The sequence below is a fragment of the Neobacillus sp. DY30 genome, from assembly GCF_030123065.1.
Classification (GTDB): domain Bacteria; phylum Bacillota; class Bacilli; order Bacillales; family Cytobacillaceae; genus Neobacillus.
Map to the genome: position 1 here is coordinate 3,719,949 of NZ_CP126093.1, position 56,525 is coordinate 3,776,473.

The 56,525-nt window shown below is 36.9% G+C and carries 66 protein-coding genes and 3 pseudogenes (2 of these 69 cut by a window edge); 21 read left to right on the plus strand and 48 right to left on the minus strand.

What is annotated here, in order from left to right:
* Positions 1–138, minus strand: the beginning of a protein-coding gene (locus QNH29_RS17960) for a MupG family TIM beta-alpha barrel fold protein (RefSeq protein ID WP_283860741.1). It extends 990 nt beyond the left edge of the window; only the first 138 of its 1,128 coding nucleotides appear in the window; it begins with the start codon at positions 136–138; its stop codon lies beyond the left edge, outside the window.
* Between the two features lie 18 nt (positions 139–156).
* Positions 157–1,095: an N-acetylglucosamine kinase gene (locus QNH29_RS17965; protein ID WP_283860742.1), complete on the minus strand. Its 939-nt coding sequence runs from the start codon at positions 1,093–1,095 to the stop codon at positions 157–159.
* 463 nt (positions 1,096–1,558) lie between these two features.
* On the opposite strand from QNH29_RS17965, the gene QNH29_RS17970 reads away from it, so the two are divergent.
* Together QNH29_RS17970 and QNH29_RS17975 are read left to right on the plus strand one after the other, a co-directional pair.
* Positions 1,559–1,714, plus strand: coding sequence for a hypothetical protein (locus QNH29_RS17970; RefSeq protein ID WP_283860743.1), 156 nt, complete (start codon positions 1,559–1,561; stop codon positions 1,712–1,714).
* Complete coding sequence (locus tag QNH29_RS17975) at positions 1,711–2,319, plus strand: endo-1,4-beta-xylanase (RefSeq protein ID WP_283860744.1); 609 nt, start codon at positions 1,711–1,713, stop codon at positions 2,317–2,319. The genes QNH29_RS17970 and QNH29_RS17975 overlap by 4 nt, the downstream gene beginning before the upstream one ends.
* 127 nt (positions 2,320–2,446) lie before the next feature.
* On the opposite strand, the gene QNH29_RS17980 is transcribed toward QNH29_RS17975, so the two are convergent.
* Positions 2,447–2,644: a hypothetical protein gene (locus QNH29_RS17980; RefSeq protein ID WP_283860745.1), complete on the minus strand. Its 198-nt coding sequence runs from the start codon at positions 2,642–2,644 to the stop codon at positions 2,447–2,449.
* Between the two features lie 280 nt (positions 2,645–2,924).
* Here QNH29_RS17980 and QNH29_RS17985 point away from each other — a divergent pair, with 280 nt between their 5' ends.
* Genes QNH29_RS17985 through QNH29_RS17995 form a run of 3 tightly spaced genes read left to right on the plus strand, consistent with a single transcriptional unit; the run spans position 2,925 to position 5,500 of the window.
* Entirely contained in the window at positions 2,925–3,923 is a 999-nt protein-coding gene (locus tag QNH29_RS17985; RefSeq protein ID WP_283860746.1) for an ABC transporter ATP-binding protein, read from the plus strand.
* Positions 3,920–4,711 (plus strand): ABC transporter permease, encoded by a 792-nt coding sequence (locus QNH29_RS17990; RefSeq protein ID WP_283860747.1) that lies wholly within the window; start codon positions 3,920–3,922, stop codon positions 4,709–4,711. Before QNH29_RS17985 ends, QNH29_RS17990 begins: the two co-directional genes overlap by 4 nt.
* Before the next feature lie 3 nt (positions 4,712–4,714).
* The gene (locus tag QNH29_RS17995; RefSeq protein ID WP_283860748.1) at positions 4,715–5,500 is read left to right on the plus strand and encodes an ABC transporter permease; all 786 of its coding nucleotides are present in this window, start codon (positions 4,715–4,717) and stop codon (positions 5,498–5,500) included.
* 123 nt (positions 5,501–5,623) lie between these two features.
* Here QNH29_RS17995 and QNH29_RS18000 read toward each other — a convergent pair whose 3' ends face one another.
* A complete protein-coding gene (locus tag QNH29_RS18000; RefSeq protein WP_283860749.1) occupies positions 5,624–6,664 on the minus strand; it encodes an NAD(P)-dependent alcohol dehydrogenase in 1,041 nt (346 codons plus the stop codon).
* 291 nt (positions 6,665–6,955) lie between these two features.
* On the opposite strand from QNH29_RS18000, the gene QNH29_RS18005 reads away from it, so the two are divergent.
* Complete coding sequence (locus tag QNH29_RS18005; RefSeq protein WP_283860750.1) at positions 6,956–7,366, plus strand: MerR family transcriptional regulator; 411 nt, start codon at positions 6,956–6,958, stop codon at positions 7,364–7,366.
* Between the two features lie 195 nt (positions 7,367–7,561).
* Here the strand turns inward: QNH29_RS18005 and QNH29_RS18010 are convergent, their stop codons facing one another.
* From QNH29_RS18010 to QNH29_RS18030, 5 genes are all read right to left on the minus strand, one after another.
* Positions 7,562–8,326, minus strand: coding sequence for a DUF817 domain-containing protein (locus QNH29_RS18010; protein ID WP_283860751.1), 765 nt, complete (start codon positions 8,324–8,326; stop codon positions 7,562–7,564).
* Positions 8,327–8,356: 30 nt separating this feature from the next.
* Positions 8,357–8,575 (minus strand): helix-turn-helix domain-containing protein, encoded by a 219-nt coding sequence (locus QNH29_RS18015; protein ID WP_283860752.1) that lies wholly within the window; start codon positions 8,573–8,575, stop codon positions 8,357–8,359.
* Between the two features lie 10 nt (positions 8,576–8,585).
* Positions 8,586–9,062, minus strand: a complete 477-nt coding sequence (locus QNH29_RS18020) for a DUF2975 domain-containing protein (RefSeq protein WP_283860753.1) — start codon at positions 9,060–9,062, stop codon at positions 8,586–8,588.
* A gap of 211 nt (positions 9,063–9,273) precedes the next feature.
* Complete coding sequence (locus QNH29_RS18025; RefSeq protein WP_283860754.1) at positions 9,274–10,188, minus strand: VOC family protein; 915 nt, start codon at positions 10,186–10,188, stop codon at positions 9,274–9,276.
* A 377-nt stretch (positions 10,189–10,565) separates the two neighbouring features.
* Complete coding sequence (locus QNH29_RS18030) at positions 10,566–10,871, minus strand: hypothetical protein (protein ID WP_283860755.1); 306 nt, start codon at positions 10,869–10,871, stop codon at positions 10,566–10,568.
* A gap of 270 nt (positions 10,872–11,141) precedes the next feature.
* On the opposite strand from QNH29_RS18030, the gene QNH29_RS18035 reads away from it, so the two are divergent.
* Together QNH29_RS18035 and QNH29_RS18040 are read left to right on the plus strand one after the other, a co-directional pair.
* Positions 11,142–11,264, plus strand: coding sequence for a YjcZ family sporulation protein (locus QNH29_RS18035; RefSeq protein WP_283860756.1), 123 nt, complete (start codon positions 11,142–11,144; stop codon positions 11,262–11,264).
* 41 nt (positions 11,265–11,305) lie between these two features.
* Positions 11,306–11,401, plus strand: coding sequence for a YjcZ family sporulation protein (locus QNH29_RS18040; RefSeq protein ID WP_283860757.1), 96 nt, complete (start codon positions 11,306–11,308; stop codon positions 11,399–11,401).
* A gap of 446 nt (positions 11,402–11,847) precedes the next feature.
* Here QNH29_RS18040 and QNH29_RS18045 read toward each other — a convergent pair whose 3' ends face one another.
* Positions 11,848–12,597: a GGDEF domain-containing protein gene (locus tag QNH29_RS18045; RefSeq protein WP_283865675.1), complete on the minus strand. Its 750-nt coding sequence runs from the start codon at positions 12,595–12,597 to the stop codon at positions 11,848–11,850.
* A gap of 234 nt (positions 12,598–12,831) precedes the next feature.
* On the opposite strand from QNH29_RS18045, the gene QNH29_RS18050 reads away from it, so the two are divergent.
* Positions 12,832–13,536, plus strand: coding sequence for a Dph6-related ATP pyrophosphatase (locus QNH29_RS18050; protein ID WP_283860758.1), 705 nt, complete (start codon positions 12,832–12,834; stop codon positions 13,534–13,536).
* Positions 13,537–13,600: 64 nt separating this feature from the next.
* On the opposite strand, the gene QNH29_RS18055 is transcribed toward QNH29_RS18050, so the two are convergent.
* From QNH29_RS18055 to QNH29_RS18075, 5 genes are all read right to left on the minus strand, one after another.
* Positions 13,601–14,662, minus strand: coding sequence for an alpha/beta fold hydrolase (locus tag QNH29_RS18055; RefSeq protein ID WP_283860759.1), 1,062 nt, complete (start codon positions 14,660–14,662; stop codon positions 13,601–13,603).
* A 19-nt stretch (positions 14,663–14,681) separates the two neighbouring features.
* Positions 14,682–15,164, minus strand: coding sequence for a polyhydroxyalkanoate biosynthesis repressor PhaR (locus QNH29_RS18060; RefSeq protein ID WP_283860760.1), 483 nt, complete (start codon positions 15,162–15,164; stop codon positions 14,682–14,684).
* Between the two features lie 174 nt (positions 15,165–15,338).
* On the minus strand, positions 15,339–16,238 hold the full coding sequence (locus QNH29_RS18065) for an alpha/beta hydrolase (RefSeq protein ID WP_283860761.1): 900 nt from the start codon (positions 16,236–16,238) through the stop codon (positions 15,339–15,341).
* Positions 16,239–16,386: 148 nt separating this feature from the next.
* Positions 16,387–16,611 carry a YdbC family protein gene (locus QNH29_RS18070; protein WP_283860762.1) on the minus strand — a complete coding sequence of 75 codons (225 nt, stop codon included), beginning with the start codon at positions 16,609–16,611 and terminating at the stop codon, positions 16,387–16,389.
* 219 nt (positions 16,612–16,830) lie between these two features.
* Positions 16,831–18,096 (minus strand): flavin-dependent oxidoreductase, encoded by a 1,266-nt coding sequence (locus QNH29_RS18075; RefSeq protein ID WP_283860763.1) that lies wholly within the window; start codon positions 18,094–18,096, stop codon positions 16,831–16,833.
* A gap of 254 nt (positions 18,097–18,350) precedes the next feature.
* Between QNH29_RS18075 and QNH29_RS18080 the strand changes: the two genes are divergently transcribed.
* On the plus strand, positions 18,351–18,674 hold the full coding sequence (locus QNH29_RS18080) for a BC1872 family protein (protein WP_283860764.1): 324 nt from the start codon (positions 18,351–18,353) through the stop codon (positions 18,672–18,674).
* Between the two features lie 109 nt (positions 18,675–18,783).
* Positions 18,784–18,963, plus strand: coding sequence for a hypothetical protein (locus QNH29_RS18085; protein WP_283860765.1), 180 nt, complete (start codon positions 18,784–18,786; stop codon positions 18,961–18,963).
* 59 nt (positions 18,964–19,022) lie between these two features.
* Here the strand turns inward: QNH29_RS18085 and QNH29_RS18090 are convergent.
* Positions 19,023–19,877, minus strand: a pseudogene (locus tag QNH29_RS18090) (Cof-type HAD-IIB family hydrolase).
* A gap of 183 nt (positions 19,878–20,060) precedes the next feature.
* Positions 20,061–20,990, minus strand: coding sequence for an EamA family transporter RarD (gene rarD / locus QNH29_RS18095; RefSeq protein ID WP_283860766.1), 930 nt, complete (start codon positions 20,988–20,990; stop codon positions 20,061–20,063).
* A gap of 229 nt (positions 20,991–21,219) precedes the next feature.
* Here rarD and QNH29_RS18100 point away from each other — a divergent pair, with 229 nt between their 5' ends.
* Positions 21,220–22,632 carry a vWA domain-containing protein gene (locus QNH29_RS18100; RefSeq protein WP_283860767.1) on the plus strand — a complete coding sequence of 471 codons (1,413 nt, stop codon included), beginning with the start codon at positions 21,220–21,222 and terminating at the stop codon, positions 22,630–22,632.
* A 100-nt stretch (positions 22,633–22,732) separates the two neighbouring features.
* Here the strand turns inward: QNH29_RS18100 and QNH29_RS18105 are convergent, their stop codons facing one another.
* Positions 22,733–23,359 (minus strand): class I SAM-dependent methyltransferase, encoded by a 627-nt coding sequence (locus QNH29_RS18105; RefSeq protein ID WP_283860768.1) that lies wholly within the window; start codon positions 23,357–23,359, stop codon positions 22,733–22,735.
* Between the two features lie 173 nt (positions 23,360–23,532).
* Between QNH29_RS18105 and QNH29_RS18110 the strand changes: the two genes are divergently transcribed.
* Positions 23,533–23,853, plus strand: coding sequence for a spore germination protein (locus QNH29_RS18110; RefSeq protein ID WP_283860769.1), 321 nt, complete (start codon positions 23,533–23,535; stop codon positions 23,851–23,853).
* A 383-nt stretch (positions 23,854–24,236) separates the two neighbouring features.
* Positions 24,237–25,658, plus strand: coding sequence for a Na+/H+ antiporter NhaC family protein (locus QNH29_RS18115; protein ID WP_283860770.1), 1,422 nt, complete (start codon positions 24,237–24,239; stop codon positions 25,656–25,658).
* Positions 25,659–25,784: 126 nt separating this feature from the next.
* On the opposite strand, the gene QNH29_RS18120 is transcribed toward QNH29_RS18115, so the two are convergent.
* From QNH29_RS18120 to guaD, 5 genes and pseudogenes are all read right to left on the minus strand, one after another.
* A complete protein-coding gene (locus QNH29_RS18120) occupies positions 25,785–25,943 on the minus strand; it encodes a hypothetical protein (protein ID WP_283860771.1) in 159 nt (52 codons plus the stop codon).
* A gap of 56 nt (positions 25,944–25,999) precedes the next feature.
* Positions 26,000–26,689, minus strand: a complete 690-nt coding sequence (locus tag QNH29_RS18125) for a DUF421 domain-containing protein (RefSeq protein WP_283860772.1) — start codon at positions 26,687–26,689, stop codon at positions 26,000–26,002.
* A 213-nt stretch (positions 26,690–26,902) separates the two neighbouring features.
* Positions 26,903–27,202, minus strand: coding sequence for an ATP-binding protein (locus QNH29_RS18130; protein WP_283860773.1), 300 nt, complete (start codon positions 27,200–27,202; stop codon positions 26,903–26,905).
* 15 nt (positions 27,203–27,217) lie between these two features.
* A complete protein-coding gene (locus QNH29_RS18135) occupies positions 27,218–28,066 on the minus strand; it encodes a histidine kinase dimerization/phospho-acceptor domain-containing protein (protein WP_283860774.1) in 849 nt (282 codons plus the stop codon).
* 370 nt (positions 28,067–28,436) lie between these two features.
* A pseudogene (guaD, locus tag QNH29_RS18140) lies at positions 28,437–29,735 on the minus strand (guanine deaminase).
* Positions 29,736–30,032: 297 nt separating this feature from the next.
* Here guaD and QNH29_RS18145 point away from each other — a divergent pair.
* A complete protein-coding gene (locus QNH29_RS18145; RefSeq protein WP_283860775.1) occupies positions 30,033–30,449 on the plus strand; it encodes a DUF1284 domain-containing protein in 417 nt (138 codons plus the stop codon).
* Positions 30,450–30,560: 111 nt separating this feature from the next.
* Here the strand turns inward: QNH29_RS18145 and QNH29_RS18150 are convergent, their stop codons facing one another.
* The gene (locus QNH29_RS18150) at positions 30,561–31,943 is read right to left on the minus strand and encodes an amino acid permease (protein ID WP_283860776.1); all 1,383 of its coding nucleotides are present in this window, start codon (positions 31,941–31,943) and stop codon (positions 30,561–30,563) included.
* 232 nt (positions 31,944–32,175) lie between these two features.
* Positions 32,176–32,538, minus strand: a complete 363-nt coding sequence (locus tag QNH29_RS18155; RefSeq protein ID WP_283860777.1) for a group I truncated hemoglobin — start codon at positions 32,536–32,538, stop codon at positions 32,176–32,178.
* Positions 32,539–32,710: 172 nt separating this feature from the next.
* Between QNH29_RS18155 and acpP the strand changes: the two genes are divergently transcribed.
* Entirely contained in the window at positions 32,711–32,947 is a 237-nt protein-coding gene (gene acpP, locus QNH29_RS18160) for an acyl carrier protein (protein WP_283860778.1), read from the plus strand.
* 112 nt (positions 32,948–33,059) lie between these two features.
* Here acpP and qacH read toward each other — a convergent pair whose 3' ends face one another.
* From qacH to QNH29_RS18195, 7 genes and pseudogenes are all read right to left on the minus strand, one after another.
* Positions 33,060–33,437 carry a quaternary ammonium compound efflux SMR transporter QacH gene (gene qacH, locus QNH29_RS18165; protein ID WP_283860779.1) on the minus strand — a complete coding sequence of 126 codons (378 nt, stop codon included), beginning with the start codon at positions 33,435–33,437 and terminating at the stop codon, positions 33,060–33,062.
* A gap of 241 nt (positions 33,438–33,678) precedes the next feature.
* Entirely contained in the window at positions 33,679–33,930 is a 252-nt protein-coding gene (locus QNH29_RS18170) for a hypothetical protein (protein WP_283860780.1), read from the minus strand.
* Between the two features lie 98 nt (positions 33,931–34,028).
* Positions 34,029–34,157: pseudogene (locus QNH29_RS18175) on the minus strand (dihydrofolate reductase family protein); the annotation flags it as partial.
* A 72-nt stretch (positions 34,158–34,229) separates the two neighbouring features.
* Positions 34,230–35,264, minus strand: coding sequence for a serine hydrolase domain-containing protein (locus QNH29_RS18180; RefSeq protein WP_283860781.1), 1,035 nt, complete (start codon positions 35,262–35,264; stop codon positions 34,230–34,232).
* A gap of 120 nt (positions 35,265–35,384) precedes the next feature.
* A complete protein-coding gene (locus QNH29_RS18185) occupies positions 35,385–35,942 on the minus strand; it encodes a cysteine hydrolase family protein (RefSeq protein WP_283860782.1) in 558 nt (185 codons plus the stop codon).
* Positions 35,943–36,601: 659 nt separating this feature from the next.
* Positions 36,602–37,660, minus strand: coding sequence for an LLM class flavin-dependent oxidoreductase (locus QNH29_RS18190; protein ID WP_283860783.1), 1,059 nt, complete (start codon positions 37,658–37,660; stop codon positions 36,602–36,604).
* 121 nt (positions 37,661–37,781) lie between these two features.
* Positions 37,782–38,351 (minus strand): TetR/AcrR family transcriptional regulator, encoded by a 570-nt coding sequence (locus QNH29_RS18195; protein ID WP_283860784.1) that lies wholly within the window; start codon positions 38,349–38,351, stop codon positions 37,782–37,784.
* A 151-nt stretch (positions 38,352–38,502) separates the two neighbouring features.
* Between QNH29_RS18195 and QNH29_RS18200 the strand changes: the two genes are divergently transcribed.
* A complete protein-coding gene (locus QNH29_RS18200; protein WP_283865676.1) occupies positions 38,503–39,408 on the plus strand; it encodes a DsbA family protein in 906 nt (301 codons plus the stop codon).
* A 149-nt stretch (positions 39,409–39,557) separates the two neighbouring features.
* Here QNH29_RS18200 and QNH29_RS18205 read toward each other — a convergent pair whose 3' ends face one another.
* From QNH29_RS18205 to QNH29_RS18220, 4 genes are all read right to left on the minus strand, one after another.
* Entirely contained in the window at positions 39,558–40,070 is a 513-nt protein-coding gene (locus QNH29_RS18205; RefSeq protein ID WP_283860785.1) for a CBO0543 family protein, read from the minus strand.
* 151 nt (positions 40,071–40,221) lie between these two features.
* Positions 40,222–40,656 carry a CBS domain-containing protein gene (locus tag QNH29_RS18210; protein WP_283860786.1) on the minus strand — a complete coding sequence of 145 codons (435 nt, stop codon included), beginning with the start codon at positions 40,654–40,656 and terminating at the stop codon, positions 40,222–40,224.
* 85 nt (positions 40,657–40,741) lie between these two features.
* Positions 40,742–41,857 (minus strand): cysteine desulfurase family protein, encoded by a 1,116-nt coding sequence (locus QNH29_RS18215; RefSeq protein WP_283860787.1) that lies wholly within the window; start codon positions 41,855–41,857, stop codon positions 40,742–40,744.
* Between the two features lie 220 nt (positions 41,858–42,077).
* Positions 42,078–42,233: a hypothetical protein gene (locus tag QNH29_RS18220; RefSeq protein WP_283860788.1), complete on the minus strand. Its 156-nt coding sequence runs from the start codon at positions 42,231–42,233 to the stop codon at positions 42,078–42,080.
* Between the two features lie 160 nt (positions 42,234–42,393).
* Here QNH29_RS18220 and QNH29_RS18225 point away from each other — a divergent pair, with 160 nt between their 5' ends.
* Positions 42,394–42,585 carry a hypothetical protein gene (locus tag QNH29_RS18225; RefSeq protein ID WP_283860789.1) on the plus strand — a complete coding sequence of 64 codons (192 nt, stop codon included), beginning with the start codon at positions 42,394–42,396 and terminating at the stop codon, positions 42,583–42,585.
* A 53-nt stretch (positions 42,586–42,638) separates the two neighbouring features.
* On the opposite strand, the gene QNH29_RS18230 is transcribed toward QNH29_RS18225, so the two are convergent.
* The 5 genes from QNH29_RS18230 to QNH29_RS18250 all read right to left on the minus strand — a co-directional run bounded on the left by QNH29_RS18230 (position 42,639) and on the right by QNH29_RS18250 (position 46,913).
* Positions 42,639–42,815 carry a DUF2187 family protein gene (locus QNH29_RS18230; protein WP_283860790.1) on the minus strand — a complete coding sequence of 59 codons (177 nt, stop codon included), beginning with the start codon at positions 42,813–42,815 and terminating at the stop codon, positions 42,639–42,641.
* A gap of 70 nt (positions 42,816–42,885) precedes the next feature.
* The gene (locus QNH29_RS18235) at positions 42,886–43,041 is read right to left on the minus strand and encodes a hypothetical protein (RefSeq protein WP_283860791.1); all 156 of its coding nucleotides are present in this window, start codon (positions 43,039–43,041) and stop codon (positions 42,886–42,888) included.
* Positions 43,042–43,045: 4 nt separating this feature from the next.
* Positions 43,046–44,293: a Ger(x)C family spore germination protein gene (locus QNH29_RS18240; protein ID WP_283860792.1), complete on the minus strand. Its 1,248-nt coding sequence runs from the start codon at positions 44,291–44,293 to the stop codon at positions 43,046–43,048.
* On the minus strand, positions 44,268–45,377 hold the full coding sequence (locus QNH29_RS18245; protein ID WP_283860793.1) for a GerAB/ArcD/ProY family transporter: 1,110 nt from the start codon (positions 45,375–45,377) through the stop codon (positions 44,268–44,270). Before QNH29_RS18245 ends, QNH29_RS18240 begins: the two co-directional genes overlap by 26 nt.
* A 6-nt stretch (positions 45,378–45,383) precedes the next feature.
* Positions 45,384–46,913, minus strand: a complete 1,530-nt coding sequence (locus QNH29_RS18250) for a spore germination protein (protein ID WP_283860794.1) — start codon at positions 46,911–46,913, stop codon at positions 45,384–45,386.
* A gap of 164 nt (positions 46,914–47,077) precedes the next feature.
* On the opposite strand from QNH29_RS18250, the gene QNH29_RS18255 reads away from it, so the two are divergent.
* Positions 47,078–48,007, plus strand: a complete 930-nt coding sequence (locus QNH29_RS18255) for a DMT family transporter (protein ID WP_283860795.1) — start codon at positions 47,078–47,080, stop codon at positions 48,005–48,007.
* A 78-nt stretch (positions 48,008–48,085) separates the two neighbouring features.
* Here QNH29_RS18255 and QNH29_RS18260 read toward each other — a convergent pair whose 3' ends face one another.
* The 3 genes from QNH29_RS18260 to QNH29_RS18270 form a co-directional block, all read right to left on the minus strand.
* Complete coding sequence (locus QNH29_RS18260; RefSeq protein ID WP_283860796.1) at positions 48,086–49,246, minus strand: hypothetical protein; 1,161 nt, start codon at positions 49,244–49,246, stop codon at positions 48,086–48,088.
* 534 nt (positions 49,247–49,780) lie between these two features.
* On the minus strand, positions 49,781–49,981 hold the full coding sequence (locus QNH29_RS18265; RefSeq protein ID WP_026568674.1) for a cold-shock protein: 201 nt from the start codon (positions 49,979–49,981) through the stop codon (positions 49,781–49,783).
* Between the two features lie 250 nt (positions 49,982–50,231).
* A complete protein-coding gene (locus tag QNH29_RS18270; RefSeq protein WP_283860797.1) occupies positions 50,232–50,969 on the minus strand; it encodes a DUF2161 domain-containing phosphodiesterase in 738 nt (245 codons plus the stop codon).
* 199 nt (positions 50,970–51,168) lie between these two features.
* Between QNH29_RS18270 and QNH29_RS18275 the strand changes: the two genes are divergently transcribed.
* The gene (locus QNH29_RS18275; protein ID WP_283860798.1) at positions 51,169–52,740 is read left to right on the plus strand and encodes a hypothetical protein; all 1,572 of its coding nucleotides are present in this window, start codon (positions 51,169–51,171) and stop codon (positions 52,738–52,740) included.
* Between the two features lie 48 nt (positions 52,741–52,788).
* On the opposite strand, the gene QNH29_RS18280 is transcribed toward QNH29_RS18275, so the two are convergent.
* The 3 genes from QNH29_RS18280 to QNH29_RS18290 form a co-directional block, all read right to left on the minus strand.
* Positions 52,789–53,889: a threonine aldolase family protein gene (locus QNH29_RS18280; protein ID WP_283860799.1), complete on the minus strand. Its 1,101-nt coding sequence runs from the start codon at positions 53,887–53,889 to the stop codon at positions 52,789–52,791.
* A gap of 103 nt (positions 53,890–53,992) precedes the next feature.
* Positions 53,993–54,982 (minus strand): biotin synthase BioB, encoded by a 990-nt coding sequence (bioB, locus tag QNH29_RS18285; RefSeq protein ID WP_283860800.1) that lies wholly within the window; start codon positions 54,980–54,982, stop codon positions 53,993–53,995.
* 18 nt (positions 54,983–55,000) lie between these two features.
* Positions 55,001–55,591 (minus strand): biotin transporter BioY, encoded by a 591-nt coding sequence (locus QNH29_RS18290; protein ID WP_283860801.1) that lies wholly within the window; start codon positions 55,589–55,591, stop codon positions 55,001–55,003.
* Between the two features lie 231 nt (positions 55,592–55,822).
* Between QNH29_RS18290 and QNH29_RS18295 the strand changes: the two genes are divergently transcribed.
* Complete coding sequence (locus QNH29_RS18295) at positions 55,823–56,263, plus strand: GNAT family N-acetyltransferase (protein WP_283860802.1); 441 nt, start codon at positions 55,823–55,825, stop codon at positions 56,261–56,263.
* An 85-nt stretch (positions 56,264–56,348) separates the two neighbouring features.
* On the opposite strand, the gene QNH29_RS18300 is transcribed toward QNH29_RS18295, so the two are convergent.
* Positions 56,349–56,525, minus strand: the 3' end of a protein-coding gene (locus QNH29_RS18300) for a S66 family peptidase (RefSeq protein ID WP_283860803.1). 840 nt of this gene lie beyond the right edge of the window; the window shows 177 of its 1,017 coding nt (coding positions 841–1,017); the start codon falls outside the window, past its right edge; the stop codon is at positions 56,349–56,351.

Below are 56,525 nucleotides of genomic sequence, written 5' to 3' on the forward strand. Positions count from 1 at the left end.
ACCTTCAAAACCATGATTATTTAAAATCAGTGAAACAAATACTTTTTTAAAACCCAATGAATGGGCCTTTTCCAAGTAATCTTTGATTTGATCTAAAGGATAAAAGTTTGGATAGGCACTAATTCCTATTTCACGCATTTTACGTCACATTCCTTACTATTCATAATTTGTATTTTCTTGTAGCCGCGCACCAATAATGATGGCACCGAATACAGGATCATAAAGTGGTGTAGAAATCTCTACTTGTGGTAAAACCACACTTAACATCTCTTTTAACTTACCGAAATAATCTGTTGATTTCGTCAACAAACTGCCTGCAACAGAGAGACGGAATTTTCCTGACCCCATTTGCCGACTGATTCCAACGACTAAACGAACTAATTTCTCTAGTTCTGCTTCTACTATTGTCCGAGCAGCTTCGTCTCCTTTTACCCATGCTTCTAGAATAATCGGTGTACAGGAAGCTACCTTGTCAACTGGCAGCGTTTCTTCTAAATATAATAAATCAATAAATTCTTCTGGAGAAGTTAACTGAAAGTGAGCCAGCAACTTTTCTGTAAAGGATGTAGGTGCAATAACTTTGTCGTACTCTTGCATAACAGCTGCAATCGCATGTCGACCAATTTGGAAACCGCTTCCTTCATCACTTATCAATCCGCCCCATCCACCAGAGCGAACGATATTACCTTTTGAGTCAATTCCCACAACAATGGAACCTGTTCCAGCAATCATCAAAGCATCTTTTCGATCTCCATTGCCACCAACTAGGGCAATTTCTGCATCATTCACTACTTCTAGTTGGCAATTGAATCCGCTTTCTTTTAATGCAGTCAGATAGATTTCAACATCCTTCGGTCTATCGACACCTGCAGAACCTAGTACGAGAATCGCCTCTTGCAGTTGCTCTTGAAAACAAGAGAATAAAGCTTCATAAATTTCGCGAAACACTGGTCTAAGGCCATCTACGCCGATGTTATTATAATTTGACATCCCAAAATTTTGGTCAAATAGCGTTTCTCCATCTGGTCGTTCTTTGACCATGACTCTCGTTTTCGTTCCTCCGCCGTCCATTCCAATAATCAAACTATTACTCATTATCTGTTCATTCATCCTTTCATTAATCATATATTTCTTTCTAAAAGCACAATCTTGCGCCTGGATTATAGGGTTATAGTAAGATTTAAAACAAAAAAATTAAAATTGTTTGAATCTCAAAAAACACAACTATGTCTAGTTTATATAAGTATACTTACCACCCAATACATTAAACAGTTGGAATTTTTCCAACATATTTAGCAATATGCCATATACCTGCTAGATTTAAGGGATACCATGGGAGATTAGATGACTTTATCGTAAATTTTCGAAAAATAGGAAGAACCATTGGTGTTCTATTGCAAATAATTGCCAGTCATCCTTCAAACAGAACATGAAAAACACACAGCAACCCCTTTATGTTCCAAGGGGTTGCCGTGTGTTTGTAAATACGTATTTACGTTGCTTTCTTAACAGCGACAGTTAATCTTTATTTGTATCGGATTTCAAAGGAGTAATAGATATGTGGGATGTAATCAACGAAATTGTTATCGTGCCAATCTTTGATAAATATGACAATGTTATCACAAAAATCTCTAAAGATCTTGGCCGTGTTGGAATCATTAAAGAAATGTTTACAAAAACCCGTGATTTCAATCCTGGAGCAACACTATTATGAATGACTTTAATACTTCTATTAACTATGAAATCTTAATTGATGGCTGCCTCCAAGCCGGTATTTCCATTGATGCGATTGGCATTCAATCACATCAGCACCAGGGATATTGGGGACGAGAGAAATTAGAAGAAGTATTAGACCGTTTACCCTACTTTGGTCTTCCACTGCACTTTACAGAAAACACATTGACATCCGGACATCTTATGCCGCCTGAGATTGAAGACCTGAATGATTATCAGATTCCAGAATGCCCATCTACACCTGAATTCAAAGAACGACAAGCAAGAGAAGTTGAAGAAATGTATTCGATTCTGTTTAAACATCCTCAGGTGGAAGCCGTTACAACCTGGTCCTTCAGTGATGATGGTGCATGGCTTGGTGCTCCTGCTGGATTTGTCAGAAAAGATAATAGCCCAAAACCATCTTATGAAGTATTAAAGAAACTGATTAAAGGTGACTGGTCTACAAATGTGACATGTAAGACAGATCACAACGGAATCGTTTCATTTGAAGGATTCCTTGGTAATTATGATCTTGTTTGTGGAGATAAGAAAGTAAGCTTTAACTTAGATAAAAATGCTGAAACCGTACAGATTACCATCTAATCGATGTACTTAAAATTGATATAAAAGCTTCCGGCTAATTCTGGCAGGAAGCTTTTTAAGTCTGGGTAGGATATAACATTGATTTTTAACAGTGACGGCACGGATAAAAAATAGAAGCCCTTAATACTTAGACTTCTAATTGTTTGCTGATTCTATTTAATTTTAATTCCTGTTTTGCTTGTTTTTCAGTTATGAAATCAATATCGTATTTAAATGTTCTGAGAATATCATTTTGTACTTCTAATTTTTTTTCCAGTCGGTCAATATCGTTTCTTACCTCTTTTAACTCTGAAAATATACCTTCCAAAAGTTCACGATCGGTCACTATAGCCCTCACCTTTCATTTACTTATAATAAAGTACTTATACAAACAGGTCAGGACGAACTGACCTCTATCTTCAAAATTGAATTTATCGTTTATTCTATCATGCTTATATTATACACCTTGTTTAATGCTAAGAGTTGTATTTTTTGTGAATAATATTTAAAACCTGAAGTAAAGTGCACCTTACTTGCATGAAAAACTAGCTCACGTTATTATTTAAGATTGGTAAGACCGTTTTCAATATCATGTTTTTCTTTTTAAACTCCTAGGAGGAAACGAAATGAATGTCATTGAGGTTCAAAATTTACGGAAAGAATTTAATTCCTATACAAGCCGGCCCGGTTTAGCTGGAGCATTTCGTGATTTATTTACGAGAAATTATAAAGTCCATGCGGCAGTTGATAATATTTCCTTGACGGTTAAACAAGGAGAAATGGTTGGCTATATTGGAGAGAACGGTGCTGGTAAATCAACGACCATTAAAATGTTAACTGGAATATTAACACCTACATCCGGTTCCATTATGGTAAATGGGATGAACCCACATAAGCAGCGGGAAGAATTCGTACGAACGATTGGTGTGGTATTCGGTCAGCGGTCACAGCTATGGTGGGATATCGCGGTTCAAGAATCTTTCCGGTTATTAAAAAAGGTTTACCGTGTTTCGGATCAAGACTATAACCGTCATATGGGCCATGTAATTGAAACCTTAGAAATTGGCCCTTTATTAGACAAACCGGTCCGGAAACTGTCCCTAGGTCAAAGAATGCGCTGTGAATTAGCAGCGGCACTAGTACACAATCCTCCTCTCCTCTTTTTGGATGAGCCCACGATAGGTCTAGATGTATTAGTGAAATTAAAAATCCGTAAGTTCCTGCAAGAAATTAACGAGCAATACAAAACTACCATTCTCTTGACGACACATGACCTAACGGATATTGAAGCCCTTTGTGAACGAGTGGTGTTATTAGATGAAGGAAAAATTATCTATGACGGAAGGCTGAATCAACTTCAGGAACATGCGGTCGAAGGTAAACAAATCGAATTTGAATTTTTGTCAGAAGTTCAGCGCAGCTCCCTTCCTCGTGTTGAAAATATTCAATGGGAACAAAAGGATGCCACCACTTGGCTCGGGTATATCAATGGAGATGAAGAAATGGTCTCTCGATTAATTAGTGATGTCGTCCAAAGAAATCCGATTAAAAATGTTCGAATCAACGAGGTTTCAACCGAAGAGATTGTCCGAAAGATTTACGAAGAAGGTATGGCCCTAACATGAGTATGTATTTAGAAATGATTCGGGTTCGTTTTTTAATGATGCTCGCCTACCGGACAAATTATTATAGCGGGATTTTAATTTATAGTATAAATATTGGAGCCTACTATTTTTTATGGTCTGCGATTTATGGCGGAAAAGAAGAGATTCAAGGATTGTCCGTCGCTCAAATGACAACTTATGTGGCAGTCGCCTGGATGGCACGAGCGTTTTATTATAACAATATTGATCGTGAGATTGCTGCAGAAATTAAGGACGGCAAAGTCGCGATCGAAATGATCCGCCCGTATAACTATTTAGGGATGAAAACCATGCAGGCACTTGGCGAAGGCGTCTTTCGCTTATTATTTTTCTCCGTCCCAGGAATGATTATTGTGGCCTTGATTTTTCCAGTACGCTTTGATGCTAGTATGACAACGTGGATATTTTTCTTTATCTCGCTTATTTTTAGCTTTATTGTCAATACGTATATCAACTTATTAACGGGTATTATGACGTTCTTTCTATTTAATAACACAGGATTAATTCGGGCAAAACGTGTGGTTATCGATTTGTTCTCAGGTTTACTGCTGCCAATCTCGTTTTATCCAGACTGGGCTCAAAACCTGATGTCCTATTTGCCCTTTCAAGCAATCAGCTATGTTCCGAGCATGATCTTTACAGGCGGCTTTGTTAGTCAAGAGATTTACACGGCACTGCTCTCACAAGCATTCTGGGTTGTGATTTTACTAATTCCAATCCGACTGTTATGGTCGCAGGCAAAAAAACACTTAATTGTACAAGGAGGCTGACCAATGTTTTATCTATCATTGTTCTTTCAATACGCCTCTCAATATTTAAAAACACGGCTTACTTATCGTGTGGATACGGTTATTGAAATTTTATCCGACCTATTATTTCAAGCCGTCAATTTAATATTTATTTTAATCGTATTCCGCCATACAGCCTTTTTAGGCGGCTGGAACCGTGATGAAATCATCTTCATATATGGATTTTTTCTTGTACCTTACGCAATATTTTCTTCCTTTTTTAACATCTGGGACTTTAATGATCGCTATATTGTCAAAGGAGAAATGGATCGTATCTTAACACGCCCGGTTCATAGTCTCTTCCAAATCATATTGGAACGAATCGAGCTGGAATCATTATTCGGGGCCGTTACTGGCTTATTAGTTATGGGTTATGCCATTATGAACCTAGGATTAACCTTTGAGTGGTATGATGTTTTGATCTTCATTGTCATGGTCCTTGGCGGTGCTTTTATTTATGCGGGGATTTTTATTTCGATTGCTACGATTGGATTTTGGTCAGACAGCCGGACCGATATAATGCCTATGATGTATAACATCAGCAATTACGGTCGCTACCCCATTAACATTTACAACAAGGTGATTCAATTTGTTTTAACCTGGATTTTACCTTTCGCATTTGTCGGTGTGTATCCAGCTTCCTATTTCTTAAATCGTGAAGCATGGTATGGTTACGCCTTTTTTACACCGGTGATGGGGATCCTTTTCTTTGGGCTTGCAATTCTTTTGTGGAATGCGGGAGTTAAGAAATATCGTGGTGCAGGAAATTAATATTGAATTAATAAAAATGAAGAAAGTCTCCACCTAGTCCTAATAGACAAAAAGAAGCCCAAGAAACCTCAACCGGTTTTCTAGGGCTATCTTTTTGTCGTCAAAAATTCGTTTATAAACTACTTACATTGTGCTGGTGTCAATCACGAATCGATACTTCACATCAGAAGCTAGTACTCGTTGGTAGGCTTCGTCAATTTGGTCAGCTGAAATAACTTCAATTTTAGGGGCAATGTTGTGTTCTGCACAGAAGTTCAACATCTCCTGAGTTTCACGGATGCCACCAATCATTGAACCTGCAAATGAACGGCGATGACCGATAAGTGAGAATACGTTAACGGCCAACGGCTCAGCTGGTGCACCGACGTTAACCAGCGTACCATCCAGTGCCAGTAACGAAAGGTAGGCACTAATATCGATCTTAGCGCTAACTGTATTAATAATCAGGTCGAAGGATCCAGCCAGTTTGGTAAACGTCCCCGGATCGCTAGTAGCATAGTAGTTGTCAGCACCGAATGCCAAGCCATCTTCCTTTTTCTTTAATGTCTGTGACAGAACGGTAACCTCCGCTCCCATAGCATGTGCAATTTTGACTGCCATGTGTCCAAGTCCGCCCATACCAACAACCGCTACTTTCTTACCTGGACCAGCCTTCCAATGTTTTAATGGGGAATATGTCGTAATACCTGCGCAAAGTAATGGCGCTGCCGCATCAAGCTCAATGCTGTCAGGAATTCTGACTACAAAGTTTTCAGTAACGACAATGTGGCTTGAATAACCACCTTGAGTTGGCTCGCCGTATTTGTCAACACCAGCGTAGGTAGGAATATTTCCGTTGAGACAGTATTGTTCCTCTCCTTTACGGCAATTCTCACATTCACCACAGGAGTCAACCATACATCCAACTCCTACCCGATCACCGATCTTGTACTTTGTGACCTCGGCTCCTACTTCGGTGACAATTCCCGCAATCTCATGTCCAGGTACAAGTGGATAATTCACTGGTCCCCATTCGCCATGAGCAGTATGAATGTCAGAATGGCATATGCCTGCAAATTTAATTTCAATCAGAACATCGTGTGAATCTAGGTCTCGTCTTTTAATTTCAGCTACTCGGAACGGTTTGTCTGGTCCGTCTACTGCTCGTGCTTTAGCAGTTATCATAAATAAAACCTCCGTGTCATCTTATTTTTCAAGGGAAGCGCTTTGGGCTAGGTAAACATGTATTAATCAGGTCCATATTCCCTTTCTTTCATTTCTACCCTGCTTAACTTCTCTTGCACCCACAATACTAAACCTTCGAGTTAACTCTAGGTCAATACAAATTTTCAAATTTTTTTTTTTACTTTTGGTTACATGTTATAGAACTTTTGACATTTTGCATACTTCATGTTAAATTTCCTACATTCATAGAGTTAACTCGAAATCTAGTTCTTTAAGAAGAGGAGAAAAGTGATGAAGACATACACGATTAGCGAAGTTGCCAATAAATTGAATTTAACTGTTTATACCTTGCGTTACTACGATAAGGAGGGACTATTGCCCTTTGTAGAACGGACAACCAACGGAACACGGAGATTTAAAGAGTCTGATATCAATGCGTTAAAAGTAATTGAATGTCTGAAAACCACTGGGATGCCAATTAAGGATATAAAAAATTTCATAGATTGGTGTTCTGATGGGGATTCTACGTTACAACAAAGATATGACATGTTTATGGATCGAAAAGAGATTGTAGAAGCACAGATAGAAGAACTAAAAAAAACATTGGAAGTTATAGAGCATAAATGCATCTATTATAGGACTGCATTGGAGGCTGGAACAGAAGAAATTCATAAAAACGATAAAATTGCAATAAATCACTAAATAGCTCGGAAAGATTAGCAAAGCCTTTGAATCGTCGATACATTAGAGGAGGCGAACTCTGCATGATTTACACATAAGGGGTGGGAATGGTCTGATACCATCCCCTCTTTTCATTATATTGTAGTTCTCAATCTACAATTTTCCTTCTCCCACCAACTACATAAGAATCATATTTTCGTTTTTCCTTATCTTACATTAATGATTTTTCCCCTTAACCAGTTTTAGTGTCGCGACAATAAGAAAGCTAACAATTACTAATAAAAGCCAAGAACTCACCTTACCTAAGTGAACCAAACTCCATGCTTCTGTTTGGTTTGGATATTCCCAAGCGCCAAAAAACGTTGCGATATTTTCAGCTAGCCAGATAAAAAATCCGATAAGTACAAATGAAAGTGCGAGTGGCATACGGTAACGAGTTCCATTAACGTCGTATGTTACCCATGATTGCCAAAAAACGATTATGACAAGTGCTGATAACCACCAACGTATGTCAATCCAATAATGGTGGGTGAAAAAATTTAAATAAATTGCAAGAGCTAGTGGCACAACTACCAAGAATGGCGGCCACTTTACCAGTTCAACCTTCAGCCTCCTCCACGCCTGACAAAGATAACTTGCGACACTTGCATACATGAACCCACTATACAAAGGCACTCCGTAAATTTTGAAATACCCTTCCTCTGGATAAGTCCAAGAGCCCATATGTGTCTTGAAAAGTTCAAGCGCAAGTCCAATAAGATGGAACAATGTAATAACTTTTAGTTCATCTCGCGTTTCAAGCCCAGAACGCACCATCCACCACTGCATTAAAAGGCAGATAATGAGCAGCCAATCATACCGGGGCAGGAAAGGAAGCGGTATAATTTGCGTTATAGCCAAAGAGGCAAAAATAACGACAGGAAACACACAAGAGAGTGCCTGCTCCCAACCGAAACGAACCAGTTGTTTTAATGCTCTCATGGATTTTTCCTCCAAGGTTTTATAAGAATCTTATGGGGTTTCCTCATCGCTTCGGTATTCTAAAATATCTCCCGGCTGGCAATCTAAAGCCTTACAAATTGCCTCTAACGTTGCAAATCGTACCGCTTTTGCCTTTCCATTTTTCAATATAGAAAGGTTCGCCATCGTAATTCCAACCTTTTCCGAAAGTTCCGTTACGCTCATTTTCCTTTTTGCCAGCATTACATCAATATTGATTATAATCGCCATCGTTATCACCTCAGACTGTTAAGTCATTTTCAGATTTTATATCAATCGCTTCTTTTAGAAGTCTTTGAAGAACAGCAGCAAAGACGGCGATTACCATTGAAGCAAAAACGGGAACCATTCCGATTATGATAAGACCAGGTGCGTCGTCGAGCTCTGCTACGAGAAAAACAAATGGCAATATAATTACATACAAAACACTGATTGTGATTGCACAGATTTTGATATTCTTAAGAGCTTTAACGGACAAATCAGAGAAAGCTTGGTTTTTGTCAATATAGCTTAAAAGTTTAAAAGCCTGAACCAATGCTCCGAAAAATGGTATGGCCGATACATACATACCGATTACGATTGGATATAGGATATGAGCATAATCTGAATTTACTGGATTTTTCGGTAACCATGTTAAACCGAAGATACCTAAAGCAAGAACTGGAGTCCCAATAAGAAAAACAGCCATTCTCAAAAACAATGTTGACCCTATTTTCATAAAAAGCACCTCACTAATTTATTTTCTATTTGATATTAGCACGCGATTTATTGTTTTACAATAAATAATTATCATTTTTTATTATTTTATTATCGTTAATACCATAAAAAAAGCATTTCCTATGACAAAGAAATGCTCTTTAACTGTAACTATTCAATTTATAATAGTTTAAATACCCTGTCTTCCGTCTCTTTACATGCTGTCCTTCTGATTATCCCTTATATGCTTCCTGTAATTCTGCAAGATCAAATTTCTTCATTTTAAGAAATGCTTTCGTTAGACGCTCCAGTTGCTCCTGTGTCCCCTTGCTCATCATCTCGTCCATCTCACTTGGCACAATCTGCCATGATACACCAAACTTATCTTTCAGCCAGCCGCATTGCTCTGCTTCAGGAACTGCAGAAAGCCTTTCCCAGTAGTAATCAATCTCTTCTTGTGTGTCGCAGTACACCATAAATGAGATTGCCTCGTTAAAATTAAATTGATGCTTGTGCGCACTATCCATCGCGGCAAACCACTGATTTTCTAAGCTAAAATCAGCGAACATCACTGTTCCTTCTTTATCAGGTTCCATGCCATTAGGGTAACGGACGATATGTCCCAGCCTTGCGTTCTTAAATACTGATAAATAAAAATTAATAGCCTCATCTGTTTTGCCGCATTGATCTCCCACGAACAATAGTGAAGGAACGATTGTAGGTCGTTCTTCACCTACTGGATTGGTAAGCATTAATTGCCAGGTTAAACCATACTTATCCTGAAACCAGCCATACCTCTCACTGAACGGATACTGACCAAGGGGCATTAAAATAGTGCCACCTTCGGATAATTTGTTCCAAACCTCATTTATTTTATCACTTGCGTCATTTTCACGCGAAGGGTCAAAATTTACGATAAAGGACACGGAAGGATTGATTTTGAAAAAAGGCCCTGCACTGATTGCCATGAACTTTTGCCCCCAAAGCTCAAAAGAGACGATATCGGAGTCGCCTGATGGTGTGTTATGGAGTGTTGTTATATCTGTAATTTTTGAGTCCGGGAATATGGATGTATAAAACTCGGCTGCTTCTTTTGCTTCCTTGTCATACCATAAATGCGGAACAATTACTTGATTTATTAATGACATCGTTATTCCTCCTAGTTTTTTAATAATTTTTAGGCAATATGATTATAATCAAGATACAAGAATAAGTTATCATTCAAATATATTTTACCATTTCATTTTGTTATAAAATTTCATCGTTTGCAAATAATGCGATTAACTCTCTTATTGAAGTATTTGCCCGTTCCCGGAAAAATAAAATGAATTACTCTATTAAAAAAGCACAAAAAAAGCCATCATTAAATGTTGACTAGTTTCATTGAAAGTATATTTTGAATACCTAGGAAAGAAGAATTAACCTCACCTTGTAGTGGAATAATATAAAAGGAATTGCTTTCACAATCCCTTTCTTTAATACTCCTTATTACCCCGAAATATCATATTTTTATTATTAATACTCATTACTTTCCGTGCTCAGTAATAATAGGTATCTTAATCGTTTTATTATAAAAATTAATCAATGGAGTTAAGTCATATGACTTTTTCTTAAATTCAATTACCCCTGCACTGGTAATGCTAAAACGAGCTATATATTCATCCTTATGATTAATAATTACAAATTCATCTTTGTTTTTAAATAGAGCAAAATTGAATTGCATTATGATTTTCCAATCGTGTACTAAATTGTATTTTTCTAAAGGGATGATTTGTTCATCCTCGATTTTTTCTTCGTTCGGCATTTGTTTTTGTTTATTTTTGTTCCTCACTTATGACATCTTCTCCCCTCTTTTGAACTCATTAAGATAAACTATGATTAGTTTTACACCTGAGTGTGGATGTTTGTACAAAAAAGTCTAAAAATCCTCCGAAGAGTCGTTTATATGTATTACAGCTGTTTCTTTTCATTTTTTAGAAATTGAATAATCAATTCGCTGATTTTGCTTAAACACTATGGTAAATGTCCAATCGATTCTTGTCTTAAGAAATATATATAAAAGGAATATTTATTCTCGGATTTTCCAAAAGGTGGTGAAGATATGGGCTTTGGATTCGGCTGTGGCAGCGGTTATGGCTATGGTGGCAGCTATAACGGCAGTAGCTTTGTACTAATCGTTGTATTGTTTATTCTGCTGATTATCGTACTTTCCAGTTGGTGTTAATGTTCAAACCGCCTTGTTTAGTAAAATCTGGAGGTGATATCATGAGTGAAGAAAGAGGATATGGATTTGGGTTTGCTTTAATTGTTGTATTGTTCATTCTCCTCATCATTGTCGGAGCTTCTTTTGTGGGTTACTAATTTGTACGGATCGAATGACAGGTTAAAATCATCTGTCCCTTTGTCATATAGACTCTGAAATGAATAGAAGGTGAATGAAATGCCATTTTTTAGATTTGACCGAAGAGATCGCTTTTTTCGTGACGACTTTAGAAGAAGACTGTTTTTCCCCTTTGTATTTGTATTTGATATTGAGAGAAGAAGACGTTTTGAATTCGACAGGGAAAGAAGAAGAAGACGTAGATTCTATTAACAAATAGAAACTAATTTCCTGATTGAATCCGGTAAGAACGAGCTGCCAACATAGGCAGCTGTTCTTATTGAGTTGGAAAACTAGTTGATAAAGGCTATTCTACTATCCAACCAACCTTAAAATGTTGCAGTAACCTCCAATTAACTTATTTGTTTAGAGTTAATTAAAAAAAACCACCAATAAATGGCGGCATTGTAATTCCAAATAACAAGTGTCAATATTCGTTATCTTCATTAAATATTTCATAAGTGTTTTTTCCATGTAATTTTGCTTTATACATCGCTTTATCGGCATTTCTTAATAAGGATTTTATATCTTTTCTTTTTTCTGAAAAAAAAGATATACCTACACTTGTTGAAGTTAGGATTGTATTATTATTGATTACAAATGGCTTGTTAATATCTTCGATAATTCTTTTTACAATAATTAAAACTGAAGCCTTATCTACGTTTGGTAAGTAGAAAATAAATTCATCTCCAGCAAAACGTGAAATCAAATCCTCTTTACGCACACTTGCTAATAACCTTTTGCCAATTTCCTTTAATAAACTGTCACCAATTTCATGCCCGTAAGTATCGTTCACAAGTTTAAACCCATCAATGTCTATGAAAATAACAGCACCGATTTTTCCTTCTTTGCTATCTTGCATAAGAGAATGGCTTACTTTTTCTTCAAAATATCTACGATTTGAAAGTCCCGTCAAGGGGTCATAATAAGCTAACTTTCTGTACTTCTCTTCTGCACCCTCTAATCTAATTCTTTGATTCAATACAATAATGATAAATGGTAACAAAATCAATATAGTAACAATAATGCCTATAAACTCTCCCATACTATCCAAAGGTATCTTCCAAAACCAATGAATTACTCTATTTAAGAACGCAAATTCAAAAACTTTAATAAACAGTAGACCGATAATACTGAAAATGATTTTATATGACCATTTTAGATGTTTCTTTTTCATCTCCAAGTGAGTTCTCTCCGATTCCCTATTAATCCTTAAATAGATTACTAAAACTATATAATATTATCAAATGAATATTATTGGAATAAATGAATCAATAACATAAACGTCCAAGGTCATAAATAGTTTCATTTTCATTAATATAGAGTTTTTTAAAGGGCTAAACCTGATAGAATAAGATGTACATAACTATAAGTGGCAAAAAAATATATAAAATAGAGGGGAAAGATAGAATTGTCAGAATTGAAGGATTGGAAAAATGGTGCTTGCGGGCATAAATTTATCGCTTCTTTTAGTGGAGGAAAAGATAGTGTCTTAGCCTTGTATAAAGCCATGAAGGTTGGAGAAGCGGTTGGTTTAATTGTCATGCTGGAAGAAGAAGGGAAACGTTCCCGGTCACACGGAATGCCTCCGGAACTCATCCAAGCCCAGGCTAAATCAATCGGGTTGCCTATCTATACTGCTGCTGCAAGCTGGACAGATTATGAAACTGTATTTATGAACCTTCTATCAAAAGCTAAAAACCAAGGAGCAGAAGTGTTAGTAACAGGAGACTTGGATATACCTGCTCATGGCTGTTGGCATGAAAAAGTTGCGAACAATGCCGGATTAAAGCTTGGTATGCCCTTATGGGGAATGAATCATCGTGAAGCCGTCGAAGAATTCATTAACCTAGGATTCACAACAATCATAGTGACGGTTAACTTATCAATGGGAATGCGCGAAGATGACTTAGGGCGGATATTTACCCATGAATTCGTGAAGGAACTTGAAGCACGGGGTATTGATCCTTGCGGAGAAGGTGGAGAGTTTCATACCACAGTCATAGATGGACCCCTTTTTAAACATCCTATTCTCGTACGTAAATGCGAGATTATTAAGAACGGAGAATATGCATTTTTACCTTTGGAACTTGAGCAGATTCAGCAGGATTCATAATAATTCTGTACATAAAATTAAAAACCTTAGTCTGCATTCGGGCTAAGGTTTTTCTTATTTTTCTTTATATTAATCTAGTAGAACGGGTTGACAGCCAAGGGTCAATCGCGAATGCAAACTTGCCAGTTAAGCATAAGGAGACATGCCCTGCCTCCACAGGCTGATAAGTTTTATCTACACTTGAAATCAAATCCATTACAGGGAGACTTTGTGATTCAAGCACTAATTCATCTCTTATCGATGTGATTACCAATGTACTGCAATTAATATTAGTTAAGTCTACCCTCTGCCCTCCAATTTTGAATTCACCTTTTACAAGCTTGTTTTCTTTATAAAAATCATTGAACATTTGCTTGAAGGCAGCTCCTGAGAAGGTTACAGCGTCTTTCATCCATTTGTCCATTCTCCGCCATTTATCTACATATTTTTCATCATGGGCACGTGACACTAAATTGATTGTTGGTCCGATATTGAATCCCTGAAGCGCCATAAAGATGGCATATAGAAATTCTGATGGAATGACTTCATATGCATCTGCGAATCGATCTAAATTAAGTGTGCCCTCTTGTAGAGCTTTCACCCATTTATTAGGAACAATAAAGTTGCTATAATCTATTGGAACCGCAGCTAGAACGAGGTTTTTGATTGGAAGATCTGTGATGGAAGCTAAAATTGCTGAAAGTGTCCCTCCAATACAATATCCAACTAAAGAGATATCTTTTGCACCTGAATGCCTTAACGCCCGTTTTACAGCCACTTCCAGATAGTCGGTAATATAGTTATCTAACGTGAGGTCCTTGTCCTCTAAGCCAGGTGAACCCCAATCTAGTAAATAGACATCGTACCCCTGCTTTGTAAGATTACCAACCACACTTCCTTCTTCAGAGATATCAAGTATATACGCTTTATTTAATAGAGAATAAACCAAGAACAAAGGCGTGCTATACTTCTTCTCCGGAGCAGGATGATGCCACAAAACTGATTTGCCTTTTTTCCAAACCGCTTTTCTAGGTGTAGGTATAATATCAGGCTTCGGTTCGCTCAAAACTTTATAAATAGTATTCCATCGCTTTTGCTCACTTTCAAGATTGACAAAAGGGATATTTATGAGTGATTTAACCGCCATCTTTTATTCTCCTTCACCTTTATTTGGCTGCCAGAACGGGTTCTTTCTTATCTTGCTGCAAAAGCTTCTTCATTACTTCAAATTCACTTTTCAAATCAGATAATGCAGCCAGTTCCTCGGACGCTTTTTGCCATTCCAAATGGATGTGCTTGGTGAATTCTAATATTTCTTCAAGCACCTTATTTTGCTCTTGTGTTGCCAAAGTAAAACTGTCTTGTAAATTCCAGATTTGCTCTTCAAGAATATCGATCTTTTCTTCCGCTTGCATCGTTTGCTTTACAGCATTAGCTACATCATTTTTCGTTGGCAGATTCATATAACTAGCCATTAGTTCTCGGTTTCTTTTTAGCATCTCAATGTATCGAGAATTCGCGTCAATGCCCATTTTCGTCACTTGTATTAACGGATTGTAATTGATGGTTTGAAATAATAGGCCATTTAACCCTTTTTCCCACATTTCACTTATTTGTCTTAAAGAATCGTATGGATTTGTTTCTGACATTTTCTTTCACCTCAATTTAAAATATTTGTGATCTCCAACCATTTTATTCCGATGTGTACTGTTTCTCCTTCCTCATGAATGAATGTTCATTCACCTTTAATTACCTGTATTTTACATCGGAAAATTGGTTGATACAATAGAAGAAATTGAAAATTCTGAGACAAATGTAAAAAGCTATATTAATTTCTTCTTTACAAAGTTACCGATTTCTTTCACAGCCTGTTTCGCTTCAGGTAATCCGGCGCTGATTTGCCATACATGCCACATACCTTCCCATACTTTGAAATGAACCTTTACACCTGCCTGACGCGCTTTTTCCGCCAACATTTCTGCATCACTTAACAAAATTTCAATACTCCCCACCTGAATAAACATGGGTGGTAATCCACACAAATCTGCAAAAACAGGAGAAATTAAGTGATTGTCGAGCGATTCATCACCCGCATATTGCTGAGCCGTTTTTCGAACATGGTCGCATCTCAAATACGGATCTTTTTCACAGTTTTTTCTATAGCTTTGACCCGAGCTTGTTAAGTCAACCCAAGGAGATAAACACACGAGTGCTGCTGGGAGCGGATCATATTGATCTCTAAGTACAAGCGAGGACGCCACTGAAAGGCCTCCACCTGCTGAATCACCTGCGAAGATGATATTCGAAGAGTCATAGCCCTGTTTAAGAAGCCATCGATAAACTGTAAGCGTATCGTCAATCGCTGCAGGAAATGGGTGTTCAGGTGCAAGTCGATATTCCGGCAGGAGGACTTTTACTCCTGCCTCTAGCATGATTCTCGCAGCCAATGTTCGATGGGTATCAGCTGAACAATAACCATATCCCCCTCCATGCAAGTAAAGAATCACCTTTCCTTCCTCGTTCTGATGATTAGAAATCCACTCTCCGTAAATTCCTTCAATTTCAAGCTGTTCAACCTTACAATTTTGCGGGAGCTTTGAGAATTTCCGAGCAAACGAGTCAATGACCTGCCTGCTTTCACTCACTTCCTTTTCTTCCAATTTCAGTTTTTTCGCACCAGCTTTGATCCCTTTTTTAAAAAAATAACTGCTAATACTAGGCAAGACAATCCTCCCCTTTAGTTTTTTAACCCAACCGCAAATGATGAGAAATTATTAATTCGTAATAATCGAACTCACCCTAATTTTACCAAATATTGATGTTATGGGAATATTCACTTTTGACAATTCTTCGTTAGAATAACTAAAATGCTTAATTCAAGTCCATTTCATTTAATACTTTCTTTAACTGGATTAACTCCTCTTTAGATAGGGTAATCCCTTTGCCCATTTTCTGGTGGTTCTGGTCCCAATCACGCAAATCATATTTTGGCTCACGATCATTCCAACTTATAAGATTCAGTTCTTTGTTCCATCCCTTTGCACCTTCAGATATAATACCCACTGTTTCTACTATTTCATATTTCAAATTCGCCATTATTACACCTCTCTTATGGTCTAAAACATAATCTTCCCTATAAAAAAAACAAAATGTAAATGGGCTTTCCAAAGGAAGCCCATTTTGTTCTTATTTAACGAATGTCCATAATACCTTGAATCTAATTTATTAGTTGTAAGGTCGGAGGAATTAGTTCTTCCTTTTGTTCCTTGGGCGTTGTTGTTGAAAATTTTAGTAGGACAATATGTAATACCATTATTAAACTCCGACCATTCGGTTTAGGATTTCTTTATCAAAACCAGCGATTTGCTTATATTTATTCGCTATTTCCTCTAATTCATGCTGCGAAATAACATCGTGTAAATTCATGAAACCAGACGGTGCGCGTTCTTCAACAATCTGCATAACTTCTTCAGGACCATTCTTTCGATTTGCAAAAACAATTTTAGATGTTGGTTCTAGTCTCGCATCTTCATAAGCTTGCAATGCCATTTCTGCATTGTCCTGCTCCATAATCGCTTGCCCTAAAGCATCTGCATCCAGAATCGCCTGTGAAGCACCATTTGAACCAATTGGATACATCGGGTGGGCTGCATCTCCAAGTAGCGTTACCCTATCAAACGACCATTGAGGCAGAGGATCACGGTCGACCATTGGGAATTCAAAAACCGTTTCGGTGTCCGCAATTAATTTAGGTACATTCAGCCAGCCAAAATCCCACGATGAAAAAGCTGGTGCAAATTTCTCTTTGTCGATTTTCTTGTTCCAGTCTGCACGTGAAGGCATTTCATCCTGAACGGAGAGCTCAGCAATCCAGTTGACGAGAGAACGCCCCTTTGCAGCGGTGTCAGGACATACCGGATAAGCAACAAATTTTTGATCTTGGTACCCTGCCATAATCATGGATCTACCTGTTAAAAATGGAGTAGACTCTGTCAGTCCACGCCATAAAATCCTGCCGCTGAATTTCGGTAATCCTTCATCTGGATAGTAGAACTTCCGTACCGTTGAATGGATGCCATCGGCAGCAATCAAAATATCTGCGCTATATGATCCTAACTTTTCGCCCGTCTTTCGATTTTCAAACTGAGCCGTTACCTTGCCTCCCATCATTTGAAATGATTTTAAATGATGGCCAGTAAATACAACATTTTCTCCTATTTGTTTTTTTACTGCGTTTAGCAACAGCATCTGCAGACGTCCTCTATGGATTGAGTATTGAGGCCACTGGTAACCCGCGTTTACTCCTCTCGGTTCCTGCCAGATATTCTTTCCGAATTTATTTACATAGATGAGTTCAGCTGTAGGTAACCCGGTTTTACTGAGTTCATCTGCTAAACCCAATGCCGTCAAAACTTTAACCGCATGAGGTAGAAGATTAATCCCTACTCCGAGGGCAGTAATATTTTCCACACTTTCAAAGATCCGCACTGACACACCAACGCGGTGAAGCCTAAGAGCAGTGGTAAGCCCTCCAATGCCACCTCCAACAATGATTGCACTTTTAACTTTAGACAACTCCATCCCTCCAAGAAGCAAAAGATTTTAATATGTATTTTGTTAATAGATTTTTGAACTATTCTTAATTTTACAATAGTAGACAAATATTTCAACATTAAAGTTTACCATTAGATATCTAGGCTCTTATTCTGGTAGAAAATAATTCTAAAAAAAATATCCATTTTTCTGAAAAATGGTGGTCATTTTCATTTATTGTGTTATATAATAATTAATAATAATAAAACTGTTATATAACATTTAGAAAAGGGGTAATGGAGATGAATAAAACAGATTCAATTGCACGGAGAATCCTTGGTTGGAAGTTAAATCGATGGGATCGCTGGTTTGATTATGAAAAGGGTGTTTTCATTCATGATTCTGAATTTCAACCTGAACATAACCTTGAACATGCGATGTTGATTGTTAAAAGGCTTGAGGAATTCGGGTTTATTTTTTCTACAGCTGGAGAATCTGAAGTCAGCTTCAATAACATTCGCGCGAAAGGTGAAACATTAGCACAAGCCATTACCAATGCAGCCTATTCCATCATTGAACAACACTCCGCCGCCAACACCACTAGAATCTGGAGCACCCTGTGCTAATACAATTACATTTATAAAATTCCTCCATTTCAAAATAACAATCTACTAAAATCTTAACTTGTGTTAAAATCTATTAGGGAATATTACAACTGAGAGGAATACAAAAACGATGATATACGTTTGGGCAATAATAATCAGTGCAGTAGTAACCATCCTTTTCGATATGATTTATGCCAAATTTCAACATGAGCGAGAAGTAGAAAAATCGTGGCAAGCGTTGAATGACCAGCTTGAACGTGAAGGAAGACCCCGATTAGATCAAATGGATCGTGAAGATGAAGGAAAATAAGAAAGGTCCCAAGATCAGAATATCTTGGGACTCTTTGCGTTAGATAAGCTCATTCGCGATTAAAGTAAAAACCTTGAAGTAAGATAGTAAGAGACCCCATCTTCATCACAAGTGAATTCGGTAACATCATCGGTGATTTCTTTAATACGATCAGGAGCATTTTTCATGGCGACCGAATGCTGAACGAGTCGCAGCATTGGCAGGTCATTGTCGCTGTCACCTATTGCCATTGCTTCTTTTTCTGACAAGTTAAAGTGCTTTAACACTTGCTGAATCCCTGTTGCCTTATTCACGTTTGCTACCATGACCTCAACGTTATGATCAGACGAAATCGAGGTTGTAAAGTCTATTTCTTGCTTTAATTTTTCTAGTTCTTCTTTCCAGCGATTAATCTGTTCCTTTGACTTAGCAAAGAAATAGAATTTAGAAAATTCATTTCCAACAATTTGATCCACCCACATAATTTTCTCTTTAATCGCTTCCTTACGGGAGAGCCACTCATTTATGCCCACACTTTCCGGCTTTGGTTCTGTTATTTCGTTTTCGACATATCTTTGATCCTATTTTAAGGTGATACGATCCGAGCCATATGGAAATAATTCGTAATAGACTTTATGTTCCCTTGCTTTTTTAATTACTTTCTTTACCAATTTTAGCGGAAGGGAATGTTTAAAAATAACCTCATTACCTACATATCCTGCCATTCCATTTGATGTAACAATCCCATCTACTTGAAAACCCTTCGGGACAAGACTCTCGATTTCATCTAACGCTCTGCCCGTGGCGATAAAAACATATATTCCCTGATTACGTAGTTGATTAATGACATCCTTCGTATGTATACTTACCTGATTTTGATGATTTAATATTGTCCCATCCATATCTAAAAATATAGCCTTTGGTTTTAATGCCATCCGTCTTCCCCCTAAGACACTTAAAAAAATTGTTCATTTTGTAAGTATACACTTTGACAACAATTTAGAAAAACTTTACTATCAAAGGCAAAAAAAAAAATGAGTAAGGACAGAAGTCCCTACTCTTTATGAATGGATAGTACTTGTAAAAAAAGACTATTGCTTTCTTAACGTTAATTTATATTACGCACTCTTTGCCTTTGTGGCTGTTGGTGATATTTTTCTTTTTTTTATGATCTGTTGAATATTGGAAATGCTGAATATGGCTAATGCAATCCAGATGAATGTAAAAGTAACAGCATGATCATTCGTAAAGGATTCTCCGTAAATAAATACTCCAAGCAGTAAACTAATCGTTGGAGCTATATATTGTAATAAGCCCACGAGGTAAAGTGGAATTTTTTGTGCCCCTATCCCAAACCACAAAAGCGGTAAGGCTGTAGCGATACCTGATCCTAATAAAAATAAATCATTCTTCAGGGAACCAGATGCGAAGCTATACTGACCATTTATGCCTAGATAAGCTAGAAACAATAAAGCAAACGGTACAATAAACAATGTCTCAAGCAGCAAGCCTAAAATCGAATCTACTTTTATTAATTTTTTAGACAGTCCATAAAAACCAAAAGATAGGGCTAATATCAACGCAATCCATGGGAAGGTTCCAAGCGATAGCGTCATATACAGGACACCGATTCCGGCCACCACAAATGAGGTTGCCTGCCACCTATTCATCTTTTCGCCTAATACAAAAACCCCTAACAACACGGCGACTAACGGATTTATAAAGTAGCCTAAACTTGCTTCCACGATGTGGTTCGCATTCACTGCAAAAATATAAACAAACCAGTTTATACTAATTAATACCGAAGCAAGTAAAAGTCCAAACCATGTTTTTCTCTGTTTCATTTGAACTTGAAAAAAGTTTTTTAATAGTTTTCGCTTTATAAGACCTACAATCAGTAAAACAAAAATAAACGACCAAATGACTCGATGTGCTAAAATTTCAAGCGCTGAAATTTGATCTATAATCTTCCAATAGATAGGTAAAACTCCCCAAAATATATATGCACCAGCCGTAAAGTAAATTCCTTTTGTATTTTCACGTTCCATATTATTCTCCTAGTTTCTGTTTTATCTTCGTTGCCTATAAAAAACACATGTAATTATATCACATTATTCTATATATGCTAGGACTATTACACTTTGTTATTTTTAAACTGTTTACTGAAAATTTACTATTACCAAGGACTCATTAACAGGGAGTATCTTCATGTTACACTTTATAATAATGTTTTTTACCAACAATTACATAGTTTGTACCAGTTAGAGGAGGATATGTGTGAAACGACATAGCTTTTTGTTATTGCTGCTCATTGTGTTTGTCCTAACGGCATGCAGTAATGAAAAAGAAAGTGCGACAACCAAATCTGCCGGGACTCAAGACATAGAACAGGCAGATAAGCAGGCAAACGGGTTAGAAGAGATAAAGAAAATAAAATTAGAAGTTTCTGAGGACACTTTAATGAGCCTGCCTCCTGGGACTTTAATGGACGTTTTGTCATACGAAGAAGATAGTAAGGATTTGGGCAATGATATCCCTAAAATGGACCCTGCTATTAAAAATCAATTGCCATCACAATTAGAGAAATTAACCAAAAACACAGATGATTTGGACACGATAAAAAAAGGACTACTTGCCCTGCTTGCAAGTCCCCACTATAAGCAGGTCATTGAAAAAAGCCATGCCTATCAACCAAAGTTTGAAGAACCATACCTGCCGGATCCTACTAGGTCCGAGGGTGGTGAGGAAGTAACAGCTGCAAAAAAGGCGATTATTCTACTGGATGCGAGTTCGAGCATGCTGCTACAGTCAGACGGCAGAGTAAAAATGGACATTGCTAAGGAAGCAGTTAAAAGCTTTGCGCAAACCATAGGGCAATCAAGCGAAGTTTCACTCGTTGTCTATGGTCATAAAGGTTCGGAAAAAGATGAGGATATGTTTGAATCATGCTCAGCGATTGAGGAGCTATATCCAATTGGGAGCTACTCAAAAAAGGAATTTAATGCCGCGGTTGACTCAATTGAAAGTAAAGGTTGGACCCCGCTCGCAGGGGCCATTCAAAAAGCAGCAGAAATGAGCAGTAATTATCTAGAGGGAACAACCATTTATATTGTCAGTGACGGAACTGAAACTTGTGAGGGAAATCCCATCCAAGCAAGCAGAGATTTAGCAGCAAAAAACAGCAGTAATTCTGTCAATATCATTGGCTTTGATGTCGATGGCGGTACAGAAGATCAATTGAAGGCTGTTGCCGAAGCAGGAAACGGCGAGTACTTTAAGGCTGATAGTCCTGAAGAATTAAAAAATACCATCCAATCTGAATGGCTACCCTCCACACTTGATCTTGCTTGGGCCTTTACCATGGCTCCTGATGGCTGGGAGGTCGCCGAAGAGTATAAAATGGGAGAACAATATCCATTACAGCTATGGACCATTGGAAGTCGCGAGTCACATCGTTTGAGAGATGCAATAATGATAATGGGTGAAAATAAATGGATTACAGATGAACAGCAAAACGAACTAAGAGATTGGGCAATGGAAAGAAGTGAAGCTATAAAAGAAGTCTATTATGTTATGTACAAGGAAAATCGAGAAAAAGCCGATGCAAAAAGTAAGGAAATTCGGCAACGAGTCGATGAATGGGTTGAAAAGATGAAGGTGTTGAAGCAAGAGCGCGGAGATATTTGGTAGGTATCATAAATACGCAGTTTTAATAAAAAAATCTTCCAAACTGGAAGATTTTTTTTCTAATCTGTTATATAGAAATTTTATAAAGAATCGACTTCTATATCTATGATTCTCTCTTACATTTTACCATTATAAAATTGATTGACGGTTTATTTATCATTTCCTTATTTGGCTCGTCTATTTCTGAAAACTCTACTAGTCTATATTCCCCGAAATCCTGTTGAATGGATTCCGAATCATAAAAATACATTTTTACGCCTTCCATTATTTCAAAATAGTCTTTATCCAACTGTTTGCCCTTACCAAACATTGGAGCTTTTTTAGAAACCGTTGTAAAAATCATAAATCCATTGGGCCTTAACTGATTATAGCAATCCCTAATAAACTTCTCTCTCTCCTGCTTATTCAATAAATGAATTAGTGCATGGGAAAAGATGCCATCATAGCGTTTATCGTCAAACGGCATATCACAAACGGGACCATGAAAGATAGGAATATGAAGTCCATTTTGCCTCGCTAAATCAATTGCAGTTTTTGAAATCTCAATACCTGTAACATTTATCCCATTGTCAATAAATACTTTTGCGTTCCTGCCATATCCAATCCCAGGTATCAGTATGTCCTTAACATTCCTTTCAAGGAAAAAGTCTTTTGTTAAGATTGCGGAGTCTGTAGGTTCAAATCCCCACATGGTTTGTTTTTCAATAAAGCTTGATTCCCAGAATTCCATTTTATCCTCTACCTCTTACTGATATTTTTTAATGAGTAGCTCTTTTTCTTATACTAACATGAAACAGGAGAATATTTGAGGAATTAATGGCGTTACCCGTTTTCCTTTTTTGTATATTATTAACAATTAGCTGAGATTTTAATAAATAGCATGAAACTAAGGAGGAAAATGGGGTGATTCGAATTAGAAGGCGTCCTTTAAAGAAACTAGCAAAAGAACAAAAATCACCTCCTAAGACGATATCACAGGAAATCCCTTTATCAAAGAAGCTTGAAGATAATTTAGTATTCTTCTCTTCTCTATTCCAGGAAAGTTCGGATGTGATATTCCGTTCTATTGCTGTAGGTAACATTGACGCCGCCATCATTTATATAGAAGGTTTAAGTGATACTCAAAAACTAAACGAGCAGGTTCTGAAAACCTTATTAGATAAAAATGAGTTTGATAATACGAATTTCCTTCTAGCAATAGAAAATCGATTACCAATTTGCTAATCAGTAAAATCCATTAAACTAGTGCTTTCTTTTGCTGTTCTTTTGGTAAAGACTTTACAAATGCAGACAACACTAACGCATTTTCAGCGGATAAGATACATTCTAGTACAAGCTAAGGAGAGTATTAACCCCAAGCTTTTGGTGATGTTAACATCTCCCCCCACATATGCCAATCTAATATTGCCGCATAGGTTGATACAATACCTTCCCACATTCAGCATTTCTCCTTTAATTTTACAGTTTACCTTCATTATGCATTTCTTCATATTGTGCACCCAGATTTTTCAAAAAATTTTCTTTAAAATAGGAACATTTAATATGCTTTGTTATGGAAACAATAATTTAATACGTAGAATGACAATATCAAGAAGGAGGAAGATGATTTGGAACATACGTGGCTTTCTCTTTTCCCTTTTATCATTGTTATTGCCATGTCCATCTGGTTAAAAAACATCTTACCTGGTCTAGTAGTTGGACTTGTGGTTGGTTCTCTGATCTTCACGTCGGATTTATTAGATGGAACGATTCAAAGTGTATCCTATATGGTCACCACCCTTTCGGATGAAACCAATATTAAAATTATTGGTTTTCTCTATTTGTTTGGCGGTCTCGTGGGAATGATGAACATTTCTGGAGGAATTAAAGGGTTTTCAGAGTGGGTTGGCACGAAGATAAAAAATGAACGCGGGCTGTTAGGATTGATTTGGCTTACTCTCCCTTTTACCTTTATGATGCCGATGTTCCGAATCATGATGATTGGTCCTGTCGTCAAATCCCTTGCGAAAAAAATGAATGTTTCGAAGCAAAAAGTCGGACTGACCATGGATATTTCTACGGAATCCGTCATCGTCCTCTTACCAGTCGCAACTGCATTTGTAGGTTTTATGGTTTCTTTGGTGGAAGGCAGTATTCGAGATTTGGATTTTGGGATGTCTCCCTATGAAGTATTCTTACTAAGCATTCTGTTTAACTTTTTTGCGATTACCACGCTCATCATCGGATTGATCCAAACCTTTTGGAATCGTGGTAAGAACGATTCAAATGTAAAGGGTGTTCAAGAGCAGCAGGAAGAGGAAGAGCATGAGTTTCACCGAATTGGCATTAAGAAAGAATTGTCGATGGTAAAAGCACAGCCTTGGAACTTGATTGTTCCTGTATTTTTACTTTTAGGGTTATCACTGTTTTTGTTGTGGCAGGATGGAAGAAGTAAAGGAGCAAAAACCGTATTCGATGCCTTTTCTATCGCAGATGCCACCTTTGTCATGCTTTTAGCCGTTTTTATCACACTGATGCTATCGTTCATTTTTTATATTATTAGAAAGCAACATCTTAGTGAACTATTGTATCATTTTTATGATGGCGGAAATCAAATGATGGAAGCGATAAGTCTGCTCGTGTTAATTTGGTCCTTAACCCTTTCCGCCGAGGATCTGGGTTTTTCTAACTTTATTAGTTCAACCTTAGGTTCATTTTTACCAGCTTGGTTAACTCCAGCGACCATCTTCCTGCTCGGCTCTGTTGTGGGCTACTTTATTGGTTCCTCTTGGGGAACATGGGGATTGTTTATGCCATTAGGCGTTAGTTTGGCGGTCTCAACTGGTGCGTCCATCCCGTTAACCGTAGGTGCTGTATTTGCTAGTGGTGCCTTCGGAGCATTGGCCTCACCTTTAGGAGATACCACCATTACGACAGCTTCAATTATGGACCTGCCGATTGTTGAGTATGCACGATATAAATTGAAGGTTTCTGTCATTGGAGGAATCATTTCGATCGTTTTCTATCTTGCGGCTGCCTTCTTTATATAACTTGTGAGATTTGTCCTTCATTTAGGCTCTTAAGGACAAATCTCAAATAGCTGCTCACGGATTTGTCCTTCATATCGAAAAGCATTCTTAACTGAAACAAAAATAAAAAACCACTTATCGTGGTTTTTAGTCTTGCATTGCCCCTGCTTCTCGGGACGTCATTGCACCTTGACCTTGGCTTACATCCTTTTGTATTTGTTGTTTTACCTTGTTTGGGTCTGTTCCGGCAAATTCTGGCTTCATAATCGAACCTATAGTCTTTTTAGCTTGTTGATTAGACTGCATCCTAGTCCTCCTCCAATATATTGTACTCTCTTATTATTTGCAGATCTCCAGTAAAATTAATCTAACTGATCTTGAAATGGATCAATATATAAATTTCCTTTTGTGCCTACGACAGCATACGAGATGTCTTTAACAGCAAGGTTCCTTTTTTTAAGCTCAGCCATTAACCATTCTTCATCGCAGGCATGTTTGGTTAAGTTTTCGTATAAGATTTTCCCATCATAAATCAGCTCTACGGGAGCAGTTTCCGCTTTTGGTAGTAAATTTAAATCCTGCTTGGTTGTATTTTGGTATTGTGGTTTTTTTAAAACAGAGAGTGAACCATTTACTTCTAAAATAGCGCACTCCACCTCATCTATGTTGAAGATATCTTTTCCACGCAAAGCCTGTTTTAGGGAGTCTATTGAATATCCCATTCGTTCCATTGATTCTTCAAGAATTTTTCCTTTTTGAATTAACGTTGCAGGTTCTCCGGCAATCCATTTTCGAAAGCGGTGATTTCGTATCGCAACTAGATTCAGTAAAAAAACAATACTGCCCATAATACTAATAGAAATGATGAAATACAGGAATTTAACTTTAATATTGAAGGCTAGATTTCCTGCAATGGTCCCCATGGTAATTGAAGCGATATAAAGGTGATAGGTCCTTTGAGCAATTGTCTGTTTACCGAGCAGCTGAACAAATATCCATAATAAAATAAAAGAAATAAAAGTTCGAAAGATAATTTCAACCGATTCTACCATCCTTTTTTCTCCCTTATTCATTATAAAGATCGTATGTCATAGTTTGTTCATAAGGCAAGGCCATTATAATTTTTTATAAAAAAGAAGAGACCTTCCCTGATTGAGAGAATCGTTCCACTCGTCTTATCTTATCCCTATGAACTTTCAACTTTTTCCATTTTATACATCCATTGAAGTATTAAAAAGCCCAGTTGATTTAACTGAGCTATTGCTTTAGGGAATCTGTGGTAACGAAATAATAAATTCAGTCCCAATATCCTTTTCACTATTCACTTGTATTTTACCTTTGAAAGAACGGATAATTTGAAAACTCACCATCATTCCTAATCCTGTCCCGCTTTCCTTTAAGGAATAATACGGAGAACCAAGCATATCTATTTGCTTTTTTGTCATTCCAATTCCTTCGTCCTTAATGATTATCTTTAAAAATCCATCATCGGTTGAAGAACATGTAGTCCAAACCGTTCCACCATTTGGCATCGACTCTATCGCATTTTTTAAAATATTTATCAAAGACTGGTTCAATTTTTAAGGATTAGCATAAATCCAGCAGTTATCTCGAATATCCGTTTTAATCTCTACATTACGATAAAGGATGTAGCTTTGAATGATATTTACTACACGTTGGAGCTGAATACCTACATTGATTCTTTCGTTATCATTAATAGAAGGTTTTCCAAACGATAAAAAATCATTAATAATAGCATTGGCACGGTCTAATTCTTCCAGGGATATTTGGATATATTCCTTCTTTTTTTTAGGTAAATTAGGTTCGTTCAAAAGTTGTAGAAAACCACGAGTCGCTTGCATTGGATTTCTAATTTCATGAGCAAAAACACTTGTTAACTCTCCTATAACTCGTAATTTTTCGGAGTTTTGCATTTCTAAACGCAGCTGGTGTATTTCCCTGATTGTCTCGATTAATAACGTGAAGCAAAACGTCACTAACACTGTAAAGATTAAATGGATAAATGGAACAATGAGATTTTCTATGGAAAATCCTCTTAATATACCAAAACAAGTAATACCAATCAGACAGTAGTAAAAGGAAAGAGCCACAGCCATTTTTACCCTCTTATCTTTTTTCAAACTTACAAACGATTTTTGAAAATACATTATAACAGGCATGGATAAAAGTAAGACCAGAACTGTATTATAAAAACCTATATCCAAACCAAAAGAAAGTCGATAAAAGATGATAAGTGCTGATAGAAAGATTCCTGAAAAAAATCCTCCATATAACGCACCTAACAATAGAGGAATAATTCTTAACTCCAAACGAGCATTTTCACCAAAAACCACTGGAAAGGACATACAAGCTATAATTGATAATCCCCATAACATGGTCATTATTACTTTTCTATTTTTAACAGACATTACCCTTTCGGTAATGAATGTGTGGTAAATAAATATTGGTATTACCATAAACGTAAGCTGCAGCAAAAAATCCTTTATTATACTCATCTTCGGTACCTTTCATATCTCTTCAATATGTGAATCCTGTACTATTCGTGTCACTATGTTTATAACATTTCAATTAAACATTACTATTTAATACATTACACATTGTTCGTTATTATTACCATAATTTGTCGAATGGTTTTTACATTTAATTTCAATGGAAATTTGCTATTTGCAAAAATCTATTACAGCAATGCATAGAATTCCAACAAAAATAGCCTATCAAATTTTTATGCAATTTGATAGAAAGCAATTTTGTTCGTATTATCTATTTCGGTTCTATTTATTACCGTGAATGTACTTTTTCACCTTGCACCCAAACTTCACGGATATTTTCTGGACGTACTAAATACATGAATTTTTGGAAAACGTCTTGTAAGTCTTCCTTTTCATCATAATTTGGTAATTTTGCCGTTGCTACTGTGGTATCAATAATTTGAACATCCCAGGCAAAGTTTTCGGCTAATCGGCCGATAGGAAGGCTTAAGCTTTCTCTCCCGCCAGCAGTTGCAAAATAAAACGCTTCACTAATGGTAATCCGTGAATTGGGTACACCGCGTTCCTCGGCTGGCAGTGAGGTATTTACTCCATCCTCTAACATCCTTGAGGAAATGACAGCTTGTCTGGCATTATCATAAAGGCTCGGTGAAAAACCGCCTGAGATGTCAGAGCCTAATCCAATTCCTAAGCCTTTTTGATGCAAATGAGCAATAGGAATGACGCTGTTTGCAAAATAGGCATTGGAGATTGGACAATGACAGACAGCAGTACCTGTTTCTGCAAATAAATCTGCGTCTTTATCATTTAAGAAGTTGCAATGCGCCATTACCGACTTCTCACGTAATAGGCCAAAATCATGTAAAGCGAACGCGTCGTTCTTTTGGAATCGATCCTGTACATATCTATGCTCCCAATCACTTTCACTGCAATGCGATTGTACTTATGTATCATACTTAGCCGCTAATTCGCCCAGACCCTTTAACGCTTCGTCCGTACAGCTTGGAATAAAGCGCGGAGTTACCACTGGATATACACCTTGTTTCGTTGTTTTGGCTAATTCGTTAACTGCTAAAATAAAATCCTCGGTATCCTTCAATGCCGTTTGCGTATCAGCGTCTCGGTAGATTTCTGAAGTTTGATCAGGATTATCCATCACGACCTTCCCGACTAAACCGCGCTGCCCTTTTTCTGCACAAATCTGAGCCAACAAAAAGCTTGCTTCTTTATGGACGGTAGCAAAATAAAGAGCAGTCGTGGTGCCATTTGCGAGCAGGATCCTTACCACATCTTGATACACCTTTTGAGCAAAATCAAGATTTGAAAATTTTGATTCTAACGGGAAGGTGTATGTGTTTAACCAATCATATAGCGGAATATCCAAGGCTGTCCCTGACTGTGCCCATTGCGGTGCGTGCACATGTAAATCAACAAAACCAGGTAAAAAATATTGGCCTTCTTTTAAAAACTGCACTTTATCTTGATACGTTTCTAAAATCGTTTGATATTCTAGATTTACTGGTGCTACTACTTTAGCGATCATTCCATTGTCATCGATACAGAAAAGATAATTTTTTAAAATATGAATTTATGCTGGTGACTTACTAGTAAAAGCAGTACCTTTAAAGACCCTCGCATAGTTTTTCATTCTATTCACCTTTTGGTCGTATTGTATTTTTACTATTTGATATTATAGGTTATCTACTAAGGTAAGTCTATTTTCCAGGACCTTATTGATTGTTACCCAATTTAATCTCCCACCTACTTTTCGGGCAGAATTACTCTCACATAAGGTAAGATATGGTATCATAATAATTATTAGTTAACTTTTCAGGTCATTTGGTTAACATTCTATTTATCGAACAGGTTGAAATGGGGGAATTTTATGTTTAAGCTGAGAGGTCATCATCTGTTTTGCCTTTTGGGCTATCGGGGTATGGGCTATTCCCCAGAATATGTGGAAAATATGACACGTCTGCACCAAACCTTGAGAGACAACCCAAAGACGAGAATTCAAATTGTAAAGGGTCCCGATCAGTTGTGTGAAAAGTATCCAAACTCAGGCGTATACCACTGCCAAGATGACAATATCTATAGAAGAGACGCTGAAATTTTAGAGAAATTAGGGCTTAAAATAGGACAATATGTCATATGGGAGGATATTGAGTTGCTCATTCGAAAGTTTATCGTCCCTTCCGATATTCAAAATGTATGTAAAACTTGCTCATGGAGATCTTATGGAGTTTGCGAGGAAGGTATTCAAGAGATTCTTGAAGGAAAGGGCTTGAGGGAAGTTAATTAATCTTCCCTCTTTCATATCCCCATATGGATCTTGTAATTAATTTCCAGAAAAGGTTCTATAATAAACGGACCATTTGCCATGTAAACACAAATTTAAGTTTATCCTACATTTTTATTTTTCAATGGAATTTTCTGTTGAACCCTTGTTTTTCATTTTATATCCTAAATAAAGTATTAAGAACCATATTGGTGCAACAACTAATGCTATTCGCATTCCTTCAATAAATGCCATTAATACAATAACAAGTGCTAAAAAAGCCAATGCACAATAAGTGGAGACTGGGTAAAATGGCATTTTGAATGATAGTTTTACGATTTCTTTTTTTGTTTTTGATTGCCTAAATCTTAATTGTGTAATGAGGATAATTGTCCAGCTGGTAATAACGGCAACCGTTGCAACGGAAGAAATATACATAAACACTTTTTCCGGTACAAAATAATTCAATACGACAGCCACTAGTAAAATCAATGCTGAGAACAGGATACCACGCCTCGGATTGCCATTCTTGTTAAGTTTTCCAAAATACTCTGGTCCATTATTTTGCAAAGATAAATTGTATAGCATTCTCCCTGAGCTAAATAGCCCGCTATTAAAAGCAGATAAAGCTGCTGTGATCACTACGAAATTAATGATATGAGCGGCACCTGGAATACCAACATTATCAAAAATTAATACAAACGGGCTGCCATTTGCCCCAATCTCATTCCAAGGATATAACATCATCATAATTCCCAATGCACCAATATAAAAAATTAATATTCTCCAGACCACATTATTAATCGCTGATGGAATTGATTTTTGAGGATTTTTTGCCTCTCCTGCAGTAATTCCTATCAATTCGACACCGCCGAAAGAAAACATCACAAGAACCAAGGACATTAAAATACCTGTGACGCCATTTGGCATAACCCCCCCATGACTCCATAGGTTTTCAAAGCCGATTGGCTGACCTCCGTTCCCTATTCCAAAGAGGATAATGCCTAATCCAAGAAGAATCATTCCGATAATGGCAACAACTTTAACCATCGCGAACCAGAATTCAAACTCACCAAATGCTTTTACGTTTGCAAGATTAATCATAGTAATTAGAACTAGTACACCCAGTGCTGTCAGCCATTGTGGAATATCTGGAAACCAGTAATTCACATAAACACCGACCACTGTTATTTCTGCCATACCTACAACTACCCACATAAACCAATAAGTCCAGCCAGTAAAATAACCTGCAAATGCCCCTAAATATCGATTGGCATATGAACTAAAGGAACCTGAAACAGGTTCATCTACCGCCATTTCCCCTAGGGCTCTCATTATAGTGAAAATAACTAAACCTCCTATTAAATAGGAGAATAAAATAGATGGACCTGCCATTTGAATGGTTGAACTGGAGCCGTAGAATAATCCAACTCCAATTGCACCTCCAAGTGCAATTAACTGAATATGCCTATTATCTAGACCACGATGTAGTTTCTCACTTTGATGAATTTTACCCAACCTATATTCCTCCATTTAAACTATATTCTTTCATATCTATACAATTAAGAGATTATAAACTTCTTAGAATTTTCTAGCAATGAATCACATTAACGCATTGACGTTTTTATACTTCATAACTTTAATCCGCTAAACCGCATTGAAAATTAAACCTTCTTTAGTAAAAAAAGAAAAAGCTACCTTAATGGCAACTTAATCTTCTCTTCTAAAACTTTCCAAATAGAATTTTTAGTTATTTATACAAAATGTCGTCCCGAAGAGATGCTACTTTCGTTAATGCTGTATCGATATCTCTTTCATCCACACCAAAGTGAGCCAGCGCGTCGTGGAGATGTTTTTCGATGGCACTAAAATGAACTGGTTGGAGATTCATCCCTTCGTGAGCTTTTGCCATAGATTGTCCGGTATATTGATTTGGACCGCCTAATGCAAAACTAATAAATTTTGACTGATGACGGCGTTGTTTTTCCATATCCGTTTCTTTAAAAAAATGATTAACTGTATCATCCTTAAGTACTAACTCGGAGTAAAAATAGTCCACCACTTTGGCAATCGCTTCTTCTCCGCCAACTTTTTCATAAAGGTTTTGTTCCATGTGTACACTCCTAAATAGAATTTAATAGAAGTATTTTTCTACAGTAAAGTTGAATTTATTCTTCAAAGATTTAAAAACATTATGATCGTAGACTCTAGTTTTTGGTTTTTGTTTTATGTTCTCAAATAGGTTGATATAATAGAGGGTATGAACTACATAGGAGGTTGACATAATGACCACATTTGAAAAGTTAAAGCCTATTATCTCAGACCAACTGGGTGTCAAAATGGAGAATATCAAACTGGAATCATCCTTCAAAGATGACTTTGAAGCTGATTCACTTGATATGGTGGACCTGACGATGGAAATAGAAGATGAATTCGCGATCGAAATCAGTGACAAAGTTGCTGCCACGCTTCATACTGTCGGTGATGTCGTAAACTATATTCAAAACCAACGTAACAAATAAGAACCAAAAATGACTAACAAATTGCAGGTTGATTTGTTAGTCATTTTTTATTTATACAGGGCATCTTTTCTTAAAATCCTCTTAAATGAGTAAAATAATCCTTCCCTATTTGTTATTCCATTTTTTCATTGATTATTATAGTTTCACTTGTTTCATGACCAGATTCTCCATGTCCTGGTCCGAACAAATTCAGTATTACAACTCCTATAAGAATTAGTATGATTCCTGTAATGCTTGCAGTGTTAATTCTCTCTTTCCAAATTAAAACTGAAATAATTGTCGTAGCAACAATCCCAACGCCTGACCATATTGCGTATGCAGTATTTAAGGGGATTGTTTTCAATGATAATGACAAAAAGAAAAAACAACCAACAAATGATACTATTACTCCTATTGTAGGAAAAAGTTTTGAAAATCCTTCAGATGCTTTTAATAAAGAAGAACCAATAAGTTCCCCAGCTATTGCAAGTGCTAAATACAGATACGACACGTTTATTCATCCTCCTGGGCAACTTCATTTCTTAATACAAAAAGCACAACAGTTTGTGATAGGTTTTGACCTGATCTTTAGCTACAATGAAATACGATATTGTTACTGAAAAGTTCCAAATATTTCATACCTTTTCTCGTTCTACCAGAACTTCAAGTGCATAAGCTACAATGACTAACCAGTGAGAAATACTTTTGGGCTATCATATTAGCTTATTACATTGACTAATACTAAATGCAATTTACCAAAAGATATTATCTAAAGGAGGAATGGGCATACATTCAATGTTCTTAACCTCCTCTGTTATGTCCTCTGTTCCATTTACAATAATCTGTTGGATTAATGTTGTACGATAACCGGTCTCTCGCTTAATGTCTCGTATAATCTGATATGCCACCATTGGTATTTCGCTTCTTTTCCTAGCTGCAAACCTTCCCTTCGAAAACATCCCTGTTCCATCAATGCATAGATGGACTTCAAGATTGAAATACATTCTATCCCCCCATTATTTTTGTTATTCTTAATTATAGAACATACGTTTGTTTTTTGGTGTATAAAAAAAGCTGAATTAATCAGCCCAAGATAAAATAATTAATCCCTATTTACATGATAGATTAGCTGGACAACACCAGAGGAGAATGATCTTGTATTAACCAATTTAAAATTTAACCTCTCTTGGATATCAATAAACAACGGTTTTCCTACTCCCAAACAACAGGGTGTCCTCCAGTTTCTATTTGAAATCATGACCAAGGTGGGGATTAAACAGAAGATTAATTCCACTGTGTGTATTTACAAGGTGTTTGCTTTTATTAATTCCTGTTCAATACCACTCATTATAATAAATGCTCCATCCGACTTATTAGAGCAAACAACCACCTTAATGGATAAGTCGGGATAATAAGTAGAATGAAAGCTCACACCAGGATCGTAACCCATTACATGGTATTTGAGGATATTGTTACCGGAATTTTTCTTTATCCAAATACCATAACCATAGAAACTAGTTTCATTGACTTGTGTGTGTATGGTTAAGAGCTTATTTGTATAAGTTTCATTTAAAAGCTGGTAATTTAAAAGGGCTTTCCATAGTTTTGCCATATCATTAGCTGATACATATGCACCGCCATCGGACCCACCTTTTACAGGTAAAGAATAGATGTTGGTTTTCCAAGTTCCATCAGGATTATCAATATAGCCTATTGCTGTATTTTTCGGTAGGGAGTCAAATGAAAAGTATCCCGACTCAGTCATTTCAGCTTTATTGAAAATGTATTTTTGAACATAATCAGAAAATTCGAGTTGACTTGCCTGTTCCACAATTAATCCTAATAAAATATAACCAGCATTGTTATAGTGAAACGATTCTCCTACTTGCGACTTCATTGGATAATCTCGAAACATTGGTAAGAAATCTTTTAACTTTCTTATCCGATACATAGGATTTTTAACCCAAAGCTCCTCAAAGTTATCCATTACATCCTCATCAAAATAATCGGGGATTCCTGAAGTATGTGTTAGTAAATGGTGGACAGTCACATGATCATCAAAATGTTTAAAATCAATTTTAAGACAATCGGTCAATGTAGACTCGAAAGAGATTTTCCCCCCTTGTACAAGCTGACAAATTGCTATTGCCGTAAAGAGTTTACAACCAGATGCAATTCCAAAACGGGTAGCAGAATTATTTTCTAATTCATCTGAACGGTTCGCGTAGCCAAAACTTTTATCTACTAAAACCTTATCCTTATCTACCACAAATACCGAACCTGAGAAATCTACATTTCTTTGAATATTTGAAACTATTTCTTCTAACTTAATGTTCATGGCCATTCCTCCAGATTTCAATACAATTTAATCATCAAATGCCTGTATAAACAAAATAGACCAACAAATCTAAATACAATTAGTTGGTCAATTTTATCATATTTCGTCGGCACTATCGGTTTATCTATAATTATTATGTGTAGGTTGAAACAAGTCGTCTTCACTTTTTCGAACGAGGACAAAATGGTCAACGTTGTCATGTCCATGCAGTGTTTTATTATGATGATTGATAATCTGTTCCGCAGACAGGACGGCTGAGTCTCTTGTAGAATGCCCATCAGCTGCCAGGGTCACATCAAACCCATTGATGGTCGCGGTTCTCACAGCCGAATCAATACAGTATTCAGTCTGACACCCCATGATGACAAGATGTTCGATTTCTTGATCTTTCAAGTAATCTAGCAAACCTGTTCCATAAAATGAATTGGTCGCTTTTTTATTAAAAATCATGGAAGTAGGAGGAATAGTAATTTTTTTATGAACTTGAAACCCTTCTCCTTCACCGCCAGATACATCTTTATCCCTTACAAAAACGATTAATGCTTCCGCTTCTTTTGCCTTTTCAATCACCAGGTTAATATTTTTCAAGAGTTCCTCTTTTTTAAAAACACTGCTCTCATTTTGATTTCCTTCAATCAATTCCTGTTGGGCATCAATTACGAGTAAAGCTTGATTCACTGGCAAACCCCTCTCAATATCATGTTTAGTTCAGGTCCTTCATAGTTTTGCAACGCTTTCGTGTACTCGTTTATCATACTTACCCTCCATACATATGTCGATTATTTATGTACCATTCCATTAAAGAGGACATAGAAACCCCTAATAGATTGATATCCATTTAATCATCATAATTGAAGATTGTAAGGAAATGATGAATTAACAGTAATTTTTATGTGAATTAGGGGTTTATTTTATAATCTTCAAACTTCAAGATTATTACATCCCCTCAATATTCAAATACCTATAATACATTTTACCATTAAACTCCAAATTGGCAGCATTAGCTTCTTTGAATATTTTCGATCTACTTTGAATATTAGAATATGATGACAATCAGGAGTAACAGGGGTGATTTACTTGAAGAATATCTGAGAAATAGAGTGGATCACAAACAAATATGATTTTTATCGAATCATCTTCCAACTTTTCAGGCACAATTCAACTTCGGATTGTGCCTGAAAAGCTGTATTTTTCTGAGAATGGGTAACAATACTCATTACGTGTGACCCAAATTATACATCTATATGATATTGGGTAACAATCTACCCTCGATTGTTACCACTCCATTGCTCATCGCCTATTTGGGGTACAATCCCCAAAAGACCTCTAATTCTCTACTACTTCCCTTCGTTTTCCTTTTCCCACTTAGCCACTTCTTTACGAACAATCGGAGCTACTTCTTTTCCTAACAGTTCGATGGACCTCATAACGTCTTCATGAGGCATCGTGCCTACAGGGCAGTGGAGCATAAACCTTGTGACTCCGACATTTTTACGAAGGTTAATAATTTTTTCAGCAACAAATTGAGGATCCCCTACATACAAGGCTCCATTTAGACTGCGTGCTGCGTCAAAAGTAGTATGGTCATATCTTCCCCATCCACGCTCACGTCCCAATTTGTTCATCGCCTGTTGAGTTGATGGAAAAAACTTCGCCGCCGCTTCCTCCGTACTTTCACCAACGAAACCATGTGAATGCGACGCAACAGGCAGCTTTGAAGCGTCATGACCTGCGTGTTCCGCTGCTTTTTTATAGAGCTGGACTAGTGGTGCAAAGTGCTGTGGACTGCCGCCAATAATAGCTAATACAAGTGGCAGTCCTAGGAGACCCGCACGAATAACAGACTCCTGATTACCGCCGCTTCCAATCCACACTGGAAGTGGGTCCTGGACAGGTCTGGGATACACCCCCAAATTATTTATGGATGGTCGATGTTCACCTTTCCAAGTTACTTTCTCAGACTTTGTTATTTTTAATAGTAGATCCAGCTTCTCTTCAAATAACTGATCATAATCCTTTAAATCATATCCAAATAACGGAAAAGATTCGATGAAGGATCCACGACCTGCCATAATCTCGGCACGTCCATTTGAAATCGCGTCAAGTGTCGCAAAATCCTGAAAAACTCTTACTGGATCAGCTGATGAAAGAACGGTAACTGCACTAGTCAACCGGATTCGCTCTGTTTGTGATGCCGCGGCAGCTAACACGACTGCAGGTGATGAAGCCGCATAATCTTCGCGATGATGTTCTCCTACTCCAAAGATATCCAGTCCAACCTTGTCGGCCAGGACAATTTCCTCCACCACTTCACGTATCCGTTTTGAGTGACTAATAACCTTACCAGTCTCGACATCAGGTGTTGTTTCTACTAACGTACTTAATCCTATTTCCACGAAAAAGCCTCCTACTTCTATCTATTCATTAAAAAATCATTTGATTATCCCTAACTATCTTTCAATCTACCACCAATTGACAAGTAATAGAAGTTATTCTACTGTCAAAAACCATGACTCGTCAGCTATTGGAACCCAATTCAATCCCAGACAGTAAATAAGGAATGGCCGACTTAATAAATTTTTCAGGCGGTATCTTCATACCAGTTCGTTTCCATTCTACTGAAGCTCCGTAAAGCCCCCAGCTTAAGATCACTGAATTTATTTTTGGTGCTTCATTATCTTCCATTGTCGTTTGCTTTACTAACATTTTGTAAAAAATGATTTCTAGCTGTTCCCTAATGATTCGGGCAATGGTATCTTCGTATCCCCGATGACAACGATTGGATAATGACTTTTGAAAGTTTGTAATTGCTGTGAATATACTTATGAGCACTTCCTCATTTAGTTTGTCAGTGTTGTAGACATCTTCATTTAAATTCACTAACAAAACCTCTGATAAGGCCTTCTCTAATAAGTCATAGATATCTTCAAAATGATAATAAAAAGTAGCTCTATTTATCATCGCCTCTGTGGTTATATCTTTTATGGTAATATCCTTAAATTCTTTTTTCGCTGAAAGTTCAATGAAAGAATCCATAATTAATCTCCGAGTGCGCAGCACACGCGGATCCGTCTTTGGTTGAGTCATAATTATCACCCTACTTTTTCAACAATTTCTTCAATGTGTTGTATAAACGACAAATCGAAGGAACTATTGGTATTGATCTCTTTCATTATTTACTAAAATGCAATTATAAAGCAAATAGGAGGATTGAAATAAATTGAAGAACAACAATAATATGATTTGTGATTTAGAAACAGGTGTATGTGGGATTTCTGGAGAGGGAGAAATGGAACTAATTGATTTTAGTCAACCCAAAAGGTCTATTGAAGTTTATTATGTAACAGACCCAATTTGTTCACATTGCTGGGCAATTGAACCGGTTCTACGTCGTTTTAAAGAGCAGTATGGGCATTATTTTAACTTCCATCCGGTGATGGGTGGATTGCTGGAAAAGTGGCATGATGGTCCCATTGATCCTGCAAACGGAATTTATAAACCTGCGGACGTTGCTCCTCACTGGAGGGAAGTTGGAGTATATTCCCGAATGCCAATAGATGGATCACTTATGATTGACAATCCCGTTCAATCTTCCTTCCCGCCTTCCCGTGTGTATAAAGTGATTCAAAAAAATCATAACGATGAGTTGGCTTATGAATATTTACGTCGTGCCAGGGAAGAGCTTTTTGCATTTAATCAAAATATTTCGGAGCCAGCCATTATGATTGAAATCGTAAATAGACTCGGTCTTGATGGAGAAGCGATTGTAAATGAAGCAGAACAGCCAGCAGGACAACAGTTATTAAATGAAGATTTTGGTCTTGCAAGAAGCCTTGGTGTTAGAGGATTTCCAACGATTATTATGATCAACAAGGAAAACAAGGGGGTAAAAATTGTTGGTGGACGTCCATTTGAATCATATGTGGACGGATTAAAGCAGGTCCTAAACATGGAAGAACTACAGCCAAAACCAAAACCTTCTCTCTCTAGCTTACTTGAAAAAGAGAAACTTTTATTTTCAAAAGAAATTGAAGTGATGTACGACGTTGAACAATCAGATATTAATGACTTTGTTGCAAATGAGCTTTCACCAGGGAGTTATCAGAAGCAAGAAATTCTAGGTGAATCTTATTTTACAAAATAAAAATATAACAGATGTCAACGCAAAAATCCTTGCCATTAATTCTAAACTTACTGAAATCACGAACGGCCCAGTAAAAATAAATCATCGACTAAAACGAACAAACGCAACTTCTCTATTTAAGTTGCGTTTGTTCGTTTCGGCTTGTTTTTTTACTTCATTTTATCTAACGTAACTTCGAATATCATGCATAATAAAAGCGAAAAAGGAATTGAAATGAATAATGCTAGAAGAGGTTTTGTAAAATGTAATCTAATTACCATGAACATGACTATTACAAAAAATAATGACCATCCAAGATTCCACCCATTATGATAGGATATTGCGCCCAATTTTACAGACAGATATTCTAAACCAATAAATACTATAACGAAAAAAGAAACATAAATGACCTTTTTATATAAACTTAATTCGGATGGGTATTTGGATAAAAATACCCAAGTTGATAATGGCATACCAACTAAAATAAGCAACAGCATTGGGATTATGGAGTAAACTACTCCATTCGGTTCCATACTCCACAATTGATATTTATAACAAAGGATTTCATACAGTGCATTCCCCAGTGCTGCAAATAACATAGAGGGATAATATTTACTCCAATCACGATCTCCAAATTTCATGGCGGCAATAATCCATGATATAGAGAGAACGATTGCTACCATAACCGAACACCTACCTTAAAGGTAGTTTTCCAATAGCAGTAAATCTTAAACCCTTAACCCTATCTAAAAGACACTCAAAATGGTATTTACTATATTTAAAATTAGCCAAAGCCCCTCTCGATTGAGAAGGGCTTTATAAATAAATCTCTTATTATTGTTGAGGAGCAGAAGGGGTTGAAATACTTTGTAATGCTTGCTCTGCCTCGTTTGCATATTGATTTTGTACGGCTAAATCACCTAAAGCAACCATTCCTACTATTTGTCCATTTTCGGTTACCGGTAATCGGCGAATTTGCTGCTGTGCCATCAAATCTGCTGCTTGATGGACATCCATATCAGGTGTACCTTGTACAATCTTCTGTGCTGTCATGACTTCAGATACAGGTGTTTGTGGATTTTCACCCTGTGCTGTCGTTCGAAGGGTAATATCTCGATCCGTTACAATTCCAACTATTTCTCTGTTGTTATTTACGACTGGGATTGCACCGATATTATATTCGCTCATTAACGCGGCAGCTTCCTGTACCGTCTGTGTTTCGTTAACTGTAACAACATTTGAAGTCATGATTTCCCTTAATTGTGCCATGAAAATACCTCCAATTATATTTATCCTTTATAGGATAGGGAATATTGGCGATATTATTAATGGTAAATTTTATTAATTTTGTACATTACAATATTTCTTTAAACGCTGTAATGACACTATCAATTTCTTCCTTTGTTGTATATCTGCCTAAACTAAATCGAATTGCACCCATTCCAATCTCTTTGGGTACCTTCATTTCCTTTAATACCGGTGATAATTCAATACTTCCAGCATGACAGGCTGACCCCGTAGAAGCAGCAAGCTGCGGGATTTTATCTAATAAATCCTGCCCAATCCTTCTCACAAAACTAACATTTAGGGTATTCGGTAATCGTTCCTCAGGATGTCCATTTAGCACAACCTGATCACCAAACTGATCTTTTAATTGGTTCCAAAAATAAGCGGTCAAATCTTTAAGCTTATTTGTACTTAACTGATTTCCTGCGATTTCACATGCCTTCCCTAATCCGACCGCCAATAAGGTATTTTCTGTTCCTGCCCGTAGTCCATGTTCATGTCCCGCACCATGAATCAGTGGTTCAAGCTCCACACCATCGCGCATAAACAACGCTCCAATACCTTTTGGTGCATACAGTTTATGACCAGCAATGGTCAGCATATCCACTTTCAACTCATTCACATTGACTGGAACTTTCCCAACTGATTGTGAAGCATCCGTATGAAAAGCAATTCCATGCCTTTCGGCTATCTTCCCAATTTCATTAATAGGCTGTAAGGTGCCGGTTTCATTATTGGAATGCATGATGGTAATTAAGATAGTATCTTTTGTAATGGCCTTTTCAATTTCTTCAGGTGAAACTCTCCCGAATTGATCCACAGCAACATACGTTACCCGCGCTCCGATTTTTTCTAGGAACTTACAAGGATTTATGATTGCTGGGTGTTCAATTTTTGAGGTAATAATGTGGTTCCCTTTATGTACTTGTTTAAAATAAAAGCCTTTTAGTGCAAGGTTATTGGCTTCACTCCCACCGGAGGTAAATATAATTTCTGCAGGAGAACAGTTTATAAGTTGTCCAACTTGTTCTCTCGCTTTATGTAATAATGACTTCACAGGTTTTCCGGCCCAATGCAGTGCTGAAGGATTGCCATAGTAATCATTTAAAAGTGGATGCATTGAATCAACCACTTCAGGTGCCAATGGTGTGCTTGCATTGTAATCTAAATAAATTTTTTGCATTCGAACATCCATTCCTTCCGTTAATAAGACTTACATCTAGTTATATCTTATTCTACTAAAAAAATGGTTTGATCGTTCTAAATTTGATTTTAAATAAACAGGTCCATTTACAGCTTGTACAGAGTACCTTCTGAAATGGACTCTTATTTTCACGGTTTTGGCAGACTCTTTTGTAAAACACCTAAGTTTACATAATTAAATTATGATTTAACGGTGTATCTTATGATTTTCCAGCTGTGATATCGTTATACGGCAGTATTAGCTTTTTCACTCTATCATAATTCATTGAACTTATTTCACGCATTAATCTTGGAATCGCTTTTTCAGGATAGCCATAATCTCGAAGCAGCTTTTCCATTTTTTTATTTTCTTCCATTATAGTTCCTCCTAAATCTTTTTCATGGTTCAACGTAGCTTCACTTTTACTATTCCCTTATTGATGAAAGAGTTAAATGGAAAAATTTTATCTGAGGTATATCGACTGAATAGTCTAGCCATAATTACATAACCTATTTCTGTTTAGGAGGTGAATGATCATGGCAAATAACCAGAATGATAAAGGCCTCGCTGAAGGCATTAAAGAAACAGCAGGTGCTGCTTTCCATGCACTTCATAGTGCATTAGAAACAACTGAAAACGTAGCTATGAACGCTGTTGACGCTACTAAAAATGCTGCCAATAACTTAACTGGTAACAGAAACGAAAAGGGTCAGCGCAATCACAATTAAAAAATTAAAAAATCCCTTTGGTTTAAGGGATTTTTTCTTTGGTTTCTTTTATATTATTTTGCGATTTTGTAATTTTTATGATTAACAATCGTAATCAGAGGTTCATCTTTATCCTTTGACATACCGTATTGTACCATAACAGAATTTTCCCTTACTCCCGTGACTACACCTTCTAAAGAATTTCCATCGCGTTTAAAGGAAATCTTATCGCCAACTTTTGCATTAGCCATTCTATCACCTCGTCAATATAATTTCCAAAGATTACTGATTAAATACTTGTGTTCTACCCCAAGATGCTGGTTAAAAAATCGAAAAAAACGGAAGAACGATGATAACAAGGGTTAGAAAGAACACGGCTGCTGCACTTATTTTTTGTTTTTCCTTCCACAAGCTGATACCAAATCCGAAGGTATATATCGTAATAATAACAAGAGCAACGTTAATAAATAATTGCAACCTACTATCCCCCCAACTTTTTAGCCTTTTTAGTTCGATTTCCATAATCAACAATGGTAATATCCACTTTTACTCGGATGTCTGCACGAGGGTAGGCTTTTGCCCAATTGAATTTTTTGTATTCCTGAATGGTTCTGAAGTATTTTTTTGAATAGATCGGCAGAGGGTATGGAATTCCTTTGAATTTGGTCTGTGTCTTCTTTAAAAGGTCTTCATTCACCTTTTCTAGATGGGCAGCAATGGATTTTTTTATGATTTGTTGGTTTTTTTCTTTTGCAAAGTTCACCATACTTGGATTAGACATAATTTCTATTTGTAATGGGATGGAAATGAAAATCTTAGGTGTGATCCCCTTCAAATTCATCTTCACTTTATTGTTTTCCGTTTTCATGATTCTTGCTGCAAATTGTTTCTTTTTTTCTGAAAAAGGATCAGGAATATTCACTAATATATCTTTAATATTCGTTGTATCATCTAGAATATTGATCGTACGGGTTTCTTGACCAGTTAGAGTATCAAACATAACCCCATTCTTAAAAACTGCTGACCCGATAAATTGTGTATCATCAAGCTCTCCCGTTGCATTCAGTTCACCTGCTGTGTACTCATCTTCCCTTTTGATCTCAGGGTTTTTTTGCCTTTTAGCAGTGGTATACATGGCCAAGAAGAGGTCACTTCCTCTTTCCGTCGTTTGGAAATAACGGAATAGGTTAGAATCGGGAATAAGCCCATTTTCGATTCCGTGATCGATCATAAATTGAAAGTATTTATGCGGTCTCGTTTCCATTTTCGGTTTATTATGCAAAAAATACTGCGAGGCCTTTTCTTTCGAAACAGCGATATAACTATTTAGCCGGATTTCTTTATCTTTTAATACTTCGGAAAAAGTATTAGGAAAAATAGAATCTCTTGCAAATTCTTCAGAAACAATAAATATCCTTAATAGCTCGTAACTTATATTTCGTGAAATAACGGCATTGGCAGTAGCTTTGGCTGCGATGAAATCGTTCGCGTCAAATGTGATAATTTCTCGCGGTTTTTCTGTTGAACCTCCGCCGCCTTGCATGCTGCCCACTTCAGGGTTGGCAAGTAACATGGTGACTTTAATTTTATCTTTTTCTTCAGAGCGATCCAGTCCTAATCCGATGACATAGGATTTATCCTCTAGTTCTTCACGATCCCAACAGCCAGTTAATATGAAAACCATGACGAAAAACAAGCATAATCTACATACTGTTTTTGTTTTTTGCATGTTTAAATTCTCCCTTTATTAAAGCAACTAGCCATACAATTGTTGAGATGACGGCGAACATAGGGCCTGCTGTACTCACGACTATTGGTTTAAATACAAGGCTGACATCAATGGGTGCTTCAGGAAGCATGCCAATCATCAAAAAAATCGTCGCCAGTGATGGAATTAAGTATTCAAAGTCGTTAATCTTGAATAGATGACCAAACATAAGGGCATTTATGTATAAAAACGCGGTAAAACGAATAAATGCCGCCATAATCCAAATGATGAAAAAAATGATTTCGACGTTTGGAATGTATTGACCTAGTGAAATAAAACGAATAACGGTATGAAAAGGGTAGGCAACTCCCCCTAAGCTTTCATCAAACATGCAGATATACGTAAGAAGTGATAAACTAATTTGGATGCAGACATAAATATAGGCAAACCAAGTACCTTTTTTAAATGCTTTGTTTGATGTGAGATACGGTATAACCATGGTCAAGAGAAAAAAATCAGCAAAGAGCGTTAATCTTTGTGAGCCTTCCTTCACAAGTGCAAGCGGTCCAGGACCCCAAATGGGAAACATTGAATCTATATTGGCGTGCTGAGTACCCAGCAATAAGGCAAGATATAGAGAAAGTACGGCATAGAACACGATGAGATAAGACACCGACCCGATATGTTGAAGTCCTTTCTTGGCGCCATATCCACAAATAAACATTAAAATGGCATAGATGATGATAGTAGGTGTTGTTGTAAAGTAAAAGGACCGAATGATGTTCGAATACGTTCTGGTATCAAACGAAACTGCAAATGAGCTGATGATAAAGATAACAAGACAAACCAAAAAACCAAGGTATTTCCCAAGTATTAATTTAATAACAGAAAACAAATCTTTGTCTCCATACAATGCCATCGTTTTCATTAACAAATAAAGAGGGATAAAAAAGATTCCGGCTGATATGAACGGAATCATCCATGCTGCATTTTGTACATTACTGTACAGTCGGTCCGGCGTATCCTCAGTAGCTTTCGACCCTACCATTAATACTGCGATGGAAACAAATTCACGAACCCCAATTTTTCCAGTCTGCTGTTTCATATCGTTTTATCCCTTTCTTTGTTTAACCATATCCTTTGGTTTTAAATAACCTGGCCGAAACTTTTCCTTTATTGGAATATGACGGATCAGCAGGTCTTTTGATGAGAAGGAATGCGGTGTCATCGGTGCAAAATAAGGTGTGCCAAATGATTTCAAGGATACTAAATAGAAGAGTCCTCCAATAAATAAAGCGGTGACTCCATATATGCCGATAAATCCCGCTGTAAAAATAAATAAAAAACGGGTAATCCGAATGGCGAAATTCATACTTATATCAATAATAATAAAAGAACTTAACCCGCTTAAGGCAATAACGATAATGACGATTGGACTTATGATATTTGCTTGTACAGCAGCCTGACCTAAGATCAAGGCACCAACAATCCCAATTGTAGGACCAATCGGAGTTGGCACCCGTAATCCAGCTTCACGAATCAGCTCAAATGCAAGTTCCATCATCAGCACTTCAATAATAGATGGAAAAGGTACCCTTTCCCTAGTTCCTGCAATGGCCATCAATAAATCCGGAGGAATCATCCCGACATGAAAGTTCGTAATCGCTAGATAGATTGGAGAGGTAAAACACGCAACAAATAGAGCCAAGAACCGTAATATTCTGATGAAATTTCCGTAGGGTGTTCGCAAGTAATGATCTTCCGGTGAATGAAACATCGCCCAAAAGGTAGCAGGCAGGATTAAACAGGCGGGCGAATTTTCCATTAGTAAAACAATATGACCTTCTTCGATAAAAGCAGCCGCGCGGTCAGGCCGTTCTGTATATACAATAGTTGGAAATAAGGATCTTGGACGTTCCTCGAGCAATTGCTCTAATATACTTAAATCAATAGTACTATCAATTTCGAATGATTCTAGCCTTTTCTTTACATTTTGAAGCAGCTCTTTATTTACGAGATCATTTTGATAAACAAGAAATACGGTATTCCTGGAACGTTTTGAAACTGACTGGGTTTTAACGAGAAGATTTTCATTTTTAATTTTTTTCCGGATTAAGGCAATATTATCGATCACCTTTTCATTAAAAGCTTCTTTTGCTCCTTTTACGATGACTTCATTTTCAGACTTCTCAATCGAACGGCCGCGTATTTTAGTGGTTTCAAATAAATAGCAAACGGGGTCTCCATCAACAAAAAGTGACGTGACACCTGCTGCAATGAATTCCGTGATGTCCCCAATATTGGTTGAAGTTTTTTCTATTGGGTAGGAAACGATATCTTGGATTTTTGTTGAAGGGTGCTCGCTATCAATTAAGGGACCCTCAATACCCTCCATAATGTTTTTTGCATCTGCCATTGTACTGATAAAAAGGATGAATGCCTTTCGATTGAGTTGTTGAATCGTAAACTCACGTAATTTGACATCTGCATTATCCGGTATGGTAAAAATCGACTTAAATGTCTCTAAGTTTTTCTCAATATCAGTACTTATATCTTGTTTTTTTAGTTCAATTTCCGCGGCATTGGTTTCTTCCTTAAATTCAGGTTCAGTGTTGAGACTTTTCTTCAACAACTTAGTCATCCTTTTCCTCACAATAAACCCCTCCCAGTTTTTATATCGTTTTCCATCTAAAGGAGTTTTATGTATGAATTGGTCTAAAGAAGATTAAATGAAATTTTTTATTTCGAAATACGAAAAAGATGGTACAATACAAGATATTAATATGTTGAATTAGGGGATTGCAAATGAAAAAGAAATGGGTAATCTACGCAATGCTATTTATCGCAACGGCTACATGGGGAAGTGCATTTATTGCCGGAAAAATTGCCGTTCGAAGCTTTGAGCCAGCAACTGTTGCATTTTTGCGGTTTTTAGGGGCAGCTGTCCTTCTGTTTCCGCTCATGTGGACCATGGAGAAAAATCGAAAGAAACCAACGCTTAAGGATTATGGACTATTTGCAGTTCTCGGGTTAACTGGTATTGCCCTCTATAATATTTGCTTTTTTATTGCCACCAAACAGGCACCAGTTATTAAGAGTTCCCTATTTATCGCCTCAAACCCTGTATTAATAGTCCTATTATCTGGAGTATTCTTAAAAGAAAAAATCACAAAGAACCATATCATTGGCATGGTGATTGCTTTATCAGGGGCAGCCATTATCATTACCGATGGACATTTCCTTACCTTGATCCAACTAGGCTTCCAGACCATTGACTTTGTTTTACTTGGCGCCGTTATCAGCTGGGCATTGTACAGTGTGGTAGGTAAAGTGGTTTTGAAAAAATATAGTGCTGTTGAATCTACCACGTACGCGGTTGCGTTTGGTACGGTTTTCTTAGCACCTTTTTCTTTTGTTGAAACTTCATGGCAGGATATTACCCAGGCCGACTTCTCAACCTGGGTGGCGATTGCACATATGAGTATATTTGTAACCGTTGTTTCTTTTATAATGTATTATTACGGGATTAAAGAGGTTGGTGCAGCCAAAGCCTCAATTTTTATTAATGTCATGCCGGTATCTGCAGTATTGATGGCTACTATCTATTTAGGAGAAACCTTCACATGGGCTCACGGAATTGGGGCCGCCTTTGTATTGACCGGAGTTTATATTGGAACGAATACGAAGTTATTTAATAGGAAAATACCTGCAGTAAACGCAGCGGATTTTCGGTGATGAAAAATGCTCTAGGGGAGTCTGAAAAATCTGATTCCCTCTAGAGCGATTTTTTTATAAACAATGAAAATTCCCCTTTTACTCATTGTTCATCAAGGCTAATTTTTCCATTTCAATGACCCTTCTTAAGTAGTCATATTCTGATTTTTCGAGGATGTCTATTTCTCGATTGGTTGCCAGAAGAATTTGGTCTCTGCACTTTGCGACTCGTTGAATCATCGGATGGATCGTTAAACTTGATAGATTCACAAAGTCGTATAAATCATTTAAACAAACGGGCAGCTTATAGCCTTTATTGCTGGAGGCAATTAATAACCCCTGGTCGCGCAGTTTCGAAACTATATTGGACCGAAAATAATGCTGCTTGATCTTATTAATCCTAATGGCATTAAGGTTATCAAGGATTTCTTCCGTATACACATACTCATCTGGATTTTCTTTTAAATTGAATAACAGAAACTTTAATAAATCAATCCGTACTCTTTCATCCTCTTCTTCACTTTTCCGGTATTTCTCAATGTATTGATATGCCAAATTTACAGCTTGTTTAATGATAATTTGATCAGTTTGTAAGTCCGTTTTTTCAAAATGATAGTCGTAAAGGTAGTGCTTGTAATCATACGGCCAAAGATTAATCGTGATGATTTTATTTTTTAAAAGTCTATAAAACGATGGATACTGATTAGAAGAATGTTTTGCGTCATAACCTTTTGCAATCGTCTCAGCAATAAACTCTGACAATTCAAGAAGAATATCGGATTCGCTGTTGTTAAAACCAAAGGTTGAATAATTAAATAAATCTGGTATGCACCTCTGTTTTACGTAGGCGGTAAATTCCTGCATAAATCCCTTGGATTCATTAGCGTCTACAACAAGATCGAGTGTTTCAAAGGTACGATATAAATCATCAAAGACCATTCGATTGAAAAATTTAATAAATGTCTTTTCATATGTAACGCCGCTGTCTTCCCTAATTTTCCGCTTATCAATGACATAAGCATACACCTTATAAGGTAAATCCTTTAAATCTTGTAAGATTTCCATTCGAAGACTATCGTGTATTTCCTCTTTTTGAAGGTGTTTTTGTTTAATTCTTTCAACTTCCTGCTCAAGGAATTCTTTATCAGAACCTTTTACTAAAATAGAAACGATTATAAAGTGGGTCGAAGTCTCAAGCTGATCAAAATCGAATCCATAATGGCCAAATTCATTTATAAAAGCATATTGGATATCATTCAATTTTTATCCCACCTCACCAATGGAAAAACTTACTATACTTATTTCAACAAAAAGTCCTTTAAACCTTTTAAATATGATAATTTCCTTGTAAAATCCTTCGGGACTTTCGCACCTATTGGAGATGCTATACAAAAATCACAGGTCTAGATTTCATTAGATGAGTAAACTTTTGATTATTTTTATAAATTATTAGGGATTGTGTTCAATATGTGATATACTGTGTCTACCATTTGCTTTACGTTTTACGTTTTTCGTTTTTCGATTATCTGCCCTGCTCTATTACTGAGCAGGGTTTTTTTGTTTAAAGTATGGTTTTATTAGAGATCCTGGCATGAGTGATTTTTTTCGTTACCCTTACCCCTGCTTTTCCTAGTCAACGGGCACGAATAGTACCTGTTCATTACCGCCAACTCCACTTTTCCTCGTTCACGGGCACGAATAGCTTTTAATGGCAGCCATCATCCAATGCCACACTCCCCCTACAACAACAAAAAAAGACTCTCAAAAGAGAGTCTTTTATATATGTCGGTTCAATTATGCTTTACGAACGTTAGTAGCTTGAGGTCCACGTTGACCTTGTTCTACTTCAAAAGTTACTGCTTGACCTTCGTCTAAAGTTTTGAAACCTTCGCTTTGGATAGCTGAGAAGTGTACGAATACATCGTCTCCTGCTTCTCTTTCGATGAATCCGAAACCTTTTTCTGCATTAAACCATTTTACTTTACCTTGTTCCATTTGTTGTTTCCTCCTCGTGTGCTGTGCACACATTGTGTTACTATCCTTGCTCAGTTCTTTAGACGTAAAGTTTGAAAACTTTTTAATCCAACTGACAAACAAAAATAATTCTTCCTAACTATAACAGAGATATCCAATTAAAGCAAATCAATTACCAAAGTTTTTTCTACACGGTTTCAACTATCTTTTTTAACATCGTCCCCTTGAGCGCAAAATCGGTATGCCAGGGGAAGACTTTTTCCAATACTCTTCAATTGGATTCTCCTCCATCCCCTAGTTTTTTAAGATAATAATTTACAAGCTCCTGATATTCCTGCACCTCAAGCCTGCCCTTCTCAGTAATATCATATGTACCTCGCTTGATCCTTTCGAACCATCCATAATAGTTATTGATTAAGATGGAGGGAATTTTATCACCGGCCCCCTTTTCCTTTAATGCTTTGGGGGATAATGGTCCCAATTTATCTAAGATACATGCAATTTGGATGCAATTTTCTTTGTAAGCAGTCATGATTTTCGTCCTGCTGCTTCCCCCTACATTGAAATCGGCACTGCGTCCGCTAATTTCTTTCAAGATGGCTTCTCTCTTCATCTTGTTCCGACCGGTTGCTATTTTACGAATGTATGGAGTTGGATGGATTAAAATATCTGCTTTCGAACGGTTGCCTGGAAAGGAAACAACAATTAATCCAAGCTCCAGCCTTTTAATTAGATGGCATTTATCAGCCCATTGCCTAGAATTCAACCTGCCTTTGGGTCTAGGAATGGCAATGTATACTTGATCCGTTAACTTTTGCCGTTTGGCTGCCTGAATAAGAAGATCCACACTTAAAGTGAGTTTTAATTCAACGATAACAAGCTCATTCTCTTTCACTGCGACGATATCGCAGTCCTTCACTTCACCATAGACCTGATAGCCTTCTTGCGAAAAATATCTCTGAATCGGTTTATATAAATCTACCTCTTGCAGTTTTTTCTTTTCTGTCATATGTAACTCCTAAAAACATTTTCTCCTATTTATCTTACCATGAAAATGGTCTGAGGTTTATCGAATGGCTGGCCAAGTTCTAACTAACAATTTTTTACAAAGACTGTATATTTGAAATAGCCTATTCTATCAGAATTATGTTACTATTATTTTTGTCAAAATATATAGAGAACTTGAAAGAGTAACATGGGGGTCTAACATGAATAAAAAATTAGCAACGAAGCTTTATTGGATTGTACCTGGGGTCATTATTATTTTAGGAATACTTCTATTATTCTATGAAAACTTTTCCGATGTGACGGAACCGCCTTCAGATGATTGGAGCAGGGCGTTGACTATTGGAGAAACAGAGTTGAAAAAACTGCCACCTATCAAGGTCAAGGAAAATGGAGATTTTATATTCACAAGATTTGAAGGTGAGAAATTAGCCACAACTACTTTGAACAAGGATTTCACTGTAAAGGATGAACGAACCTACAATATACCAGTAAATAAATGGACACAAGTTTTTCAACAAGAAAATACGATTATCTATTTTGATTTTAAAAATATTTATGATCAAAACAAGAATATGATCGTTTCTGATGTGAAGAAGTTCTATCCTTTGGAAACTACCATTTTATATGTAAAAGATCATGTGCTTTATCAACTATCACCAGAAACCAAGAAATCTGAAAAAGTGATGGATATCGATTTAGATAAGCTGAATATCACCCCGCAAGAGAATGAAGATGGAGTAAATATACTATCTTACACATCCGATCCTACTGGAGTCGATATTAAACTGCACCAATATAAAAATGGAAAAATGAATAACGTGTATCAATCAAGAATAAAAGTTGATCCAGGAAAAGTTGTTAATGATATTTCATTCGCATTGGATGATCAAAATTTAGCCCTGCTACTTCAGGAAGAGCTTCAATCCACTCAAGGCGGGAATCCGGAGTTTTTTAACTATTTTATGCTAACGAGTTTATCAAGTCCAAACAAACAAAGTTTAAAAGAGTTAACCTTTGATGATCCAGCGGGAAATAGCAGCTTGAAGGAAGTTTCAGATGTGGTTCTTACGTTTCGTAATGATAAACCAACAATTCTGTTTCACGCAAACGGGCGAACACAAACCCAATTCAATGATAAAACCACCTTAAATATCTATTCTGCAGAAATATCCGAAAGTGGCACCACTAATACAGGGCGCCTCAGTAATACAGCTGAAATATCAGCGAACCCGCAATGGATTAATGAAGAAACGATTGCTTGGGTGGATTTAGACGGTGATAGTCATAAAATTAAACTATCATCTGCTGACAAAAAAACCGTCAATTCATTAATTGAGTATACTCAAAATGATTGGCTGCAGGCACTAGGTAAAACGTTTGGGATGATCACCTCATCATTTTTCGGAATAGCCTTTGCAGTAATATGGTTTATTTGGCCGCTGCTTTTTGTTGTGTTTATGTATATTTTTAGAAATCGAATTGCTGATCGTGATCCAGTTTGGTATTTTTATACAGGAATTGGTCTTTACGCTATAGCGGCAATTATTTGGAAAGATCGTTTTTTTGTCGATAACATTTATGCTAACGCACCGGAGTATCTAACCTTTACCGGTAGTTCATACCTTTACATGATTTTATTTGCCATCCTCGCTTTTTGGTTAACACTTCATACGAAAAAAGCAAATGAATGGGCCGGTACGGCAAGAATTAGCTATTTTATTGGACTTCACATCCTACTATTAACGGTATTCTTTGGTCCTTATATCATTTAATAGAATATCCCCATTTCTTTCAGACTAGAAATGGGGATATTTATATCCTTATAGAATTTTAATTGTTTTCATTTTTTCATCCAGGAGTAGAAAGACCTTCCTTAAATCCTCCTTAGGAATCTGAGAGTACAAATCACCTATGCTCACTTCGTAGTAACTAGTTGTTTGGGTAACTTCGCGTACATAACTGGTTAACCCTATGCCAGTTTCTTCGTAAATGGCTGCTAAAATTACTTCCATCTCCTCTTTAGGAGCTTCAAAATGGACATGAAACATATTAGAGACTGGTTCCAATGGCTTCGTTGAAACACCATGACATTGATTAAAGCATCGAGCAAATTCTTTTGCTTCCTGATAGTATTGACTCATTTTTCCCACTCGTTGTTCAAAATAATAATCAGCGCTTAGGATGTAAGGATAAAGACTGATTAAATCGCCTCCATGGCGCCTTTTCCAAATTTTTGATTCTACCGTAAAGGTTTTATCCCCAGCGAGTATCGCCCCTGCAATCCCGCCAATCCCTTTGTAAAAAGAAACATATACACTATCAAAAAGAGAGCAAATTTCTGCTGCGGATTTTTGATAATACTGTAATATTTCAAACAGTCTTGCGCCATCTAAATGTAATTTAATACCCTTTTGCTTGCAGTATGCTGAAATATCTTCCAATGTTTTGTAGTCAGGCAGCTGACCTCCAATTTCCCTTTGCGGCAGCTCGATTAATAAACAACTGATTTCCTCATCTAAGCCCATCACATCTTCCAACTCAATAACTCTCTCTTTATCAGCTAATAAAATTGTCTGAATATGGTGCAATTTCTTTAATCCGTCTTCTTCGTGAATTTCTAAATGACTTAATGGATGGTAAGCTACTTTTTTAATTCCTTTCTGGTCACACCAAATTCTCAGGGCTATTTGCTGTGCCATCGTACCACTTGGGAAAAATACTGAAGACTCCTTACCAAGGTACTTTGCCATTTTCTCTTGGAAATCATCGATGACTTTTCCCTTTCCGTACATCTCGCTTTCCAACTCTTCATCAATTTCCATGAGTGCATCTTTAAGCACCTGAACATTTCTCGGACCATGACCAGTCGCCTTATATTTTGCATTTTTATACGCTTCTCCTAAAATATTTATCTCTGACATTACAGTTCTCCCTTCAAGACTACAATCTACATTCACTTAATGGTATTTTATACTAAAAAAGACATCATCTACTAGATGACGTCCAAAAATTCTTATATCCTATTCATTGAACAGTTTCTCTTACAAAATCAACTTCAAATCCTAAATCGTTAAGCATTTTGTGATCTGCTGTCGTTTCTTGGCCTGAAGTGGTTAAGTAATCTCCTACAAAAATAGAATTTGCTGCATATAACCCAAGCGGCTGCAAACTTCCCAGGTTAACTTCTCGTCCACCTGAAATTCTAATTTCTTTTGATGGATTTACATACCTCATAAGAGCCAGGACCTTTAAGCAGTACCTAGGATTCAACTCCTTCGTACCTTCAAGCGGAGTACCATCAATCGCATGAAGGAAATTAACGGGAATAGAATCGGCATCTAATACTCTTAGACTCATTGCCACGTTCACAACGTCTTCCTTCGTTTCCTTCATGCCGACGATTACTCCTGAACAAGGAGAAATCCCTGCTTCTTTTATTAACTCAACAGTATTCACTCGATCCTGGTAAGAGTGTGATGTCGTAATGGAGTCATGGTGGTTTTCCGAGGTGTTAAGGTTATGATTGTAGCGATCGACGCCAGCTTCTTTCAGCTTGGCCGCTTGTTCTGGTTTTAAGATTCCAAGGCAGGCACAAATCTTCAATTGATATTTGTCCTTTATTTCTTTTACTGCCGAAACAACTTGGTCTACTTCATGATTACTAGGACCACGACCGCTCGCTACGATGCAATATGTACCAGCGTGAAGCTGGAAGGCTTGTTCTGCTCCTTTAAGGATGGTATCTTTATCTACCATTCTATATTTTTCAATCGGTGCATTCGAAATACTAGATTGCGAACAATAGCCACAATTTTCAGGACAAAGACCTGATTTTGTGTTAATTAACATATTAAGCTTAACATTATTTCTATAGTAATGATGGCGAATAACATAAGCTCCATGCAGCAATTCTAGTAATTCCATATCGGAAGAATTTAGAATCTCTAATGCTTCCTCTTTTGAAATAACATACCCATCTAGCACCTCTAACGCTAATTTCTTCCACTTACTCATCCAATCCCTCCACTAAGCCTAACTCGCTTTTCTTGCATTTCCAAATTGACTTCTGGATAAAGTTCGTTTTAAACGATGTCCCATGACACCTGCTAGTACAGCTAGGATAATGTCCTTTGGAAGAGGAACGACCATCCATAACCAAGCCATTTTATAGGTAAATCCATCTGGTGCTGCAGCCCAAATTTTATAAGCGGCGTACATCCAGTTGGTACCGAAAAGATAATTTATGGCCATGCCTACAAGTGCTGCGAACGCAAATCCCCTAACTGTATTTTTCATTTTTTCAATTATGTAACCAGTAGCATATGCTGTAAACACATAAGAAACAATAAAACCAAATGTAGGCTTCAAGAAAGTCCCAAACCCTCCGCCAAATTGAGCAAATACAGGTACTCCCACTAAACCAACGAACATATAAACCATCATAGCAATCGCACCCAATCGACTACCTAGTACCACGCCTGCTAAGATTGCAAAAAATGTCTGCAGCGTGATGGGTACTCCCCCAACGACCATGAATGGTGCAATTGAAGTAATGTTAGCCCCAACAGCCATTAGCGCAACAAACATTGCCGCAGCTGTTAAATCAGTTGTTCTAAGTTTCATAGATATCCCCCTAAACAAATTCTATAAATTAAGAATAATTGGTTGCATATTATATGTCAACTTAAATTATATTCGAGTTTACATATAATATGATTTTCCACCTGTAACATGTGAAAAACGATTAAGTCAGTGCCCACTAAACAGCAACAAAATTTATCTATTTCATATTATGGAGTAGGTATTCAACTAGATGAGTAGTTTTGATTTTTTTAAGGGGAGAGGCAATGATACATGTCTATCAGAAAAGCAACTTACGAGGAAACTCAAAGTATCTTAAATTACCATTTACAGGTATTAAAAGAGGCCACTATGGGGTACGTAAAACCAAGTCGTGAGAAAGCAATTGAAATGATGACTCCTTTTTTGAATGGGGGTGGATATTACCTTGTTCGGGTAAAACATAATGTTATTCAAGGCTGGATTGGTTTAGGGCGTATTATCGATCAAAATACGGACGAAACGGTCGGCTTCATAAATGAAATGTATGTACTTCCACCCTATCGCAAACAGGGGACAGCTGAGAAATTATGTAAGGCGGCTTTCGTTCAGCTACGAGCTGAGGGCCATAAGAAGGTCCAATTAAACGTTTATGCCGGTAACCACGTGAAACACCTTTATGAAAAGCTTGGATTTACAGACGTTTCCACTCTGATGACAAAAAAATTAGATTAAGATTATTCTCTGTGAGCAAAATAGAGGTCGTCAAAATACTATCAGATGACCTCTATTTTTCAATGTGTAAAAAATAATAAATAATTTATGCTTTAAAGTGCTGTACAACTTTCCCTTTACCATGTTCTACTTCGACTACACCATATGCTCCATTGACAAATGTGATTTGTGGCGGTACATGGCCACAATCAACATCATAAATAATGGGGATTTGGAGTTCATTGGACAAGTCTTGATATACATCCTCAATCGTATAGTTCTC

Excerpts from the sequence above, each read along its gene's own strand:
- QNH29_RS18245 (WP_283860793.1), bottom strand. The coding sequence starts at position 45,377 with ATGAAACAGCAGACTGGAAAAATTGGGGTTCGTGAATTTGTTTCCATC.
- QNH29_RS18195 (WP_283860784.1), bottom strand. The coding sequence starts at position 38,351 with ATGACTCAACCAAAGACGGATCCGCGTGTGCTGCGCACTCGGAGATTA.
- QNH29_RS18070 (WP_283860762.1), bottom strand. The coding sequence starts at position 16,611 with ATGGCGAATTTGAAATATGAAATAGTAGAAACAGTGGGTATTATATCT.
- QNH29_RS18230 (WP_283860790.1), bottom strand. The coding sequence starts at position 42,815 with ATGGCTAATGCAAAAGTTGGCGATAAGATTTCCTTTAAACGCGATGGA.
- QNH29_RS18025 (WP_283860754.1), bottom strand. The coding sequence starts at position 10,188 with ATGTCATTAATAAATCAAGTAATTGTTCCGCATTTATGGTATGACAAG.
- QNH29_RS18250 (WP_283860794.1), bottom strand. The coding sequence starts at position 46,913 with ATGACTAAGTTGTTGAAGAAAAGTCTCAACACTGAACCTGAATTTAAG.
- QNH29_RS18105 (WP_283860768.1), bottom strand. The coding sequence starts at position 23,359 with ATGGAATTCTGGGAATCAAGCTTTATTGAAAAACAAACCATGTGGGGA.
- bioB (WP_283860800.1), bottom strand. The coding sequence starts at position 54,982 with ATGAGTAAGTGGAAGAAATTAGCGTTAGAGGTGCTAGATGGGTATGTT.
- QNH29_RS18045 (WP_283865675.1), bottom strand. The coding sequence starts at position 12,597 with ATGAAAAAGAAACATCTAAAATGGTCATATAAAATCATTTTCAGTATT.
- QNH29_RS18155 (WP_283860777.1), bottom strand. The coding sequence starts at position 32,538 with ATGGAACAAAACCTTTATGAAAAAGTTGGCGGAGAAGAAGCGATTGCC.
- QNH29_RS18290 (WP_283860801.1), bottom strand. The coding sequence starts at position 55,591 with ATGAAACTTAGAACAACTGATTTAACAGCTGCGGCAATGTTTGTTGCG.
- QNH29_RS18055 (WP_283860759.1), bottom strand. The coding sequence starts at position 14,662 with ATGGCGGTTAAATCACTCATAAATATCCCTTTTGTCAATCTTGAAAGT.
- QNH29_RS18220 (WP_283860788.1), bottom strand. The coding sequence starts at position 42,233 with ATGGAAGAAAATAAAAAAATGGAAAAGCTGCTTCGAGATTATGGCTAT.
- QNH29_RS17990 (WP_283860747.1), top strand. The coding sequence starts at position 3,920 with ATGAGTATGTATTTAGAAATGATTCGGGTTCGTTTTTTAATGATGCTC.
- QNH29_RS18040 (WP_283860757.1), top strand. The coding sequence starts at position 11,306 with ATGAGTGAAGAAAGAGGATATGGATTTGGGTTTGCTTTAATTGTTGTA.
- QNH29_RS18075 (WP_283860763.1), bottom strand. The coding sequence starts at position 18,096 with ATGGAGTTGTCTAAAGTTAAAAGTGCAATCATTGTTGGAGGTGGCATT.
- QNH29_RS17995 (WP_283860748.1), top strand. The coding sequence starts at position 4,715 with ATGTTTTATCTATCATTGTTCTTTCAATACGCCTCTCAATATTTAAAA.
- QNH29_RS18120 (WP_283860771.1), bottom strand. The coding sequence starts at position 25,943 with ATGCAGTCTAATCAACAAGCTAAAAAGACTATAGGTTCGATTATGAAG.
- QNH29_RS18085 (WP_283860765.1), top strand. The coding sequence starts at position 18,784 with ATGATATACGTTTGGGCAATAATAATCAGTGCAGTAGTAACCATCCTT.
- QNH29_RS18200 (WP_283865676.1), top strand. The coding sequence starts at position 38,503 with ATGATTTGTGATTTAGAAACAGGTGTATGTGGGATTTCTGGAGAGGGA.
- acpP (WP_283860778.1), top strand. The coding sequence starts at position 32,711 with ATGACCACATTTGAAAAGTTAAAGCCTATTATCTCAGACCAACTGGGT.
- QNH29_RS18015 (WP_283860752.1), bottom strand. The coding sequence starts at position 8,575 with ATGGCGATTATAATCAATATTGATGTAATGCTGGCAAAAAGGAAAATG.
- QNH29_RS18010 (WP_283860751.1), bottom strand. The coding sequence starts at position 8,326 with ATGAGAGCATTAAAACAACTGGTTCGTTTCGGTTGGGAGCAGGCACTC.
- QNH29_RS18210 (WP_283860786.1), bottom strand. The coding sequence starts at position 40,656 with ATGGCACAATTAAGGGAAATCATGACTTCAAATGTTGTTACAGTTAAC.
- QNH29_RS18280 (WP_283860799.1), bottom strand. The coding sequence starts at position 53,889 with ATGTCAGAGATAAATATTTTAGGAGAAGCGTATAAAAATGCAAAATAT.
- QNH29_RS17975 (WP_283860744.1), top strand. The coding sequence starts at position 1,711 with ATGAATGACTTTAATACTTCTATTAACTATGAAATCTTAATTGATGGC.
- QNH29_RS18000 (WP_283860749.1), bottom strand. The coding sequence starts at position 6,664 with ATGATAACTGCTAAAGCACGAGCAGTAGACGGACCAGACAAACCGTTC.
- QNH29_RS18005 (WP_283860750.1), top strand. The coding sequence starts at position 6,956 with ATGAAGACATACACGATTAGCGAAGTTGCCAATAAATTGAATTTAACT.
- QNH29_RS18240 (WP_283860792.1), bottom strand. The coding sequence starts at position 44,293 with ATGCAAAAAACAAAAACAGTATGTAGATTATGCTTGTTTTTCGTCATG.
- QNH29_RS17985 (WP_283860746.1), top strand. The coding sequence starts at position 2,925 with ATGAATGTCATTGAGGTTCAAAATTTACGGAAAGAATTTAATTCCTAT.
- QNH29_RS18215 (WP_283860787.1), bottom strand. The coding sequence starts at position 41,857 with ATGCAAAAAATTTATTTAGATTACAATGCAAGCACACCATTGGCACCT.
- QNH29_RS18255 (WP_283860795.1), top strand. The coding sequence starts at position 47,078 with ATGAAAAAGAAATGGGTAATCTACGCAATGCTATTTATCGCAACGGCT.
- QNH29_RS18205 (WP_283860785.1), bottom strand. The coding sequence starts at position 40,070 with ATGGTAGCAATCGTTCTCTCTATATCATGGATTATTGCCGCCATGAAA.
- QNH29_RS18295 (WP_283860802.1), top strand. The coding sequence starts at position 55,823 with ATGTCTATCAGAAAAGCAACTTACGAGGAAACTCAAAGTATCTTAAAT.
- QNH29_RS18270 (WP_283860797.1), bottom strand. The coding sequence starts at position 50,969 with ATGACAGAAAAGAAAAAACTGCAAGAGGTAGATTTATATAAACCGATT.
- rarD (WP_283860766.1), bottom strand. The coding sequence starts at position 20,990 with ATGGAACGTGAAAATACAAAAGGAATTTACTTTACGGCTGGTGCATAT.
- QNH29_RS18080 (WP_283860764.1), top strand. The coding sequence starts at position 18,351 with ATGAATAAAACAGATTCAATTGCACGGAGAATCCTTGGTTGGAAGTTA.
- QNH29_RS18225 (WP_283860789.1), top strand. The coding sequence starts at position 42,394 with ATGGCAAATAACCAGAATGATAAAGGCCTCGCTGAAGGCATTAAAGAA.
- QNH29_RS18020 (WP_283860753.1), bottom strand. The coding sequence starts at position 9,062 with ATGAAAATAGGGTCAACATTGTTTTTGAGAATGGCTGTTTTTCTTATT.
- QNH29_RS18125 (WP_283860772.1), bottom strand. The coding sequence starts at position 26,689 with ATGGTAGAATCGGTTGAAATTATCTTTCGAACTTTTATTTCTTTTATT.
- QNH29_RS18145 (WP_283860775.1), top strand. The coding sequence starts at position 30,033 with ATGTTTAAGCTGAGAGGTCATCATCTGTTTTGCCTTTTGGGCTATCGG.
- QNH29_RS17970 (WP_283860743.1), top strand. The coding sequence starts at position 1,559 with ATGTGGGATGTAATCAACGAAATTGTTATCGTGCCAATCTTTGATAAA.
- QNH29_RS18035 (WP_283860756.1), top strand. The coding sequence starts at position 11,142 with ATGGGCTTTGGATTCGGCTGTGGCAGCGGTTATGGCTATGGTGGCAGC.
- QNH29_RS18275 (WP_283860798.1), top strand. The coding sequence starts at position 51,169 with ATGAATAAAAAATTAGCAACGAAGCTTTATTGGATTGTACCTGGGGTC.
- QNH29_RS18060 (WP_283860760.1), bottom strand. The coding sequence starts at position 15,164 with ATGTCAGAAACAAATCCATACGATTCTTTAAGACAAATAAGTGAAATG.
- QNH29_RS18170 (WP_283860780.1), bottom strand. The coding sequence starts at position 33,930 with ATGTATTTCAATCTTGAAGTCCATCTATGCATTGATGGAACAGGGATG.
- QNH29_RS18180 (WP_283860781.1), bottom strand. The coding sequence starts at position 35,264 with ATGAACATTAAGTTAGAAGAAATAGTTTCAAATATTCAAAGAAATGTA.
- QNH29_RS17965 (WP_283860742.1), bottom strand. The coding sequence starts at position 1,095 with ATGAGTAATAGTTTGATTATTGGAATGGACGGCGGAGGAACGAAAACG.
- QNH29_RS18265 (WP_026568674.1), bottom strand. The coding sequence starts at position 49,981 with ATGGAACAAGGTAAAGTAAAATGGTTTAATGCAGAAAAAGGTTTCGGA.
- QNH29_RS18135 (WP_283860774.1), bottom strand. The coding sequence starts at position 28,066 with ATGTCTGTTAAAAATAGAAAAGTAATAATGACCATGTTATGGGGATTA.